Source organism: Enterobacter sp. GER_MD16_1505_Eko_090, from assembly GCF_003331015.1.
Taxonomy (GTDB): Bacteria; Pseudomonadota; Gammaproteobacteria; order Enterobacterales; family Enterobacteriaceae; genus Enterobacter; species Enterobacter roggenkampii.
This window is the reverse complement of the sequence record NZ_PUQF01000014.1, coordinates 1-57,157: the sequence shown is the minus strand read 5'-3', so window position 1 is coordinate 57,157 and position 57,157 is coordinate 1. Positions and strand designations below refer to the sequence as shown.

The following is a 57,157-nucleotide window of genomic DNA, read 5'->3' as shown; positions in this document are numbered from 1 at the left end:
TCAAATTTTATTGGAACTCCTGGCGCAAACAGGGTTTATCACCGTCGAGAAAGTGATCGAACGTTTAGGGATTTCCCCTGCCACCGCGCGGCGAGACATTAACAAGCTGGATGAAAGCGGCAAGCTGAAAAAAGTTCGCAACGGTGCGGAAGCCATTAGCCAGCAGCGCCCCCGCTGGACGCCGATGAACATTCATCAGGCGCAGAATCACGATGAAAAAGTACGGATCGCCAGAGCCGCGTCGCAGCTGGTGAATCCCGGTGAGAGTGTCGTTATCAACTGCGGCTCTACGGCGTTTTTGCTGGGCCGCGAGATGTGCGGCAAGCCGGTGCAAATCATCACGAACTACTTACCGCTCGCCAACTATCTCATCGATCAGGAGCATGAGAGCGTGGTGATCATGGGTGGTCAGTACAATAAAAGTCAGTCGATTACGCTTAGCCCACAGGACAGCGAAAACAGTCTCTACGCCGGACACTGGATGTTTACCAGCGGCAAAGGCCTGACCGCTGAAGGTTTGTATAAAACCGATATGCTGACCGCGATGGCGGAACAAAACATGCTCAACGTGGTAGGCAAACTCGTGGTGCTGGTCGACAGCAGTAAAGTCGGTGAACGCGCAGGCATGCTGTTCAGTCGCGCAGAACAGATCGACCTGGTGATCACCGGCAAAGGGGCTAACCCCGAGATCCTCCAGAAGCTGGAAGATCAGGGAGTAAAAGTGCTGCGCGTTTAAAGGTGCTGGCGGAAAAACGCTACCGTGGCGTCGAGCGCCGCTGGCGTAATGCGGTGGCGAACGCCTGATTCCCACAAACAGGTCAGATTACCGTCCAGCCCTTCCTTCTTTAACGCCTGCTGCAGGCGGAAGGTACCGTCAGGTGGCACCACATCATCCGCGTCACCGTGCCACAGCAAAAGCGGGCGATCTGCGAGGCGCGGCAATGCCCGGGTTACTTCCCACTCTTCCAGCCTCGCGGTGATTTCCGCTAAATCCTGAGGGGGAAAAAGGGTCTTCGCCAGCGAGGTAAAATAACCCGAGCCCATCAGACAGGCGACCGACTTCACTTCTGGATGGTGCGTCATGATCCCCAGGGCTGTCATACCGCCCATCGACGCCCCGGCCACGGCCAGACGATGCTCGGCCACCAGCCCTGCCTCATAAAGCGCATCGCGCAATCCGGCAAACTCGGTCAGACTCCCGTGCAGTATGTGCCAGAACTGCCCAAGGCGCGCCTGCTCATTACCCATAAATCGTGCGCCGTGGTCAGGCGCATCCGGCATCACCACGCGAAAACCCGCCTGCGCCAGCGCGACCGCAAAGTAACTGTAAACCAGCTTCGATGAGGTAAATCCATGATAAAAAACCACTACAGGCAGCGGTTTATCACGTTTACCCGCTGGCATAGCGTGTAAAATTTCATGGTCGCCGAGATGGCGTATTTCAATTTCAATCATTGTCGACCCTGCACGAATGGATGATTCATAATGTTGAGAACTGGATTACGGTTTCAGGCTATTTTCATTCGAAAATTACGTCCCAGCTAACACTTCGGGAACATTCCCCCAAAACTAAATTCACAGACAACTACACTATGGCTATCAGGAAACGAGATATGGTTATGCACAGGTTTGCTGCTTTATTGCTGGTGTTTCTGCTCAGCGGCTGTAGCGCACTGCAGGGAACACCGCAACCCGCTCCCCCGGTTGCCGATCATCCGCAGGAGATTCGTCGTAATCAGACGGAAGGATTACAACGAATGGGCACCGTCTCCGCGCTGGTTCGCGGTTCGCCGGATGACGCAGAAGAGGCAATAAAGGCACAAGCCGTCGCCGCCAAAGCAGATTATTACGTCATTATTATGATCGACGAAACCATCATAACGGGACAGTGGTATTCACAGGCCATTTTGTACCGAAAATAATGGTTTACCTTTGAACGACATTTACACTGCTTTGCGTCCATAGACATTTTCCTGTCCACAATAAACTCCATGCCAGCGACAAGGAATGGGGGTTTATTCGCGAAGGATTGCCCGGCGGATACCGGAAATATGTGAAATGGAGCTGACGATGAAACGAACTCTTGCTTTGACCTCTCTGTTGCTCTCCGCAGGCCTGGTGAGCACCACCGCGCAGTCAGCAGAATTCGCCAGTGCTGACTGTGTAACTGGCCTGAATGAAATTGGCCAGATCTCCGTGAATAATATCTCGGGGAGCCCGCAAGACGTTGAACGCGTCGTGGCATTAAAGGCCGATGAGCAGGGTGCTTCCTGGTATCGCATCATCCAGATGCAGGAAGATAACCATATCGACCACTGGCGGGTACAGGCCATTCTCTACGTGTAAACTCCCTCCTGATAAAAGCCACTTATTTTTAGTGGCTTTTCGCTTTTGCAAATTTTTTATCTTATGAAAAAACAATCAATAACAACAAAATAACATTTTGTTACATTAATTCAGTAAACGTAATCTCCGCTCTGCCGTTGAAGAACCACACCTATTCAATGATGAGCAATTTATGATCAACGTTTTTCGCCGTGCAGGCCTGGGGGCGAAGCTGTCGCTGCTTACGGGCGTCAGTGTCGCCACGCTGTTTCTGCTTTTCACTTTTCTGCTCAGTCAAAAAGCCAGCCAGCAGCTTGAAGCCCTTGCGGTAGAAGACCTGCACAATCAGTCCACCGGCATGGTCGACATGGTGCAGATGTTTAACACCAGCCTGAGTGAAGAGGTTGAGAGTTATACCCGGCTGTTTACCACCTTTTTACCGCAGCCACTGAATATTGATACTTCCCAGGCTCAGACGATTAACGGACTCAGCGTCCCGCTTCTGAAAGGCGGTGACACCGGACTGCATCAAAACAACACCCTGTCTGACGAGTTCCTGAACCGTACGGGAGCCATTTCGACGCTGTTTGTACGCAGCGGTAACGACTTTGTTCGCGTAGCCACCTCCCTGCGCAAAGAGAATGGCGAGCGGGCGATGGGCACCGTGCTGGATACCGCCAGCCCGGCCTTTGCCGCCGTCAACAGAGGGGAAGTCTACCGCGGACTGGCGCTGCTGTTTGGCAAACGCTATATCACCCAGTATCAGCCGGTTAAAAACGCCGAAGGACAGGTCATTGCGATCGTCTTTGTTGGCGTGGACATTACGCACTCCTGGAACGTCATGCGCGAGAAAATCCTCACCCGCCGCCTGGGCGAGAGCGGTCACTTCTTCGTGCTGGATCGCAGCAACGGCAAAACGCGCGGGCAATACCTGTTCCATGCCGGTGAAGAGGGGCAGTTGCCGAAGTGGGACGACGCGACGCAGCAGCAGCTTCTGGGTGACAAGCCCGGCACCCTGGAACGCGTAAGCGACGACGGCCGCACGCTTAAAATGGCCTATACCCCGCTGCCAGGCTGGAACTGGACTATCGTGGGCGAAGTGGATAAATCGGTGCTGCTCTCAAGCGTTAACGCCATGCGCGATCGCTTCCTGCTGGCCGGCGTGGTCTTATCTATCCTGTTTGCTGGTCTGTTCGTGGTCCTTATTCGCCGTGTGCTGACCCGGCCGCTGAGCAATGTGATCCATCTTGCCCGGCAATATGCTGCAGGGGATCTCCGTTCCAGCCTGCCCGTGACGCGTCAGGACGAGGTCGGCCAGCTGATCGACGCCATTAACGGCATCGGCGGCGGCCTGCAAAAAATTGTTCTGCAGGTTCGCGAGGCCGCAGGCGAGATCCATTTGGGCACTAACGCGCTGGCGTCCGATACCGGCGAGATTTCTGAGCAGATCAACAAGCAGGCCAGCAGCGTGGAAGAGACCTCCGCCAGCATGGAGCAGCTGGCCGCCACCGTACAGCAAAATGCCGCCAACATGGAGCAAACGCAGCAGCTGGTGGGTGAAACCTCCCTCGCGGTCCATCAGGGCGGTGAGACGGTCACCCACGCCGTGTCGACCATGGACGACATTCGCGAGGCGTCAAAACGCATCGAAGACATCACGCGTGTGATTGAGTCCATCGCTTTCCAGACCAATATCCTGGCGCTGAATGCGGCAGTGGAAGCGGCCCGCGCGGGCGAGCATGGGAAAGGGTTTGCGGTGGTTGCGCAGGAAGTTCGCGCCCTGGCCGGACGCAGCGCCAACGCGGTGAAGGAGATTGAACAGCTGATTGCCGATACGCTCAGGAAAGTGAGCGAAGGCCATGCGCTGTCTGAACAGACGCGCCTGGCGATGGATGACATCATCATTCATATCGATAACATCAGCCAGCTGGTCACCGAGATTAACCATGCCTCACGCGAGCAGTCCGCAGGGATTGGCCAGGTGAATCTCGCCATGACCCACATTGGCGAAGCGTCGCATATTAATGCGGATCGTATCTCACGCAGCGAACAAACCGCTCAAACGCTGCGCGAGAAGGGGTCACATCTGGCTCAACTGGTGAGTCTGTTCCAGCTAAAAGACTAACCGACTCTGCCCGTCGCACGTAGCAGCAGGTCATTTTGCACCTGCTCGCTCATCAGCGTACCGCCACGGGTATCCAGCATCATGCGGCACCACGCCTGCGCCACCGGGGGCGATGCGTGCCGCAGCATCTGGCTTCCGGCACCCAGCAGGAAAAGCTGCTGCGCGATCTCCCGCCCCTGCGCTTCCTGAGGCTTACGCAGTTTTTGCTGAAGCTGTCGCCAGCTGCGGTCGAAGTGTCTGTCCTGCCCTTTCACCTGCGCAAACTCGTCGGCAAGCAGGTCGTGAATACCCGGCTGCTTCGCCAGCACGCGCAGCACGTCCAGGCACATAATATTTCCTGACCCTTCCCAGATGCTGTTCACCGGCATTTCGCGGTACAGGCGGGGAAGTTCGCTCTCTTCGCAATATCCGATCCCACCCAGCACCTCCATCGCTTCAGCCACAAACGGGATGCCCGCTTTACAGACGCTAAATTTCGCGGCCGGAGTAAAAAGCCGTGCCCATGCCGCCTCCTGCGGATCCGCGCGTTTATCCCACGCCCGGGCCAGGCGGAACAGCAGCGCAGTTTGCCCCTCCAGAACCAGCGCCATCCGGCTTAGCACTTCGCGCATTAACGGCTGATCGATGAGATTTTTGCCGAAGGTCTGACGCTGATGGGCATGGTACAGCGCCACCGAGAGCGCCCGACGCATCAGTCCGTGGCTACCCAGCGCGCAGTCAAAGCGCGTCAGACCGCCCATTTTGAGGATCTGCCGTACCCCTTCGCCCTCTTCCCCCAGCAGCCAGCCGGAGGCATCAAGAAACTCCACCTCGGTGCTGGCGTTGGAGCGGTTCCCGAGCTTGTCCTTAAGGCGCTCCAGCCGGACGGCGTTGCGCTGTCCGTCAGGTAAAAAGCGCGGCACAAAAAAGCAGGACAACCCGCCCTTCGCCTGTGCCAGCACCAGATGCGCATCGCTTTGCGGGACGGAGAAAAACCATTTATGGCCCACCAGCCGGTAGCTGCCGTCGCTGCATTTTTCCGCTTTGGTGGTGTTGCTCAGCACGTCCGAGCCGCCCTGTTTTTCCGTCATCCCCATACCGATCAGCAGGCCGCGTTTTTGCGCGCCAGGCGCCAGATGAGGATCGTAGCGATCGCTGAGCAGCGGCGTCAGCCAGTCGTGAAATAGTTTAGGGAGCGCCTGCTGCAGGAGCGGTGTCGCGGCAAACGTCATGGTGACGGGACAAAGCGTGCCTGCCTCAACCTGAGCATGAAGCACAAAGCGTGCGGCCCGGGCGACAAACGCCCCCTTACGCGCCTCCTCTTCCCATGCCAGGTTATGTACCCGATTGGCACACAGCCCCTGCATCAGCAGGTGCCATGCCGGGTGAAAGCGAACGTCATCCAGGCGCTCTCCGGTGGCGTCATAGCGAAGCAACTCCGGCGGATTCACGTTCGCCAGCCTGCCCAGCTCCAGCGACTCTGCGGTACCTAACTGCTGCCCGATGCTGGCGAGCAGTTCGATATCCCACTCGGCACCCTCACGCGAGACTGCGTCACGCAGCGCGCAGTCCGAGAGAAAAAGGTTGCTGTTAGAGAGTGGTGCGGGTTGATTGAAAACGGTATGAGTCTGCCAGTGCATACTGTCTCCCTCCTTCAGTGGCAATGTCGATAAGTATGGACAGACCGCGCACACGCTGCATGGGAGGGGAGTCACACGTTCACGATCCCGCTGATATCATTCGTGAAATAGCTCACAGAACATAAGAATAAACTATTTCATGACTTCGCTTTTGTTGAATAATTTATTCTCTCCCCCTTTCAGTGAGGAAAGTTATGCAACCGGATGCGCACAAGCGAGCATTAATTGCCGGCTCCATTGGTAACTTTATCGAGTGGTATGAGTTTGCGGTCTACGGTTTTCTGGCGACCGTCATTGCGAAGAACTTCTTTCAGCTTGAAGGGGAAGCGGGGCTTACCAGCCTGATCCTCACCTACGCCTCATTTGCCATCGCCTTCTTCTTCCGTCCGCTGGGTGCGGTGGTGTTTGGACGCATCGGCGACCGAATTGGCCGTAAGCCGACGCTCATTATTGTGCTGGTGCTCATGACGCTCGCTACCGCCGCCATCGGCATTGTGCCAGTCTACGCCAGCATCGGGATTGCCGCACCGCTGATCGTTACGCTGCTGCGCATCCTGCAGGGGCTGTTCGCGGGCGGCGAATACGGCGGTGCGGTCTCGCTGATGACGGAGTTCGCCCCGCGCGGCAAGCGTGGGCTCTATGGCGCCTGGCAGTCCTTTACCGTGGCGCTGGGGCTGTTAGCGGGTGCAGGCATCGTGGCGCTGCTCTCCGCCCTCCTCACGCCTGAGGCATTGCACGACTGGGGCTGGCGCATTCCTTTCTTCCTGGCGCTGCCCATGGGCGCTGTTGCGCTGTGGCTTCGCGTCAGCATGGAGGAGACACCCAGCTTTGTGCAGCAGCAGGACAAACCGACCGTCGCTCAGGCGGACATTGCCGCCACGCTCCGGGCCATCGTGATGGGGATTGGCCGCGTCATGGTCTGGTCAGCGGCGGGGTACACCTACCTGGTCATTATGCCGACCTATCTACAGTCGGCGCTGCACACCGGGTTTAACCAGGCGCTGTTGATCGCGGTAATTTCGAACGTTGGGTTTGCGCTGACCATCATTCCATCGGGGATCCTCAGCGATCGGATCGGGCGTCGCACGGTGATGATTATCGCCACCGCGCTGCTGCTGATCCTCGCCCTGCCGCTGCTGAAACTTCTGCAGGCGGAATCCAGCACGCTGGCGGTGAAAGCGATAGTGGTACTGATTGCGGGCGGTCTGGTGGGGATGTTGGCGGGGCCGGGCCCGGCGATGCTCTCTGAGATGTTCCCGACGCGCGTGCGCTATACGGGCCTGGGGCTGGCCTACTCATTGTCGAACGCGATTTTCTCGGGCTGTGCGGGGCTGATCATTACAGGCTTAATTAAAGAGACGGGTAACCTGGATATTCCGGCGTACTACGTGATGGCGACGGCGGTAGTGAGTATTTTCGCGCTGATGACGCTGAGGAAGGATGACCATCTGCGGTCACTGGAGGAATGAGGTTAATGCCCGGTGGCGCTACGCTTACCGGGCCTACGGTACCGTGCCTTTGTAGGCCGGGTAAGGCGAAGCCGCCACCCGGCATAACAGGCTACCCGCGCTGACGCACCGCTTCAAACAGGCAGATGCCCGTCGCAACAGACACGTTCAGGGAGGACACGCTGCCCGCCATCGGGATGCTGATCAGCTCGTCGCAGTGCTCGCGCGTCAGGCGACGCATGCCTTCACCTTCCGCCCCCATCACCAGCGCCAGACGGCCGGTCATTTTGCTCTGATATAGGGTATGATCCGCTTCACCGGCAGTACCGACGATCCAGATGTTCTCTTCCTGCAGCATACGCATGGTGCGCGCCAGGTTGGTCACGCGGATCAGCGGAACGTTTTCCGCCGCGCCGCAGGCCACTTTCTTCGCCGTCGCGTTCAGCTGCGCGGAGCGATCTTTCGGCACGATCACCGCATGCACGCCCGCCGCATCCGCACTACGCAGACACGCGCCGAGGTTGTGCGGATCGGTAACGCCATCGAGGATCAGGAAGAACGGATTCTCGAGCTCAGCGATCAGATCCGGCAGATCGTTTTCCTGATACTGACGGCCCGGCTTCACGCGGGCAATGATCCCCTGGTGAACCGCGCCTTCACTTTTCTCATCCAGGAACTGGCGGTTAGCCAGCTGGATCACCACGCCCTGCGCTTCCAGGGCGTGGATCAGCGGCATCAGACGTTTGTCTTCACGCCCTTTCAGAATAAACACTTCCTGAAAACGCTCCGGTGCGCGCTCGAGAAGGGCCTGCACCGCGTGGATGCCGTAAATCATTTCACTCATTGATGGTTCTCGTAATAAGTATTTCCCCTCTCCCGGTTGGGGAGAGGGTCAGGGTGAGGGGAGAATTTACTCCGCCTGCTTTTTCTTAGCCGCGCGCTTCGCTTTGGTGGCGGCCGCTATTTTCTGTGTCTTCGCGGAAGGTTTCTTCGCGGCACGGGCTTCTTTCTTCGCCGCCTTCGGCTTCTGCTTCTTCTCGCCGCGGAACGCACTGTCCGGCTCGAAGTTCACCTTCTTACCGGCCTGACGGCGCTTGCCGCTCGTTTTGCCGTTTCCGCCTTTTTTCGCTCTTTCGCGATCGGTTTTACCGACGTTACGCGGTGCGCGCTCGCTGGAGATCAGGCTGAAGTCGATTTTACGGTCGTCCATATTCACGGCCTCAACCTTCACTTCCACACGGTCGCCCAGACGATAGGTCTGGCCGCCAGATTCGCCGATCAGACGCTGACCGACCTGGTCGAAGCGGTAGTAGTCGTTATCCAGGCTGGAGACGTGCACCAGACCGTCGATAAACAGCTCGTCCAGACGAACGAAGAAGCCAAAGCCGGTCACGCTGGCAATCACGCCTTTGAAGACGTTACCGACCTGGTCCAGCATAAAGTCACACTTCAGCCAGTCCGCCACGTCGCGGGTAGCTTCATCGGCACGGCGTTCGGTCATGGAGCAGTGCTGACCCAGCTGCAGCATCTCTTCCATCGAATAGTGGTAGCCACCGGTTTCGGTGGTGTTCCCTTTATGGCCCTGCTCCTGCGCCAGCAGATACTTGATCGCACGGTGCAGCGAAAGGTCAGGGTAACGACGGATCGGCGACGTAAAGTGGGCGTAAGACTGCAGCGCCAGGCCGAAGTGACCGCGGTTTTCCGGATCGTAAATCGCCTGCTTCATCGAGCGCAGCAGCATTGTCTGTAGCATTTCTGCATCAGGACGATCGCTAATGGATTCCAGCAGCTCGGCGTAATCGCGCGGCTCTGGCTTATTGCCGCCCGGCAGCTCCAGGCCCAGTTCAGCCAGCACGGAGCGGAACGCGGTGATGGCTTCCGTCGACGGTTTATCGTGAATACGGAACAGCGCAGGCTCTTTGGCTTTCTCAACGAAGCGTGCCGCCGAGATGTTCGCCAGGATCATACACTCTTCAATCAGCTTGTGCGCATCATTACGCTGGGTCTGCTCGATGCGCTCAATGCGGCGCTCGGCGTTGAAGATAAATTTCGCCTCTTCGCTCTCAAAGGAGATCCCACCGCGCTCTTCGCGCGCCTGATCCAGCGTTTTGTAGAGGTTATGCAGCTCTTCGATGTGTTTGACCAGCGGCGCGTACTGTTCGCGAAGATCCTGGTCGCCCTGCAGCATATGCCAGACCTTGGTGTAGGTCAGACGCGCGTGCGAGCTCATCACCGCTTCGTAGAATTTATAGCCAGTTAAGCGCCCTTTGTTGGAGATGGTCATCTCGCAAACCATACAGAGGCGGTCAACCTGCGGGTTCAGGGAACACAGGCCGTTAGACAGCACTTCCGGCAGCATCGGTACAACCTGCGACGGGAAGTAGACCGAAGTACCGCGGCTGCGCGCTTCGTTATCCAGCGGAGTATGCGGACGAACGTAGTAGCTTACGTCTGCAATCGCTACCCACAGACGCCAGCCGCCACCGCGTTTTTTCTCGCAGTAGACGGCGTCATCGAAGTCACGGGCGTCTTCACCGTCGATCGTAACCAGCGGCAGGGAGCGGAGATCCACGCGGCCCACTTTGGATTCTTCCGGCACTTCTTCACGCAGGCTTTCGATCTGCTCTTCAACCGCTTTCGGCCAGATGTATGGAATTTCGTGGGTGCGCAGCGCCATATCAACGGCCATGCCGGTGCCCATATTATCGCCCAGCACTTCGACGATTTTACCTACCGCTTTGGTGCGACGAGTTGGGCGCTGGGTGAGTTCCACCACCACCACAAAGCCCATGCGGGCGCCCATCACCTCTTCAGGTGGGATCAGAATGTCGAAGCTCAGACGGCTGTCGTCCGGCACCACGAAGCCCACGCCCGCGTCGGTAAAGTAGCGGCCAACAATCTGGCTGGTTTTTGGCACCAGGACGCGCACGACGCGCGCTTCTCGGCGACCTTTACGGTCAGCGCCCAGCGGCTGCGCCAGAATTTGGTCACCGTGGATGCACATTTTCATCTGTTCAGATGAGAGATACAGATCGTCTTTACGGCCTTCCACGCGCAGGAAGCCGAAGCCATCGCGGTGACCAATGACGGTCCCTTTCAGCAGGTCGAGGCGTTCTGGCAGCGCGTAGCACTGGCGGCGGGTAAAGACCAGTTGCCCGTCACGCTCCATCGCGCGCAGGCGGCGGCGAAGGGCTTCAATTTGCTCTTCACCTTCAATGTTTAATTCAACAGCAAGTTCTTCACGATTGGCGGGTTTTTCGCGTTTTGTTAAGTGTTCAATGATGAACTCGCGGCTGGGGATAGGATTCGCGTATTTTTCGGCTTCGCGTTCCTGGAAAGGATCGTGTGACATGTCGGTTCCTCCGTTGTCAGCTCCGGTGGAAATTTTCTTCATTCCACCAGCAATAATTTATAAAGCGGTTGATTCTCTTCAACCAAATCGGCCAGCGTGTAGTTATCCAGCTCCTTGAGAAAACTTTGCACGGCCTTAGAAAGCGCCTTTTTCAGGCGGCAAGCGGGCGTGATGTGGCAGAACTCGCTGCTGCAGTTCACCAGAGACAGCGGCTCCAGTTCACGTACCACATCGCCAACACGAATACTCTGTGCCGGTTTACCGAGACGGATCCCACCATTCTTCCCGCGGACGGCAGCAACGTATCCGGCACGACTAAGTTGATTGATTATTTTGACCATATGATTACGGGATACGCCGTAGACCTCTGTGACTTCAGAGATACTGGTCATTTTCCCATCGGGTAACGACGCCATGTAGATCAGCGCGCGTAAGCCGTAATCGGTGAAACTTGTTAACTGCACATCAACCTCAGGAAAAAGGGAAATCGCGGACAAACCGCAGAGATATTCATTAATGATGATAAACCAGCCAGATAGTTAGCGGCTAATTTATTTGACAGACGGGGCGAAAAAGCGGAGATCCAGGAGCGGTCGCCGGATGGCGCTACGCTTATCCGGCCTACGGGTCTCCCCGCAGGCCAGCAGTCACGAAGATTATGCGTCGAACGGGTCGCGCAGGATCATCGTTTCAGTACGATCCGGGCCGGTAGAAATAATATCGATCGGCACTTCGGTCAGTTCTTCAATACGCTTGATATAATCCAGCGCCGCCTGCGGCAGGCCGCTACGCTCTTTCACACCGAAAGTGGTCTCAGACCAGCCCGGCATGGTTTCGTAGATTGGCTCAATGCCTTCCCAGTCGTCAGCAGCCAGCGGCGTGGTGGTCACTTCGCGGCCATCAGGCATACGGTAGCCTACGCAGATTTTCACTTCTTTCAGGCCGTCCAGTACGTCCAGCTTGGTCAGGCAGAAGCCAGACAGGGAGTTGATCTGCACTGCACGACGCACGGCAACCGCATCCAGCCAGCCAGTACGACGACGACGACCGGTGGTCGCGCCAAACTCGTTACCCTGCTTGCACAGGAACTCGCCGGTTTCATCAAACAGTTCGGTCGGGAATGGACCTGCACCCACGCGAGTGGAGTACGCTTTGATGATGCCCAGAACGTAATCCACATAACGTGGACCCAGGCCAGAGCCGGTCGCCACGCCACCCGCGGTGGTGTTGGAAGAGGTTACGTACGGATAGGTACCGTGGTCGATGTCCAGCAGCGTACCCTGCGCACCTTCGAACATGACGAAATCGCCACGCTTGCGCGCCTGGTCCAGCAGATCGGACACATCAACAACCATACCGGTCAGAATGTCTGCAATCGCCATGACGTCATCCAGCACTTTCTGGTAGTCAACAGCGTCAGCTTTGTAGAAGTTCACCAGCTGGAAGTTGTGATATTCCATCACTTCTTTCAGTTTTTCAGCGAAGGTTGCTTTGTCGAAGAGGTCACCCACGCGCAGACCGCGACGAGCTACTTTATCCTCGTAAGCCGGGCCGATACCACGACCGGTGGTGCCGATCGCTTTCGCGCCGCGGGCTTTTTCACGCGCAACGTCCAGCGCCACGTGATAGTCCAGGATCAGCGGGCAGGCTTCGGAGAGCAGCAGACGCTCGCGAACCGGGATACCACGGTCTTCCAGACCTTTCATCTCTTTCATCAGCGCCGCTGGAGACAGCACAACGCCGTTACCGATGATGCTGGTGACGTTTTCGCGAAGAATGCCTGATGGAATAAGATGGAGGACGGTTTTTTCACCGTTGATTACGAGAGTATGGCCTGCGTTGTGACCGCCCTGGTAGCGCACAACATATTTAGCCCGTTCAGTCAGAAGATCAACAATCTTCCCTTTACCTTCGTCACCCCATTGGGTGCCCAGTACGACGACGTTGTTACCCATTTTTTTCAAAATCACCGTTTGCTTAAAAATGGATTCTACCATCGCTTTTTCAGATATACAGCACTTTTTGACCTCAGAATATCCCAAATCCGACCATTTTTTGATCAGCCAATCGTTTTCCTCAACATGTAGTAGATCACGATGCCCGCAACCACAAGACCGCCGCCAAAACGACGTAAAATATTATCCGGCAGTTGGCTCATGGTGGCGATCATTCGACGCCAGGTGCGTGGATAGAGCATCGGTCCCAGACCTTCCAGCACCAGGACCAGGGCCAGCGCGAGCCAGATCGTTGAATTCATTTTTGTTCCTTATAAAAGAAAACCACCGCTCCGTGGGGAGCGGTGGTTTGAATACTCAAACGAGCCTGAGTTTATCGCGTTGCGTTAGTCGGCGTCTTCATATAACGGAAGAAATCGCTGTCCGGGCTGAGCACCATCACATCCTGGTTGCTCTGGAAGCTATTCTCGTAAGCACGCAGGCTACGGATAAAGGCATAGAAGTCAGGATCCTGACTGAAGGCATCGGCAAACAGCTTCGCCGCCTCGGCATCACCTTCACCGCGCAGGATACGACCCTGACGCTCAGATTCCGCCAGCGTTTTGGCCACTTCGTAGTCCGCAGCAGCGCGCAGCTTCTCCGCCTCTTCCTGGCCCTGTGAACGGTGACGACGGGCGACCGCTTCACGCTCAGCGCGCATACGGTTGTAAATCGCCTCGGACACTTCCACCGGCAGGTTGATCTGCTTGATACGCACGTCTACCACTTCAATACCCAGCGCAGCCATACTGTTCGGGTTGATCACCGGCACTTTACCGTTGGTTTCAGCCTGAACGCGCTCAGCCGCTTTGGCAATCGCATCATCTGCTGCCGGCGTTGAAACTTCATCTTCAGTGCCCGCTGTGCCGGAGTTCAGCGCATCGCGAACTTCCAGGGTCAGACGGCCACGGGAATCGGTCACGATGTCTTTCACATCCAGACGACCAATCTCAGAACGCAGACGGTCAGAGAACTTACGTTTCAGCAGCACTTCTGCCTGAGAAACGTCACCGCCGCCCGTTGCCAGGAAGTAACGGCTGAAATCGCTGATGCGCCATTTGATATAGGAATCAACGATCAGGTCTTTCTTCTCTTTGGTCACGAAACGGTCGGCCTGGTTATCCATGGTCTGGATACGCGCATCAAGCGTTTTCACTGACTGAATGAACGGCACCTTGAAGTGCAGACCCGGCTCGTAGATCACCGGGCGTTTGTCGCCATCACGCACGACGCTGCTGAACTGGAACTTGATCCCACGCTCGCCCTCTTTCACCACAAAGATCGAGGTATAAAGCACGACCAGTACGATGACGATGATCGCAATAACTGACTTACGCATCCTTATTCCCCCTGACGCTGGTAGTCGTTACGCTGCGCGTTAGCACGGCGTTGGTCCATAATGTCACCATCGCTCGAAGAAGACGTGGTTGTTGCGCTTGTGCTACCGGATGACGCAGGTGGCAGACGCAGCAGGTTGTTCGCACCGCTGTTGTCTTTTGCTGCCGATGCAGAACTGCCTTTCAGCATCTGATCCAGCGGCAGCACCATCAGGTTTCCGCCTTTACTGTCATTAACCAACACTTTGCGGGTGTGGCTCAGCACTTTTTCCATGGTCTCGATATAGAGACGCTCACGGGTAATTTCCGGCGCCGCTTTATACTCAGGCAGGATCTTCGCAAAGCGAGCCACTTCACCCTGTGCTTCCAGGATGGTCTGGGTCTTATACGCACGCGCTTCTTCCAGAATACGCTGCGCCTGACCGTTAGCACGTGGCTGAACTTCGTTGGTGTAGGCTTCTGCTTCACGGATGTACTGCTGTTCGTTTTCACGTGCAGCAATCGCATCGTCAAAGGCCGCTTTCACCTCTTCCGGCGGACGAGCGGCCTGGAAGTTGACGTCCAGCAGGGTAATCCCCATGTTGTATGGACGAATGGTCTCTTCCAGCTCACGCTGGGTATCGCTACGGATAACGGTACGACCTTCGGTCAGGATACGGTCCATGGTGTATTTACCGATCACCCCGCGCAGGGCGCTGTCGGTCGCCTGACGCAGGCTGTCATCGGCGCTGGTCACGCTAAACAGATAACGCTCAGGATCGGTCACGCGGTACTGCACGTTCATCTCAACGCGCACCACGTTTTCATCAGACGTCAGCATCACACCAGACGCCGCCAGTTCACGAACCGATTCCACGTTGACCGCGGTCACGTCGTCAATGAAGGTCGGTTTCCAGTTCAGGCCCGGCTCAACCAGATGGCTGAACTTGCCAAAACGCGTAACGACACCGCGTTCCGCTTCTTTAATGGTGTAGAACCCGGTAGCAGCCCAGATGATTACCACTGCAGCGGCAACAATACCGACTACGCGGCCACCCATTTGCGGGCGCGGCCCCTGGGTGGAATTTCCACCTGAGCCAGAACCTTTACCTCCGCCAAGACCACCAAGCTTCTTGCTCAGCTTGCGGAATATATCATCCAGATCCGGCGGCCCCTGCTCGCGACCACCTTTGTTGCCATTTCCCCCAGAGTTGCCGCCTTGATTATTGCTGCTTCCCCACGGGTCGCGGTCCTGTCCGTTATTACCGGGCTGATTCCACGCCATGTATATGCTCCATATTTGTTATGCAAGGGCGAATTATTCAGGCATCCCCTTTCTGATCAGACGATATAGTCGACCAGCGCAGGTTCTTGTTTACAGAGGCGACGCCAGTCAACGATCGGCATACGCACCTGCATCCCCACGCTGCCGTCATCCTCCATCCACTCTTTTTCTATCGCCTGAAGCTGATAAAACCGGCTGCGCAGCCTGCCTTCCTGTGGCGGCAGTCGCAGCGTGTGCTGAGCTACCTCACCGGAAAGACGTTCTGTCAAAGCCTGGAAAAGCAGTGGCACACCAAGACCGGTCTGGGCAGAAAGCCAGACCCGAATCGGTTTGTTCTCTTCATCTCTGTCGATACGCGGTTCGAAATCGTCCAGCATATCGATCTTGTTCATCACCAACAGCGTTGGGATTTCGTGGGCGTCGATCTCTTCGAGCACCACGTTCACCGCGTCGATGTTCTCCTGCACGCGCACGTCTGCCGCATCAATCACGTGCAGCAGCAGGGTCGCCTGTCGCGTCTCCTGCAAGGTGGCCTTGAACGCCGCCACCAGGTCATGCGGCAGGTGACGGATAAACCCTACGGTATCCGCCAGCACCGTTTCACCGACGTCTGCAACGTCAATACGGCGCAGCGTCGGGTCCAGGGTCGCAAACAGCTGGTCTGCGGCATAAACCTGGGCCTCGGTTATCTGGTTAAACAGGGTGGATTTACCGGCGTTGGTATACCCCACCAGCGACACCGTCGGGATGTCGGCTTTGGTGCGTGCCCGACGCCCCTGCTCACGCTGTTTCTCGACCCTTTCCAGACGTGAGAGGATCTGGGTAATTCGGCCACGCAGCAAACGACGGTCGGTTTCGAGCTGGGTTTCACCCGGGCCGCGCAAACCAATCCCGCCTTTTTGTCTTTCAAGGTGGGTCCAGCCACGCACCAGACGCGTTGCCAGATGACGCAGCTGCGCCAGCTCAACCTGCAGTTTCCCTTCGTGGGTACGTGCACGCTGAGCAAAAATGTCTAAAATCAATCCCGTGCGATCGATAACACGGCATTCGCAGAGAGCTTCCAGGTTGCGCTCCTGGGCTGGAGACAGCGCATGATCAAACAACACGACTGACGCGCCGGTTGCTTTTACGGCATCCGCAATTTCGACTGCTTTACCTTCACCAACAAAATACTTTGGGTGCGGCGCTTTACGGCTACCGGTAATCACCTGCATTGCTTCGACACCGGCGGAAGAGACCAGAGATTCAAACTCCTGGAGGTCTTCCATATCTTTGTCTTGCGAAAAATAGATGTGTACCAGCACCGCCTGCTCACCGGCATCATAACGGTCAAACAAGCGTAAACCTCTCTAAAAAGATCAGCGGGGAACGCAGGATCCCTGGCTCCCCGTGTGGATAACAGTGCGAAACCTTATTCGGTCTCGTCGCTGTCCTGCGCTGGCGTTGAAGAACCCTGCGCGTTGCTGCCATGATGGTAGTTACTACCTGTGCCGCCGCCAGCGTTATTGCTGTGATGAGATACCGGACGGGACGGAACAACAGTAGAAATAGCGTGCTTATAGACCATCTGACTGACCGTGTTTTTCAACAGAATCACGAACTGATCGAAAGACTCAATCTGACCTTGCAGCTTAATACCATTCACCAAATAAATAGAAACTGGAACACGTTCCCGACGCAATGCGTTCAGGAACGGATCTTGTAAAGATTGCCCCTTAGCCATTCTATCTTTTCCTTATATGCTTGTTTTGTACTTAGAACCTTGCGATTCTGAAAAATTGCGCACGATACGCCTCAATTGTACACATTCAGTGAGCGATATCACCAACAACCTCAATCACGTCGCTTAACGCCTGTTGTGGTTTTTCACTGTCTAACCAGTGAACCCCTTCCCAACCGCGCAGCCAGGTGATCTGGCGCTTCGCTAACTGTCTCGTGGCGCAAACACCTCGATAAACCATTTCATCGTATGAAATCTCACCTTCAAGGTACGACCACATCTGGCGGTATCCCACACAACGAATGGAAGGCATGTCCGTATGCAAATCTCCACGGGCAAATAGCGCCCGCACTTCTGCTTCAAAATCTGAAGCTAACATCTGATGAAAACGCTGCTCAATTCGCTGATGGAGCAGTTCACGGCTCGCCGGGGCGATGGCGAACTGATGCACCTGATACGGCAGAGCGTCTCCTGACGTTTGCGTCAGTTCCGTTAAAGTTTTACCCGAAATGAAAAAAACTTCCAGTGCCCGGGAAAGCCTTTGCGGATCATTTGGATGGATCCGCGCTGCGGCAACCGGGTCAATCTCCGCCAGTTGCTGATGCAAAACGTCCCACCCCTGCTCTGCCGCCTGCTGCTCAATTTTCGCTCTTACTTCCGGGTCCGCGGATGGCAGAGGTGATAGCCCCTCCAGCAGCGCCTTGAAGTAGAGCATGGTTCCGCCAACCAACAGCGGTATACGCCCCGCCGCCGTTATCTCGGCCATCTCGGCTAAGGCATCCCGGCGAAAATCCGCTGCGGAGTAAGCCTGAGCCGGATCGAGGATATCCAGCAAACGGTGCGGTGCCGCGCGCAGTTCTTCTGCGTCAGGCTTCGCCGTGCCGATGTCCATCCCTCGGTAGATGAGGGCGGAGTCGACGCTAATCAACTCTACCGGCAAAACTTTACGCAACTCAATGGCGAGCGCCGTTTTGCCGGAGGCCGTTGGGCCCATTAAAAAAATTGCCTTAGGCAGGCTCGCCTTACTTACATCAATCATGTTTCAGGGCGTTCATCGCCGTTTTTAAATCAACAGGTTGTAATAACCCACCCGGCGGCGCTTTCACCAGATGCGGACAGAGGCGTTCAACCTCCGCCAGCACGCTGATGGCCTGTGCCATGCTCCACGGCGAGTGTTCGCTGGCCAGATGGCGGGCGATCCACTGCGCGGTGTTAGCGGCATCAAACGATGTTTGCTGCGCCAGGTAGCCTATCAGTTCAGGAATCAAGTTTTGTAAATTTTGTTGGCGTAAGGGTAAAGGCACTGCACGAATTGTCACATGTTGTGGTTCGAGCACAATTTCAATACCCATTTGCGCCAGCTGTGCTTCGGCACGCTGCAATATCCTTGTTTCATCTGGGGATATTTTCAGGCGAACCGGAATTAACAGCGGCTGCGCACAGGCGGCATTTTCGCCCGGCGTGAGCTGCACCTGTTTAAGCCAGCGTTCGGCAACCGGCAGTGCCAGAAGCATCAATTTGCCGTCACGTTCCAGCAGTGCCATATCCGGCGCGATAATCGTCAGCACCCGGCCAAAACTCTGGCTATGGCCGTCCAGAGAAGGCTGAGGTGCCGGAATAGGTTCTTTACGCTCTACGACTGGCGTCTCCAGCAGTTTGCGGTACAACGCGCCCTGCTGCTTTTGATAGCCAGGCTGGGCATTCGGGTAGTTGGCACCCGTTGGACGCGGTGCGGCCCCTGCGGAGGAAAAGCGCGGCGCTTCCGGTTCACGCGCAACGGCGGGCTCCGCAAAATGGTTGCGGCCTGCAGCGACACGGTTTTCAGGAATTGGGCGTGGCGCAGGTTCTGCGTGTTCCAGCGGCAACGGCGTTTCACCCTGCTGCTGCAGCACGCTCAACACGCCCTGATAGATAAAATCATGCACCAGTCGCGACTGGTGGAACCGCACTTCATGCTTGGCAGGATGGACGTTCACATCCACCTGATGCGGGTCGATTTCCAGATAAAGCACGAAAGCAGGCTGCTGATCGGCCCCGAGCTTGTCTTCGCAGGCCTGGCGAATGGCGTGATTGATGAGACGGTCGCGCATCATGCGGCCGTTGACGTAGCAATACTGGATCTCCGCAAACGCAGCGCTGCTCGCGTTCGGATCGGCTACCCAGCCGCGCAGCGCCAGATCGCCGTGCTGCCACTCAATGGCCAGCGCCTGTTCCAGAAACGGGGTCCCGCAAATGGCGCCCAGCCGACGCTCTTTCTGTCCACCTTCTGCCACCGCGCGATACTGACGCATCACCTTGCCGTTGTGGCTGAGGTTGATGGTGACATCGAAACGCGCCAGCGCGATGCGGCGGATGATCTCGTCGATGTGTCCGAATTCGGTCTTCTCGGTACGCATGAACTTGCGTCGGGCGGGAGTGTTGTAGAAGAGATCTAATACTTCAAGCGTCGTGCCGACAGGGTGCGCCGCGGGTTTGACCGTCACATCCATATCGCGCCCTTCGGCGTAAGCCTGCCAGGCTTCCTGCTGTTCGGCGGTACGGGAGGTCAGCGTTAAGCGCGAAACCGAGCTGATGCTCGCCAGCGCCTCACCACGAAAGCCAAGGCTAATAATCGCTTCCAGGTCATCCAGAGAAGCTATTTTACTGGTGGCGTGACGCGCCAGCGCCAGCGCCAGCTCCTCTTTTTTTATGCCGCAGCCGTTGTCGCGAATGCGGATAAGCTTCGCGCCACCGCGCTCGATATCAATATCGATGCGGGTCGCGCCCGCATCGAGGCTGTTTTCCACCAGCTCCTTCACGACCGACGCAGGGCGTTCCACCACCTCACCGGCGGCGATTTGGTTCGCAAGCTGCGGCGGCAGAACCTGAATCGGCATGAATTCTCCTTAGTTGGTCGCGGTCATCTCACCCGGTAGCGCTGCGCTGGCCGTCTGGGCAGCGCCGCTCTGTGGCGCAGACTGCAGCGGATGGGCATCAAAGTATTTACGCAGACCGTTATAAATCGCTTCAGCAATTTGCTGCTGATAGCTGTCGCTTCCCAGCAGACGCTCTTCACCGTTGTTACTGATAAAGCCCGTCTCTACAAGGATGGACGGGATATCCGGCGAGCGCAGAACGCCGAGGCTGGCATGTTCAGGACGACGCTTATGCAGCACACCAATGCTTTGCAGCTGGTTCAATACGTTAGTGGCCACATCATACCCGACGCGCTGAGAATGACCGAATTGTAAATCCAGCACCGCCTGGCTCAGGTACGGGTCTGACTGGCTGTTTGCCAGCACATCGCCCGCGCCGCCTAGCAGTTCAGACTGCTTCTCATGCTCTTCCAGCCAGTTGGCCATTTCGCTGTTGGCGCGACGGTTCGAGAGTACCCATACCGAGGCACCGGTCGCGTTACGGTTAGGCGCAGCATCTGCGTGGATGGAAACCAGGAAATTCGCATTCTGCTTGCGCGCGACGTCCGAACGCCCCATTACCGAAATGAAGTAATCCCCGTCGCGGGTCAACACGCCTTTGAACGTAGGGTCGTCGTTGAGCAGTGCACGCAGCTTACGGGCAATGGCGATGGTGACATTTTTCTCTTGCGTCCCACCCGGGCCAATCGCACCCGGGTCCTGTCCACCGTGACCTGCATCAATGGCGATAATCACTTTGTCACCGCTGGTCGCAGCACGGCGCGTACTCACCGCCGGACGGGTCACCGTATTGCTGCTGGTTGCCGCAGTGATGCGATCGTTCTGCGATTTAAACGGATTACGCGCGGGTTCAGCAGGACGCGGCGTATACACCGGTTCTTCCACGCGTTTGGCAACGACAGGCGGCGGTGGAGGCGGTGGCGGGACATCGGCATTGATGGTAAAGACCACCGTATAGTTCGCCCCGTTTTGCTGCTTCACCGCCTTCGTTTTGCCCTTTTCGGTCAGATCGACCACCAGGCGTAACGACTGGCTATCCTGCGGCGTACCCGAACGGATACTTTTCACCAGATTGTTGCCGCTGAACTGCAGCGGGAGTCCCTGGATCACGCCTGTCTGTTTGATATCCAGCGCCACGCTGTGGCTGTCTGGCTGTGAAAACGCATACTCAGGATCGCCCATAAAGCTGAACGTGATCCGGGCCTGGCTTTCGCCGTTCGATACCTGAATATCAGAGAGGTTTGCCGCCCCGGCCTGCGCGCACAGCAGCACGGTGGCAGCCAACAACCAACCTTTAACGCGATTTATCATCCCGTCATCCCTACGCTTAACCGGCCAGTCGCGCCAGTAAGGAACTGCCTGATGAGGAAACAGCACTGATGCGTGCCTCACGCCCTTGAGCCTGGTAATCTAAGTGAATTTCGACATCCGGGTCAGGCAGCACACCCGCACCTTGTTGCGGCCACTCCACCAGGCAAATGGCGTCGTTGGCAAAATAATCACGGATCCCCATAAATTCCAGCTCCTCAGGATCCGCAAGGCGGTATAAATCGAAGTGGTACACCATGAGATTTTCAAGGGTGTACGGTTCTACCAGCGTGTAGGTTGGGCTTTTCACATTCCCGTTATGCCCTAACGCCTGCAAAAAACCCCGGCTGAAGGTGGTTTTACCCGCCCCTAAATCACCATACAGATAAATGACGGTTGCCCCCTGACAGGCCTGCGCCACGCGCTTGCCGAGATCTAAAGTGGCTTGTTCATCAGGTAAAGGAATCGCTCGATTAGTCATTTTCTACGTCAATCACATCCGGGTTAACTACACGCCGCAGCGTGCAAAAGAGATCGGTGGCCAGCATACCGCGCGTACCGTAACGCGCAGCCAGTTTATCTGCCGCAACGCCGTGGGCCACGCAGCCCGCACAGGCTGCATCATAAAGGGGAAGTTTCTGTCCAAGCAATGCGCCAATAATACCGGAAAGCACATCGCCCATGCCGCCGCTCGCCATGCCCGCATTTCCGGCATCAATAATGCCCTGCGTCTCGTCACTGGCAACAACGGTTCCTGCCCCTTTTAAAACGGCAACACCTCCGTAACGTTTTACCAGACGCTGAGCAGAAAGTAAGCGATCGCTTTCAATTTCTGCCACGCTGCAGTTAAGCAGCCGCGCGGCTTCGCCGGGGTGTGGCGTCAGAATGCGATTGTGACGCTTATCCGGGTTTATTGCCAGAAGGTTAAGCGCGTCGGCATCCCACAGCATCGGTTTGCGAAAATTCTCGACCTTTTGCAGGGCCTGTTTACCCCACGCCTGCTGCCCAAGCCCGGGACCGATCACCACCACATCCGCCCATTCGAGGCTTTCCTCCAGCGTCTGGAGCGTAAGCTCATGGACCATCAGCTCCGGTCGGGCCGTGACGATCGGCGCAATATTCTCAATGCGAGTGAGCACTCGCACTAATCCGGCGCCGCTGCGCAGAGCCGCTTCACCGGTCATGCGAATCGCACCCGCCGTACCGTGGTCACCGCCCACAATCACCAGCCTGCCGTGATCGCCCTTATGTGACGTTGGTCGTCGCGGCGGGAGCCACGCTGCAAGCTGCGACGCATCATAACGCATGAGGTGCGTTTCCTGCCCGGCCAGCCAGCTCTCCAGCCCCAGCGCACTGTGGTGCAACACGCCAACGACATCCCGCGCTTTGCCGGTCAGTAACCCTGGCTTCAGGGCGATAAAGGTTACCGTATGTGCCGCCTGAATCACCGCCCCCGGCGTCGCACCCGTTTGTGCAATCAGGCCAGAGGGAATATCCAGGGCGACTACCGGCGCGGAATGTCTGTTAGCGTGTTCAATGAGTGCGGCAACGTTTTCGCGCGGCGCGCTGCGCAGCCCGGTGCCCAGCAGCCCGTCAACAATCAGATCAACATCCTCTGGCCAGACGATATCAGGCGCATGAATCACACCGCCGGCGTTCAGCCATGCCTCCCGCGCCGCGCTGGCCTCTTCCGGCAGCGGTTTATCACTTTCGAGAGCCAGCAAGGTCACGCGGATACCCGCAGCCACCGCGAGACGGGCGACGACGTAGCCGTCACCGCCGTTGTTGCCGTGCCCGCACAGAATCAGCCAGTGGGCGGCCTGCGGCCAGGCGCTACGGGCAACGTCAAACGCTGCCTCACCCGCGCGGAGCATCAGTTCATACAGGGTAATCCCGAGGCTGTCTGCAGCCTCTTTTTCGGCGCGCCGGAGGTCATCCGCATGCCAGATGGAATGTGGTATACTTGCGGGGTTTTTCTTCACCGTATGGTCCGTCATGTCACAGCCCCTCGATCTCAATGAATTAGCGCAAAAAATCAAACAGTGGGGTGCTGAGCTTGGCTTCCAGAAGGTAGGCATTACCGATACCGACCTCTCCGCCAGCGAGCCCAAACTGCAGGCCTGGCTGGACAAACAATACCACGGCGAAATGGAGTGGATGGCACGTCATGGCATGATGCGCGCCCGTCCACACGAGCTTTTGCCGGGCACATTACGCGTCATCAGCGTGCGCATGAACTACCTGCCCGCCAACGCGGCCTTTGCTCGCACGCTCAAAGACCCCTCGCTGGGTTACGTTAGCCGGTACGCCCTCGGTCGTGATTACCATAAGCTTCTGCGTAACCGTTTAAAAAAACTCGGGGAAACTATTCAACAGCACTGTGTTTCGCTGAATTTTAGACCCTTTGTCGATTCCGCGCCTATTCTTGAGCGTCCGATCGCCGAAAAAGCCGGGCTTGGCTGGACAGGTAAGCACTCACTTATTCTTAGCCGCGACGCCGGATCGTTCTTCTTCCTCGGTGAACTGCTGATTGATTTACCGCTGCCGGTAGACGGCCCGGTAGAGGAAGGCTGTGGCCGCTGCGTGGCCTGTATGACCATCTGCCCCACCGGCGCCATCGTTGAGCCTTACACCGTTGATGCGCGCCGCTGTATCTCCTACCTCACGATCGAACTGGAAGGCGCCATTCCAGAGGAGTTCCGACCGCTTATCGGCAACCGCATCTACGGCTGCGACGATTGCCAGCTCATCTGCCCGTGGAACCGCTATTCACAGCTCACCGACGAAGAGGATTTCAGCCCGCGCAAGGCGCTCCATGCCCCGCCGCTCGCTGAACTGTTCGCCTGGACCGAAGCCTGGTTCCTGAAAGTGACGGAGGGTTCGGCCATCCGCCGTATCGGCCATCTGCGCTGGCTGCGAAATGTGGCCGTCGCGCTGGGGAATGCCCCGTGGGATGAAGCGAATATTCGGGCGCTTGAAAGCCGTAGAGGTGAGCACCCACTTCTTGATGAACACATAGAATGGGCGATTGCGCAGCAAGTTGAGAAACGTAATGCCTGTGTGGTCGAGGTGCAGCTACCGAAGAAACAGCGTCTGGTGAGGGTGATTGAAAAAGGGCTTCCGCGGGATGCCTGAACTATTCACAGCCTGTGAATAAAATTACAAACTCAAGCGCCATCAGGGCTGGAGAAGAGTTCAAGTGATCTCAATAACATTTTGAAATCAAATTTTATTAAGTAAATACAGTATCTTATGAAGATATTATTCACCCTGCTAAGTTTTAACCCTGTTTCGGTTAAGCGCAGTTTCTGTGGATAACTCTGTTCACAAGAGTATTTCAGAGAAAACAGAAAACGTCCCCAGCGATTCTTTTCGCTGTGGATATTTTAGAGATGAAGAAGAATTTGGAGCGGGAAACGAGACTCGAACTCGCGACCCCGACCTTGGCAAGGTCGTGCTCTACCAACTGAGCTATTCCCGCTTGGGTGGTCCGTGCTGTGGAAGCACTTTCAAATTTTGGAGCGGGAAACGAGACTCGAACTCGCGACCCCGACCTTGGCAAGGTCGTGCTCTACCAACTGAGCTATTCCCGCTTGGGCAGTCTGTGCTGTGAAAGCACTTTCAAATTTTGGAGCGGGAAACGAGACTCGAACTCGCGACCCCGACCTTGGCAAGGTCGTGCTCTACCAACTGAGCTATTCCCGCAAATCTGCACTGCTTTTGTTGCTGTCGTAACGTGTAATTCTCTGTCGTTACGGGAGGCGCATTATACGAGAAATCCTTTTAGCTGCAACCCCCCTTAAAGCGATTTTTTCGAAATTCAGTTCAAATGCTTATTTAATCGGCAAGCTGCACAATTTAACGACAAAAACCCGGCCACGCAAGGCGCCGGATCTCAAAATCACAGCTTAATAAAGTTTTCGCGGTAGTAAGAAAGCTCCGCCACGGACTCTCGGATATCGTCCATCGCCTGATGCGTCCCCTGCTTTTTAAAGCCGTCGAGAATTTCAGGCTTCCAGCGACGCGCCAGCTCTTTCAGCGTGCTGACATCCAGATAGCGGTAGTGGAAGTAAGACTCCAGCTCCGGCATGTACTTAAACAGGAAACGACGATCCTGGCCGATGCTATTCCCACAAATAGGTGATTTGCCCGCCGGAACCCACTGTTTCAGGAACTCAAGCGTCGCCAGCTCCGCCTCACGGTCACCCATGGTGCTCGCCTTCACGCGCTCCACCAGGCCACTGCCGGTGTGGGTACGCACGTTCCACTCGTCCATCAACGCCAGCTGGTCATCAGACTGATGCACCGCAATCGTAGGCCCTTCCGCCAGGATATTCAGGTTGGCGTCCGTCACCAGGGTCGCAATTTCAATAATGCGATCGCGCTCGGGATCCAGCCCGGTCATTTCGAGATCGATCCAAATCAGGTTGTTTTCATCCGCGCTCATGTTATTTTCCACCCTTCTCGCATAACCGGCAGTAGCAGGTTAACTAGTATTAATTAGAGTGTATCATAGAGGTTTTGCCCCCTACGGGCGACCAGGAGCCAGTGCGATTGAGTAAAAATAAACTCTCCAAAGGGCAGCAGCGCCGCGTGAATGCCAATCACCAGCGCCGTCTTAAAACCACTGCGGAGAAGGTCGATTACGACGACAACCTGTTTGGCGACCCAACGGAAGGCGTAGTCATCAGCCGTTTCGGTATGCACGCTGACGTGGAATCCGCCGATGGTGCGATTCACCGCTGCAACATCCGCCGGACCATTCGTTCTCTGGTGACCGGCGACCGCGTCGTCTGGCGACCGGGTAAAGAGGCGGCGGAAGGCGTAACGGTAAAAGGTATTGTTGAAGCGGTCCATGAGCGTACGTCCGTGTTAACCCGTCCCGATTTCTACGACGGGGTCAAACCGATTGCCGCCAACATTAACCAGATTGTTATCGTATCGGCGATTTTGCCCGAACTTTCGCTCAATATTATCGACCGTTACCTCGTCGCCTGCGAAACGCTGCAGGTTGAACCGATCATCGTGCTGAACAAAATCGATCTGCTGGACGACGACGGAATGGCCTTCGTCAATGAGCAGATGGATATCTATCGCAAAATTGGCTACCGCGTCCTGATGGTCTCCAGCTACACCAAAGATGGCCTGAAACCGCTTGAAGAGGCGCTTACCGACCGCATCAGCATCTTTGCGGGCCAGTCCGGCGTGGGTAAATCGAGCCTGCTGAACAACCTGCTTGGCCTTCAGCAAGAGATCCTCACCAACGATGTGTCTGACGTCTCGGGCCTCGGCCAGCACACCACCACCGCGTCACGCCTGTATCACTTCCCACATGGCGGCGGCGTGATCGACTCCCCGGGCGTGCGAGAGTTCGGTTTATGGCACCTTGAGCCGGAACAAATCTTTAACGGATTTGTCGAATTCCATGATTATTTAGGCGCTTGCAAGTACCGCGACTGTAAACACGATAACGATCCAGGCTGCGCTATCCGTGAAGCGGTTGAGAAAGGCGAAATCGCGGAGACCCGCTTCGAGAATTATCACCGCATTCTTGAGAGCATGGATCAGGTAAAAACGCGTAAAAACTTTTCTGATTCTGATAACTGACAACTAAGCTAAGCATCGCTAAAATCGTCCCCTTTTTTCAGGTTCCGGTGGCTTACCGCCGGATCAGGAACGACAAAACAATGGCCTGGAGGCTACCTTGTTAAACGCATTTAAACTTTCGCTTCAATACATTCTGCCAAAACTGTGGCTCACTCGCCTGGCGGGCTGGGGCGCGAGCAAACGCGCAGGCTGGCTGACCAAACTGGTCATCGACCTTTTCGTAAAATATTACAAGGTCGACATGAAAGAGGCGCAGAAGCCGGATACCGCCAGCTACCGCACCTTCAACGAATTCTTCGTGCGCCCGCTGCGTGACGACGTGCGCCCGGTGAACACCGACCCTAACGTCCTGGTGATGCCGGCAGACGGCGTGATCAGCCAGTTGGGTAACATCGAAGACGACAAAATTCTGCAGGCGAAGGGCCATAACTACAGCCTGGAAGCGCTGCTGGCGGGTAACTACCTGATGGCGGATCTGTTCCGCAACGGTACCTTTGCCACCACCTATCTGTCACCGCGCGACTACCACCGCGTGCACATGCCGTGTAACGGCATCCTGCGTGAAATGATTTACGTCCCGGGCGATCTGTTCTCCGTGAACCACCTGACCGCGCAGAACGTGCCAAACCTGTTTGCCCGTAACGAGCGCGTCATCTGCCTGTTCGATACTGAATTTGGCCCTATGGCACAGATTCTGGTCGGTGCGACCATCGTTGGCAGCATCGAAACCGTCTGGGCAGGCACCATCACCCCGCCGCGCGAAGGCGTGATCAAACGCTGGACCTGGCCTGCCGGTGAAGCGGAAGGTTCCGTGGCCCTGCTCAAAGGTCAAGAGATGGGCCGCTTTAAGCTGGGCTCCACCGTGATCAACCTGTTTGCGCCGGGCAAAGTGAAGCTGGCTGAACAGCTTGAAAGCCTGTCGGTGACAAAGCTGGGCCAGCCGCTGGCGGTCTCTACCGAAACCTTCGTGACGCCGGATGCAGAGCCTGCTCCGCTGTCACAGGAAGAGATTCACGCCGAGCACGACGCCAGCCCGCTGGTTGACGACAAAAAAGACGAAGGCTAACAACAGAAGGATCGCTGACGTGCGCCCGATTATCGTTCTACTGATGGCCTGGTGCCTCAGCATGGGGGCGTACGCAGCGACAGCCCCCGACGCCAAACAGATAACCCAGGAACTGGAGCAGGCAAAAGCGGCCAAACCCGCTCAGCCAGAGACCGTCGAGTCGCTCCAGTCCGCACTGAACGCGCTTGAGGAGCGGAAAGGCTCGCTTGAGCGCGCTCAGCAGTATCAGCAGGTTATCGACAACTTCCCCAAACTCTCGCAGACGCTGCGCGCGCAGCTCAATAACTTGCGCGACGAACCGCGCGATGTGCCGGCAGGGATGACCTCCGACGCGTTGAACCAGGAGATCCTGCAGGTCAGCAGCCAGCTTCTGGAAAAGAGCCGCCTTGCTCAGCAGGAGCAGGAGCGAGCGCGCGAAATTGCCGACTCCCTCAGCCAGCTTCCGCAGCAGCAAACCGACGCCCGCCGCCAGCTTAATGAAGTTGAGCGCCGCGTGGGGACACAAAACGGCAACACGCCACAGGCGCAGGCCCAAAATCTGGGCCTGCAGGCAGAATCGGCTCGCCTGAAGGCCCTTGTCGATGAGCTCGAGCTGGCGCAGCTTTCCGCCAATAACCGCCAGGAGCTGTCGCGGATGCGCTCAGAACTCGCTCAGAAGCAGAGCGAGCAGCTGGACGCCTATCTTCAGGCCTTGCGCAACCAGCTCAATAGCCAGCGCCAGCGTGAAGCGGAGCGCGCGCTGGAAAGTACCGAGCTGCTGGCAGAAAATAGCGATAACCTGCCTGCCGGCATCGTCGAGCAGTTTAAGGTCAACCGTGAGCTTTCGGCCGCGCTGAATCAACAGGCGCAGCGTATGGATCTGGTGGCCTCGCAGCAGCGTCAGGCCACTAATCAAACCCTTCAGGTTCGCCAGGCGCTCAACACCCTGCGCGAACAGTCCCAGTGGCTCGGATCGTCAAACCTGCTGGGCGAAGCGCTACGCGCCCAGGTCGCGCGCCTGCCGGAGATGCCGAAGCCGCAGCAGCTGGATACCGAAATGGCCCAGCTACGTGTTCAGCGACTGCATTTTGAAGATCTTCTCAATAAGCAGCCGCAAATCCGCCAGATCCGTCAGGCTGACGGACAGCCTCTGACCGGCGAGCAAAGCCGCATTCTGGAAGCCCAGCTGCGTACCCAGCGTGAACTGCTGAACTCTCTGCTCCAGGGCGGGGATACGCTGATTCTTGAGCTGACCAAGCTAAAAGTGTCCAACAGCCAGCTGGAAGATGCCCTGAAAGAGGTGAACGAGGCGACGCACCGTTACCTCTTCTGGACGTCCGACGTGCGTCCGATGACCTTCTCGTGGCCAATTGAGATTGTCCAGGATCTGCGCCGTCTGATTTCGCTGGATACCTTCAGCCAGCTGGGACAGGCCAGCGTGATGATGCTCACCAGCAAAGAGACCATTTTCCCGCTGCTGGGGGCGTTAATTCTGGTGGGCTTCAGCATTTACTCGCGCAGACATTTCACCCGCTTCCTCGAGCGTTCCAGTTCCCGGGTGGGGAAGGTTACCCAGGATCACTTCTGGCTGACGTTGCGCACCGTATTCTGGTCGATTCTCGTCGCCTCCCCGCTGCCGGTGCTGTGGATGACGCTGGGCTATGGCCTGCGGGAAGCCTGGCCCTATCCGCTCGCGGTAGCAATTGGCGATGGCGTCACCGCCACGGTGCCGCTGCTGTGGGTGGTGATGATTTGCGCCACCTTTGCGCGACCCAATGGCCTGTTCATCGCCCACTTTGGCTGGCCGCGTAATCGCGTGGCGCGCGCCATGCGTTACTATCTGATGAGCATCGGGCTGATTGTGCCGCTGATTATGGCGCTGATCATGTTCGATAATCTCAACGACCGGGAGTTTTCAGGCTCGTTGGGCCGCCTCTGCTTTATGCTGATATGCGGAGCGCTGGCTATCGTCACGCTCAGCCTGAAACGCGCGGGTATTCCGCTCTATCTGGATAAAACCGGCAGCGGCGACAATATGTTCAACCGGCTGCTCTGGAACCTGCTGCTCAGCGCACCGTTGATTGCGATGCTGGCAGCCGCGGTGGGTTACCTGGCGACGTCGCAGGCGCTGTTGGCACGTCTCGAAACCTCGGTGGCCATCTGGTTCCTGCTGCTGGTGGTGTATCACGTGATCCGCCGCTGGATGCTGATCCAGCGCCGCCGTCTGGCGTTTGACCGTGCCAAGCATCGCCGGGCGGAGATCCTCGCCCAGCGCGCGCGGGGTGAGGAAGAGCCAAACCACGTTAACAGTACGGAAGGTACGACGGAGGCGGATGAGGTCGAACTGGATCTGGATGCCATCAGTACCCAGTCCCTGCGTCTGGTTCGCTCCATCCTGATGCTGATTGCCCTCCTGTCGGTCATCTTCCTGTGGTCGGAGATCCACTCGGCATTTGGCTTCCTGGAGAACATCTCGCTGTGGGACGTGACCTCTACGGTGCAGGGCGTTGAAAGCCTGGAGCCGATCACCTTAGGGGCGGTGCTGATTGCCATTCTGGTGCTGATTATCACCACCCAACTGGTGCGCAACTTCCCGGCACTGCTGGAGCTGGCGCTGCTGCAGCATCTGGATTTAACGCCGGGTACGGGCTATGCGATCACGACCATTACCAAGTATCTGATCATGCTGTTTGGCGGTCTGGTTGGCTTCTCGATGATCGGCATTGAGTGGTCGAAGCTCCAGTGGCTCGTCGCAGCGCTCGGCGTTGGATTAGGTTTTGGTTTACAGGAGATCTTCGCCAACTTCATCTCGGGCCTGATCATTCTGTTCGAGAAACCGATCCGTATTGGCGATACCGTCACGATCCGCGATCTGACCGGCAGCATCACGAAGATCAACACCCGAGCGACGACGATCAGCGACTGGGATCGGAAAGAGATCATCGTGCCAAACAAGGCGTTTATTACCGAGCAGTTCATCAACTGGTCGCTCTCAGACTCCGTTACCCGTGTGGTGCTGACGGTACCGGCACCGTCGGACGCGAACAGCGAAGAGGTCACCCAGATCCTCTACACTGCCGCGGAGCGCTGCTCGCTGGTCATCGACAACCCGGCGCCGGAAGTCTTCCTTGTGGATTTACAGCAGGGGATTCAGATTTTCGAGCTGCGTATCTACGCCGCCGAAATGGGCCACCGTATGCCGCTGCGCCATGAGATCCACCAGCTGATTCTGGCGGGCTTCCGCGAGCACGGTATTGATATGCCGTTCCCACCGTTCCAGATGCGTCTGGAAAGCCTGGACGGGCGTAAAACGGGAAGAACGCTGACGTCAGCGGCGCGTACGCGCCCGGCGGGCAGCTTATAACGCGTCTCCCCTCCCTTTCGGGAGGGGAATATTCCCGCTACGCCACTTCTGCGATGTACGCCGTCGCGCGTCGACGGTAATTCTCATAAATTCCCATCGCTAACAGCGAGAAGAAGATTGGGCCGCCCACCATCCACAGCGCGCTGCTCCAGTCGTTCGCCTCAATCACCGGCTGAATGATGGTGAAAATATTGGCAAACGCCACCACCAGCAGCACCACCGTGGTGGCCAACAGCGTTGCCGCGCGGGTTTTGAAGATCACAAACGGACGCTCAAGATCCTGCTTTGCCTTAAAGAACGGGAACGCCAGGGTCAGGAACAGGTACGGCAGGGTCATCGACACGTTCGCCATCAGGGTCAGCTTGTTATAGAACGCCGATGCGGTATCACCGCCAAATGAGACCAGCAGAATAAACACGCACACCAGCAGACACTGCATCCACATGGCGTTGGCAGGCATGCCTGCGGTATTGAGCTGGGTCATGCGTCCCGGCCACAGCGCTTTTGGCGTACCCTGGATGATCGCTTTCAGCGGCGAGTAGATCAGCGTGAAGAATGCGCCGGTATAGGCAAGAAACATCGACAGGCCGGTAATGCGCGCAAACCAGATCCCCATGGTGGCCGATGCTTCCGGCGTCAGGTGCATGGCGTTACCCAGCGTCATCCCCAGGCTTTTCATAAGCACGTAGGTAATGTTCCCGAGGTTGGTGGTGTTGTTACTCAATACCTGCTGCCAGTTGGTGCTGACGCCCCAGAGGAAAATCGCCATTGAATAGCCGATGGAAATCACGATAGCGGCAAAAATAATCCCTTTGGCAAAGTTCTTTTCCGGGTTCTCGGTCTTGTCGACCAGCCCGCCCACCGCTTCAATACCGCCGTAGGCGAAGATGGCAAACACCACGAAGGAGAGCATGGCCAGCCCGGACTGGTAACCTGGATTAGGCGAGGAAACGAAGTTCACCTCCTGCGCAAAATGACCACCGTTCAGGCACAGAATGGCAATACTCACCAACAGCAGCACCAGGTTCAGGCACATCACGGAAATACCGCCAACGGCAGTGATACGGGCAATTTTGTTGATGCCTTTTGACGCCACCAGCGTGACCACCACCATCCAGCATACCGCCAGGATACCGACGACCTGCGTGGAGCTCAGCCCCGCCAGAGACCAGACCTGCGTTTTATCGGCACCGAAAAGAAACGTGGAGAATGGCACCCAGACTTTGGCCGCCGTGCTGACCATCCAGACGACATAAGAGGAGAACCACATAAACGTGCCGATAAAGGCATAACGCGGGCCGACGCTGTTGTTCATCCAGGAGTAGATCCCGCCCTCTTCTTTCCGGTAAGCCGAGCCCATCTCCGCCATCATCAGCGCAAACGGGATAAAGAAGAACAGAGCCGAAACGATATAAAACGGCGTCGCGCTGTAACCCATCAGATAGAACGCTGATGGGCTGTTGGCAAAGCCAAAGACTGAGGTAAATATCATCAGGATGAGCCCGGTGAGGGTCATCTTTTTGAGTGACTGGGACATAGAACCATCCGAAAAGGAATTAAACTGCGCGGATGGTAGCAGATGACCAGACTAATATTGTGGCTATAAGGGGCAAATTAAGAAAAAGACCCGCATATTAATAATATGGCAGTTTTTAATGTGGCAGGGCCAAATGACCGAGTAGGCCGGGTAAGCGACAGCGCCACCCGGCAATTCTTTAAGCGCGATCGACCGTAAAGGCAATCACATCGCCAAGCTGCTCTGCGCCCAGGGCCAGCATGACCAGACGGTCTACGCCCAGCGCCACGCCGGAGCAATCCGGCAGACCTGCTTTTAATGCTTCAAGCAGATTAACATCAATAGGCTGCTGCGGCAGGCCGCGCGCGGCGCGCTTGCGGTTATCCTGCTCGAAACGCTGCGCCTGCTCGCGGGCGTCCGTCAGTTCGTGGAAGCCGTTCGCCAGCTCAATGCCTTTGTAATAGACCTCAAAACGCTCTGCCACACGGTGGTCTTCGGTACTGATCTGCGCCAGTGACGCCTGGCTTGCCGGGAAGTGATAGACAAACGTCGGACGGTCTTTGCCAATCTGCGGTTCCACGCCGAAGGTGAACAGCAGCTGCAGCAGCGTGTCGCGGTCCTCTTCGGCATCTGCCACGTTGCTCAGATCCAGTTTTGCCGCCACTTCGCGCAGCAGGGTTTTGTCCGCCGACAGCGGATCGATTTCCAGATGGCGCTGGAAGGCCTGCTGATAAGAGAGCGTTTCCGCTTCTGAGCAATCCAGAACCTGCTGAAGCAGATCGTCCACCTCATTCATCAGGCGGTACATATCATAATGCGGGCGGTACCACTCCAGCATGGTGAATTCCGGGTTGTGGTGACGACCCATCTCTTCGTTGCGGAAGCTACGGCACAGCTGATAGACCGGACCACATCCCGCCGCCAGCAGGCGTTTCATGTGATATTCCGGGCTGGTCATCAGATACAAATTCATGCCCTGAGAGTGGCCGGGGCCAACAAAACGGGTTTCAAACGGGACCAGATGAATATCCGTTACCGTTGCCTGACTCATGCACGGGGTTTCCACCTCCAGGACGCCGCGGTCGGCAAAGAAACGGCGAATCTCCGTCATAATTGCAGCGCGTTTTAACAGATTAGGGATGGATGCGCTCGGCTCCCAGGTGGCCGTTTCGCTCATGAGTTGTTCTCCGATTTCAGACAAGGGCACGAAGTCTACTCGTTAGCAGGGACAGAGACAAATTTTGCGCAGTAAAAAAGCGCATTTCATTTAGGTGAACAATTGCGTGATGCAATTCATCAATCTCAATGATAAATCGCCGGACAGAACAGCAAAAAAATCGAACACGTCAAATTTCCCTGACATCTACACGGTTATACTGTTTTACCCATAAAGGAGCAGTGGAAACGCTTTCGCAATCGTCCTTTTGGACGGGTGAACTACCTTTAGTTTGTCGCGTTGCGAAATAACAAAAATCTGGAGGAATGTCGTGCAAACTTTTCAGGCCGATCTTGCCGTAATAGGCGCTGGCGGGGCTGGATTACGTGCTGCGATTGCTGCAGCGCAAGCTAATCCCAACGCTAAAATCGCATTGATTTCAAAAGTCTATCCAATGCGCAGCCACACGGTGGCCGCAGAAGGAGGATCCGCCGCCGTTGCGCAGGATCATGACAGCTTTGAATACCATTTCCACGACACGGTTGCAGGGGGCGACTGGCTTTGCGAACAGGATGTCGTTGACTACTTTGTGCACCATTGTCCAACGGAGATGACCCAGCTTGAACAGTGGGGATGTCCGTGGAGTCGTCGCCCGGACGGCAGCGTCAACGTTCGTCGCTTCGGCGGCATGAAGATCGAACGTACCTGGTTCGCCGCCGATAAGACCGGCTTCCACATGCTGCACACCCTGTTCCAGACCTCCCTTCAGTTCCCACAAATCCAGCGCTTTGATGAGCATTTCGTCCTCGACATTCTGGTGGATGATGGACACGCGCGCGGCCTGGTGGCGATGAACATGATGGAAGGCACGCTCGTCCAGATCCGCGCCAATGCGGTGGTGATGGCGACGGGCGGTGCAGGCCGCGTTTATCGTTATAACACCAACGGCGGCATCGTTACCGGCGACGGTATGGGTATGGCGCTCAGCCACGGCGTGCCGCTGCGCGATATGGAGTTCGTGCAGTATCACCCAACTGGTCTGCCGGGCTCCGGCATTCTGATGACGGAAGGCTGCCGCGGTGAAGGCGGTATTCTGGTCAACAAAAACGGCTACCGCTACCTGCAGGATTACGGCATGGGCCCGGAAACCCCGCTCGGCGAGCCGAAGAACAAGTACATGGAACTCGGCCCGCGCGACAAAGTCTCTCAGGCCTTCTGGCACGAGTGGCGCAAAGGCAACACCATCTCCACACCGCGTGGCGACGTGGTTCACCTCGACCTGCGTCACCTGGGCGAGAAAAAGCTGCTGGAACGTCTGCCGTTCATCTGCGAGCTGGCGAAAGCCTACGTCGGCGTCGATCCGGTGAAAGAGCCAATTCCGGTACGCCCAACGGCGCACTACACCATGGGCGGGATCGAAACCGACCAGCAGTGCGAAACCCGTATTAAGGGTCTGTTCGCCGTCGGTGAATGTTCCTCCGTGGGCCTGCACGGTGCTAACCGCCTCGGCTCAAACTCGCTGGCCGAGCTGGTGGTCTTTGGCCGCATGGCGGGCGAGCGCGCGATGGAACGCGCGGCAACCGCAGGCGAAGCTAACGGTGCCGCGCTGGATGCGCAGGTCGCAGACGTTGAAAAACGCCTGAAAGATCTGGTGAACCAGGAAGGTAACGAGAACTGGTCTAAGATCCGCGACGAGATGGGCCTGTCGATGGAAGAAGGTTGCGGTATCTACCGTACCCCTGAGCTGATGCAAAAAACCGTCGATAAGCTGGCGGAACTGCAGGAGCGCTTCAAGCGCGTGCGCATCACCGACACCTCCAGCGTCTTCAACACCGACCTGCTCTATACCATCGAGCTGGGCCACGGCCTGAACGTGGCGGAATGTATGGCGCACTCTGCGCTGGCGCGTAAAGAGTCGCGTGGGGCGCATCAGCGTCTTGATGAAGGCTGTACCGAACGTGACGACGTCAACTTCCTGAAACACACTCTCGCCTGGCGCGATGCGGATGGCACCACACGTCTGGACTACAGCGACGTGAAAATCACCACGCTGCCGCCGGCTAAACGCGTGTACGGTGCAGAAGCAGAAGCCGCCGAGAAGAAGGAGAAGGCGAATGGCTGAGATGCAAAAACTGAAAGTTGAAGTGGTGCGCTACAACCCGGAAGTGGATGCCGCACCGCACAGCGCTTTCTATGAAGTTCCTTACGACGAGCAAACCTCCCTGCTGGACGCGCTCGGGTATATCAAAGACAACCTGGCGCCAGACCTGAGCTACCGCTGGTCCTGCCGCATGGCGATCTGCGGCTCCTGTGGCATGATGGTCAACAAGGTGCCGAAGCTGGCCTGTAAGACCTTCCTGCGTGACTACACCAAAGGCATCAAGGTCGAAGCCCTGGGCAACTTCCCTATCGAGCGCGATCTGGTGGTCGATATGACCCACTTTATCGAAAGCCTGGAAGCCATTAAGCCTTACATTATTGGCAACCCGCGCACGCCGGATCAGGGGCCAAACAACCAGACTCCAGCTCAGATGGCGAAATACCATCAGTTCTCCGGCTGCATCAACTGCGGTCTTTGCTACGCCGCCTGTCCGCAGTTTGGCCTGAACCCCGAGTTCATCGGCCCGGCCGCCATTACGCTGGCGCACCGCTATAACGAAGACAGCCGCGACCACGGTAAAAAAGAACGTATGGCGCAGCTTAACAGCCAGAACGGCGTCTGGACCTGTACCTTTGTGGGTTATTGCTCCGAAGTCTGTCCGAAGCACGTCGACCCGGCCGCCGCCATTCAGCAGGGTAAAGTGGAAAGCTCGAAAGACTTTCTTATCGCTACCCTGAAACCACGCTAAGGAGTGCATGATGACGACTAAACGCAAAGCCTATGTGCGGCCTGTGCCGTCCACCTGGTGGAAAAACCTGCCGTTTTATCGCTTCTACATGCTGCGTGAAGGCACAGCGGTACCGGCGGTCTGGTTCAGCCTTGAGCTGATGTACGGCGTTTTTGCCCTCAAGCATGGCCCGGAAACCTGGGCCAGCTTTGTCGGTTTCCTGCAAAACCCGATCATTGTCATTCTGAACCTGATCGTGCTTGCGGCCGCGCTGCTGCATACCAAAACCTGGTTTGAACTGGCACCAAAAGCGGCGAACATCATCGTAAAAGGCGAGAAAATGGGGCCAGAACCGGTGATTAAGGGGCTCTGGGCGGTGACGATTCTGGTCACTGTGGTCATTCTGTTTGTCGCACTGTTCTGGTAAGGAGACTACTGTGATCAATCCAAATCCAAAACGTTCTGACGAGCCGGTCTTCTGGGGCCTCTTTGGCGCAGGCGGCATGTGGAGTGCCATCATTGCCCCCGTCATCATTCTGCTGGTGGGCATTATGCTGCCGCTGGGGCTGTTCCCGGGCGATGCGCTGAGCTACGAACGCGTACTGGCATTCGCGAGCAGCTTTATTGGTCGCGTGTTCATCTTCCTGATGATCGTCCTGCCGCTGTGGTGTGGCCTGCACCGTATTCACCATGCGATGCATGACCTGAAAATCCATGTACCGAGCGGGAAATGGGTATTCTACGGTCTGGCGACCATCCTGACCGTGGTCACGCTGATTGCCGTGATCACTATCTGACGCCTCTGGCCCGCCATCCGGCGGGCCTTTTATTTCTGCATCTTCCCCACCAGCCACTGTGCAAACTCGCGCATTGCGGGCGTTTCTGCGCGTGACTGCAGCCTCGTGAGCCAGTAGCTACCAAGGTCAATCTGCGTCGCAAAGGGTTGCACAATGCGCTCACTGTTCAGCAGATGGGTGAACATATCGACAGGGGCAATCGCTATGCCCGTACCTGCCTGCGCGGCTTCCAGCATGGTCACGGACGAATCAAATACCATTACCCGGTGCGTCGGTGAAGGCGGGTTTTCTCCCGCGGCCTGCATCCAGGCGGTCCACTCGTCGCGCCGGTAAGAACGCAGCAGGGTAAACTTCAGGATATCGGCAGGGGTGTGCAACGCGGCAGCAATGTCAGGCGTGCAAAGCGGCGCAAGCGGTGCAGGGCAAAGAAACGTCGCTTCCGTGCCGTGCCACGCCCCGCCGCCATAGCGAATGGCGTAATCAAGCCCCTCGGCTGCCGGATCGACGCGATTGTTGTGCGTCGACAGCTGAAGATCGATATGCGGATAGCAGCGACGAAAGTCAGCGAGCTGCGAGAATAACACCCCGGTAGCAAAAGTCCCCACCACGCCAATTTTCAGCTTCTCCTGGGCGCGCTGGCTGGCAAAGCGATCCAGCATTCCGGCAATTCGGTCGAACGAGTCATTCAGCACCGGCAGCAAATTCTCGCCTTCCGTGGTCAACATCAGCCCACGGGAAACGCGGACGAACAGCTGGCAATTGAGGTGCTGCTCAAGCGCCTTTACGTGCTGGCTAATCGCGGAATGGGTGACATTCAGCTCGATAGCGGCATGCGTAAAACTGAGGTGCCTTGCGGCCGCTTCGAAGGCGCGAAGCGAATTAAGCGGAAGATAGCTGCGGGTCATGGTCCCATCCGTTAGAAAAATTAACAGCTAATGCTAAATTTAACCGTTTGTCAGCCACAGTCAAATCCAACAGACTACAGCGGTCTGACGGGCCCGGACACTCCCTTGAACTGCTATTACGGAAGATAACCGATGATGACAAAATCCCTAAGCTGTGCCCTGCTGCTCAGCGTCACCAGCGCTGCATTCGCCGCACCGATGTCCGAAACACAGCTGGCTGAGGTGGTGGAACGTACCGTTACGCCGCTGATGAACGCGCAGGCCATTCCGGGTATGGCGGTGGCGGTAATTTATCAGGGTCAGCCACACTACTTTACCTTCGGTAAAGCCGATGTTGCGGCGAACAAACCCGTCACCCCGCAAACCCTGTTTGAGCTGGGCTCTATAAGTAAAACCTTCACCGGCGTACTGGGCGGCGATGCCATTGCCCGGGGTGAAATAGCGCTGGGCGATCCGGTAGCAAAATACTGGCCTGAGCTCACGGGCAAGCAGTGGCAGGGCATTCGCATGCTGGATCTGGCAACCTATACCGCAGGCGGTCTGCCGTTACAGGTGCCGGATGAGGTCACGGATACCGCCTCTCTGCTGCGCTTTTATCAAAACTGGCAGCCGCAGTGGAAGCCGGGCACCACGCGTCTTTACGCTAACGCCAGCATCGGTCTTTTTGGTGCGCTGGCGGTTAAACCTTCCGGCATGAGCTATGAGCAGGCCATGACGACGCGGGTCTTTAAACCCCTCAAGCTGGACCATACCTGGATTAACGTCCCGAAAGCGGAAGAGGCGCATTACGCCTGGGGATACCGTGAGGGTAAAGCGGTCCACGTTTCGCCAGGGATGCTGGACGCGGAAGCCTATGGCGTAAAAACTAACGTGAAGGATATGGCGAGCTGGCTGATAGCCAACATGAAGCCGGATTCTCTTCAGGCTCCCTCACTCAAGCAAGGCATTGCTCTGGCGCAGTCTCGCTACTGGCGCGTGGGGGCCATGTATCAGGGGTTGGGCTGGGAGATGCTCAACTGGCCGGTCGATGCCAAAACCGTCGTCGGAGGCAGTGATAACAAGGTGGCGCTGGCACCATTGCCCGTGGCAGAAGTGAATCCACCCGCGCCGCCGGTCAAAGCCTCCTGGGTCCATAAAACAGGCTCGACGGGCGGGTTTGGCAGCTACGTGGCATTTATTCCTGAAAAGCAGCTCGGCATTGTGATGCTGGCGAATAAAAGCTATCCGAACCCGGCACGCGTTGAGGCGGCATACCGTATCCTCGACGCGCTGCAGTAAAACATTGCCGGGTGGCGGCTTCGCCTTACCCGGCCTTCAAAACCACGGTGTGCGGCGAAATTCGCCGCACAATCTTCCGCATTTTTCCTGCTGTCATCTACACTTAACAAAAAACAGTAAGGAAACTCCTATGCGCATTCTGCCTGTTATCGCCGCGGTGACAGCCGCGTTTTTAGTGGTTGCCTGCAGTTCCCCTACCCCGCCTCCTGGCGTCACCGTCGTCACGCCTTTTGATGCACAACGCTTCCTTGGAACATGGTATGAAATCGCGCGCCTCGACCATCGGTTTGAGCAGGGTTTAGAGAAGGTCACGGCGAATTACAGTCCGATGGATGATGGCGGTATTCAGGTGATCAACCGGGGCTATAATCCCGATCGGGAGATGTGGCAGCAGTCGGTGGGAAAAGCGTACTTCACTGGCGACCCGCGACGGGCCGCGCTTAAGGTCTCTTTCTTTGGTCCGTTTTATGGCGGTTATAACGTGATAGCGCTCGACAAAGCGTATCGCCATGCGCTGGTCTGTGGGCCGGATCGCGACTACCTGTGGATACTCTCCCGCACGCCAACTATTTCACCCGAAATGAAGCAGCAGATGCTGGACGTCGCGACCCGGCAAGGGTTTGATGTATCAAAACTTATCTGGGTAAAACAGCCCCATTAGTGGGTGCTGAGCTTAAGCCCAACGATCCCGGCCACAATCAGAGCGAGGCTGGCGATACGCGCCAGACTCGCTGACTCGCCGAGTAGCAAAATGCCGGTGATGGCGGCCCCCACTGCGCCAATACCCGTCCAGACGGCATAAGCCGTTCCCACAGGCAAAGAGCGCATCGCCCAGGATAGCAGAACAATACTGACTATCATGGCGGTAACGGTAATGACGCTGGGCGTCAGGCGGGTAAATCCGTGGGTGTACTTGAGACCAATCGCCCATACCACTTCGAGCAGGCCAGCAATAAAAAGAATGATCCAGGACATGTCAGGCTCCTTAACTTAATGCAAGTTGGGGCCGTCCCCGGTGAAAGAAACGCTTACGGGTCGTCCCGTAAGGCAGAGATTACGCCACCTATTGTGGTTAGCGTGCTATTTTTTTTCAATCCTTTTTTGCTGAACACGTTAAGGCAAGAAATAGCCGCAGTATGGCGCGGAGTTCCGGCTTTTAGCACTCATCCGACTTCTCTATGATGATGTGCTTTCTGATGGCAGGAAGCCAAACCACTAGCCGACTGCGAATAAAATATGTTCAAAATTCTTTTGATTGACCGTTGTCACTTCACCCGCGCGGGGTTTGAAGCATGGCTCAATCATTCCGGTTTGTTCCCGGGACACTACGTAGTGACCGGGCTGAATAATCTGTTTCTTGCCAGAGAACACATTCTGCAATGGAAACCAACGCTGGTTATCGCTGACCTGTACGGCTTCAGGCAGGATATTCACCATTTTCAGCAGCTTTCTTCCCTGCTTAACGCAAGTGAACGATTACCGTTTATTTTGCTGCAGTCGGGAGAGGATAGCGGCATGACCGACTGGCTTGGGAAGTTTCCGGTCTGGTCGTCGCTGTTGAAAAACGCCAGTCTCGAAGAGGTGGCAACGGTTATCAACGACGCGTTAATTTCGCGCGCCAGCGCTGACAGGCCAACGGCGGCAGCCCCTTTGCTGACCCGACAGGAAGAGAAGGTGCTGACGTTATGGATGGACGGCGCGAGCAATCAAAAAATTGCCGCTCACCTGAGCATCAACGGAAAAACGGTTTATACCTATAAACGCAATATCCGCATGAAATTACATATGGATACGCGTTTTTCTCCGTTCTTATCCCTGCAGGAATCAGAAAGCTGACGGTACGAAACCCGGCTGGTCCCGTACCGTTTATTCATTACTGCTGAGCTTTTGTTGCCGCACCAGAGATTGCGCTACCACCTTCAGAAATATCCTGACCGACGCCACGCGTGGTATTACAGGCCGTTAACACTGAAGAAAGTACCAGGACTGAAAAGATCGCTGCAATTGTCTTCTTAACCATAATATCTTCCTTTTATAGCCAAAGTTGTTTTGTGTATAGCAACTTAAGAATAGACAAAATCCCGCCGGTTGACGGAAGAGGAAGCATTTTTAGGAAAATTAGACGAACTTAGCTGGCGGCGTGAGAAATGATATGACCCAGATCCTGGATATCTTGTCCCATTCCACGCGTGGTGTTACAGCCAGAAAGCAATGCACTGGAGAGCGCTAACAGAAGCAGAATTTTAACGGTACGTTTCATCATCCCTGCCTGCAAAAAATCGGGCGCAGCGGGCGCTGCGCCTTCAATCATACGTAAATTACTTCACGCGGGATACGTATTCGCCGGAGCGGGTATCCACTTTGATCACTTCGCCAGTCTGTACGAACAGTGGCACTTTCACCACTGCGCCGGTAGACAGTTTGGCTGGCTTACCGCCGGTACCTGCGGTATCACCCTTCAGACCTGGATCGGTTTCAACGATTTCCAGTTCTACGAAGTTTGGTGGGGTCACTGCGATAGGCTGGCCGTTCCACAGGGTCACGATGCACTCAGCCTGATCCAGCAGCCATTTAGCGCTGTCACCTACCGCTTTCTCATCAGCAGACAGCTGTTCGAAAGTGGAGTTGTTCATGAAATGCCAGAACTCGCCATCGTTGTACAGATAGGTCAGGTTCATATCAACAACATCAGCGCCTTCTGCAGAGTCAGTAGACTTGAAGGTTTTCTCAACACGGGTACCGGTCAGCAGACGGCGCAGCTTAACGCGTGCGAATGCCTGGCCTTTACCTGGTTTAACGAATTCGCTGGCTTCAACCGCGTACGGTTCGCCGTCCATCATGATTTTAAGACCAGCACGAAAATCGTTGCTATAGTACGTTGCCATAAGGCCCTCTAAATTTGTTAACTGGTAGCTAAGCCACAAAATGGCGCATATTGTAACCCTAAACACCCCGTCCAGAGAAGATTGGTTATCGCAACTTGCCGATGTAATCACCAGTCCTGATGAATTGCTGCGTCTTTTAGACCTCGATCAGCACCCAGAGTTGCTTGCAGGCCGCGAGGCAAAGCGCCTTTTCGCCCTGCGCGTTCCCCGTGCGTTTGTGGCCCGGATGGAGAAAGGCAACCCCGACGATCCGCTATTAAAACAAACGCTTACTTCGCAGGATGAATTCATTACTGCGCCGGGATACAGCACCGATCCGCTGGAAGAGCAGAACAGCGTGGTGCCGGGTTTACTGCACAAATATCTCAACCGCGCCCTGCTGCTGGTAAAAGGCGGGTGTGCGGTAAATTGTCGTTATTGCTTCCGTCGGCACTTCCCCTATGCCGAAAACCAGGGCAATAAACGCAACTGGCAGGTCGCGCTGGACTATATAGCCGCCCATCCGGAGCTGGATGAGATTATTTTTTCCGGCGGTGACCCGTTGATGGCGAAAGATCATGAGCTGGACTGGCTACTGACTCAGCTTGAAGCCATCCCGCACATTAAGCGCCTGCGCATTCATAGCCGCTTACCGATTGTTATTCCGGCACGTATCACCGACGGCCTTGTGGCACGCCTGGAGCAATCCCGCCTGCAGGTGCTGCTGGTGAATCATATTAACCATGCGAACGAAATTGACGATGCGTTTCGCGCGGCGATGGCGCGACTGCGTAAAGCGGGCGTGACGCTGCTGAACCAGAGCGTGCTGCTGCGCGGCGTGAATGATAGCGCCCGCGTGCTGGCCGATCTGAGCAATGCTCTGTTTGATGCGGGCGTGATGCCGTATTACCTGCACGTGCTGGATCGCGTTCAGGGCGCGGCGCATTTCATGGTGACGGATGAAGAAGCCCGGCAGATTATGCGCGAACTGTTAACGCTGGTTTCAGGCTATATGGTGCCGAAGCTGGCACGCGAGATTGGCGGAGAGCCGAGCAAGACGCCGCTCGATTTGCAGCTGCGGCAGCACTAAAAAGGCAGGTGGCGCTACGCTTACCCGCCCTACAGGGCCGGGCGCAGCGCCATTAGCACATTACATCAGTTCGGGCACTTATAGACCTGGCCCGTCATCTGGCTGGCGGTCGGCACGAAGCTGGACAGCATACTCTGCGTTGGGCTACTTACGCCGTAAATCACGTTGCCGCCCATTGCCGCAGCCTGATTACGCAGGGCATTCGCCGCTCCGCGCATAGAACCGCCTTCCTCACCGTGCTGACCCGACATCCAGTTACTTTGTTCACCGGTTGCCGTGCCTAACAGCTGGCATTCACTGCCAGGCTTATCTTCCACAAAGCGAACGCCCTGGCCCGCTGCCGACAGCTCATTGCTGGAGCTACAACCCGCCAGCAGCAGTGCTGCCCCTACAATCCCTGCACAGACTTTTACGCGCATGTTATTCCTCGTTTTCAATAAGCTGGACAGTAATTGTCCGTGTGTAAATCTTATACCTAAAAGATGACTAAAAGAAAAACCCCCGCGCATTTCTGCGAGCCAGATTCCGCGAGGCACTCCTCCGACATCTTAAATGAATTCTGATAATAACCTTTGGGATATCGTGTTTTAGCCCCCGATCGTTTTTAGTGATGCAACGTACAACTTTTGTACGCGACTAAAAAAGGAGGTTTTATGAGTGCATCATCCTCAGGAGAGGAAAAAGTGACATGGGTGGGTTATGTGGCGTTTGTACTTACCATCGTTTTTTTCTCGGGCTTTTTCGCCAAAAGCACCGAATGGTGGCGCGTGCTGGATTTTACCGTCTTAAACGGCAGCTTTGGCCCGGTCAACGGCGCTCTGACGTTTCGCGGAACGGGCGGAACGGGGGCGAAAGACGGTTTCCTCTTTGCCCTTGAGCTGGCTCCCTCGGTCATTTTATCGCTTGGTATCATCGCCGTCACCGAAGGTCTGGGCGGGCTGCGTGCCGCACAGCAGCTTATGACTCCCATTTTACGTCCGCTGCTGGGTGTGCCGGGCGTTTGCTCCCTGGCGCTGATAGCCAACCTGCAAAACACCGATGCGGCGGCAGGGATGACCAAAGAGTTAACCGATGAAGGCGCGATTACGGACCAGGAGCGCGCTATTTTCGCCACCTTTCAGACCAGCGGTAGCGCCATCATTACCAACTATTTTTCTTCCGGTGCCGCGCTCTTCACCGTTATCACCATCCCGGTGATTACGCCGCTGGCCGTTATTCTGGTGTTTAAATTCGTTGGCGCGAACGTCCTGCGCCTGTGGATCGCCCACATGGAAAATCGTCTTCAGGAGGAAGAACATGATCGCCCAGCCGCGTAAAAATATCATGGATATGTTTATTGATGGCGCCCGCCGCGGCTTTACCATCGCCACCACCAGCCTGTTGCCGAACGTCGTTATGGCGTTTGTCATCATTCAGGCGCTCAAGGTCACCGGCCTGCTGGATATTGTCGGCAAGATATGCGAGCCAATTATGGCGCTGTGGGGCCTTCCGGGTGCGGCGGCAACGGTTCTTTTGGCCTCGGTGATGAGTATGGGCGGCGGCGTGGGCGTCTGCGCCAGCCTGGTCGCCGCCGGCACGCTCAACGGCCACGATGCCACCATCCTGCTGCCCGCCATCTATCTGATGGGCAATCCGGTGCAAAACACCGGCCGCTGCCTGGGTACCGCCGGCGTAAACCCGAAATATTATCCGCATATTATTACTCTTTGTGTCATTAATGCCCTGCTCTCAATGTGGGTGATGCAGCTACTCTTCTGAGGAGATAAAAATGGATTTTTCAGTGCTGAACCCTCACCTTTTCCGCAACGCACATCTCTACGCCCCGGAGGATAAGGGACATTGCGATCTGCTGATCGCTGCGGGAAAAATCGTGGCGATCGAAAAAGCGAACCACGGAACAACGAGGCCAGACTGCCCGGAAAGCGATCTGGCTGGGGCGGTGGTTTGCCCGGGGTTTATCGACCAGCATGTGCATTTGATCGGTGGCGGCGGCGAGGCGGGCCCTCACACCCGCACGCCAGAGGTTCGCCTGTCTGCACTCGTTGCCGCAGGCATCACCTCGGTTGTTGGCCTGCTGGGCACCGACGGCGTGACCCGGCATCCTGAATCGCTGCTGGCAAAAACGCGGGCGCTTGAGCATGAAGGGATCAGCGCATGGATGCTGACGGGGGCGTACGGGCTGCCTTCGCCGACCATCACCGGCAGTGTCGAAAAAGACGTGGCGCTGATTGATAAAATCATTGGCGTGAAATGCGCGATCTCTGACCATCGTTCTTCCGCGCCAGCCGAGGACCAGCTCGCCAGTATGGCTGCCCAGTCACGCGTAGGCGGGCTGTTGGGTGCCAAAGCGGGTATTTCCGTGTTTCACCTCGGCAACAGCCCAAAGCTGCTGGAGCCGCTATTTAGCATCCTGAATAACGCCGACGTTCCCCGCGTAAAACTGCTGCCAACCCACGTTAACCGCGCCCGGGCGCTGTTCCTTGCCGCGCTGAGCTATGCCCGCGAAGGCGGCTTTATCGACATCACGACCAGCATCAGTGAACCGATTGACGCCGCCAGCGCCATCGTGATGGCCCGCGAGGCGCAGGTGCCGTTTAACCGGCTTACGCTCAGTTCGGACGGCAACGGCAGCCAGCCGAAATTTGATGAGAGCGGCAATCTGGTGGGTATGGGCGTGGCGGGGTTCGAATCCCTGCTCGAAACGCTGCAGCAGCTGGTCAGCCGGCATCAGCTGCCGCTGGAAGAGGCGCTTCTTCCCTTTACGCGAAACGTGGCGGCGTTTCTCGGGCTGGAGCATAAGGGACGGCTCGCGCCCGGATGCGATGCGGATTTCCTGGTACTGACGGACGATCTGAAGATTCGCGAGGTCTGGGCCAAAGGCCGCCAGATGGTGCGTGAAGGTGCCGTGTGCGTCAAAGGCACTTTCGAATAGCACCCAATAAAAAACCCCGGGCATTTCTGCCCGGGGTTCGTTCTGAGAGGTTCAGAACAACATGATTACATCATGCCGCCCATTCCACCCATGCCGCCCATGCCAGCAGAACCTAAGTCAGGCGCATCGCCTTTAGGCAGGTCGGTCACCATGCACTCGGTGGTGATCATCAGACCAGCAACAGAGGCCGCGTACTGCAGAGCAGAACGGGTCACTTTAGTTGGGTCCAGGATACCGAAGTCGATCATGTTGCCGTATTCTTCAGTTGCCGCGTTGTAACCGTAGTTACCTTCGCCCGCTTTCACCTTGTTCGCCACCACAGATGGCTCTTCACCGGCGTTAGACACGATCTGACGCAGAGGCGCTTCCATTGCGCGCAGCGCAACTTTGATACCCACGTTCTGGTCTTCGTTCTGAGCGGTCAGGCCAGCCAGTTTAGCGGCAACGCGCACCAGCGCAACGCCACCACCCGCAACCACGCCTTCTTCTACCGCAGCACGGGTCGCGTGCAGGGCATCGTCAACGCGCGCTTTTTTCTCTTTCATTTCAACTTCGGTCGCAGCACCGACTTTGATTACCGCAACGCCGCCTGCCAGTTTCGCTACGCGCTCCTGCAGTTTTTCACGGTCGTAATCGGAAGTCGCTTCTTCGATCTGCTTACGGATCTGACCAACGCGGCCCTGAATAGCGGCTTCTTCACCCACGCCATCGATGATGGTGGTGGTGTCTTTGTTGATCACAACGCGTTTTGCCTGGCCCAGGTCTTCCAGGGTCGCTTTTTCCAGCTCCATACCGATCTCTTCGGAGATGACGGTACCGCCGGTCAGGGTAGCGATATCCTGCAGCATCGCTTTACGACGATCGCCGAAGCCAGGTGCTTTAACCGCAGCCACTTTCACGATGCCGCGCATGGTGTTAACCACCAGGGTCGCCAGCGCTTCGCCTTCAACATCTTCAGCGATGATAACCAGCGGTTTGCCTGCTTTCGCAACGGCTTCCAGCACTGGCAGCATTTCGCGGATGTTGGAGATTTTTTTGTCAGCCAGCAGGATGAACGGGCTTTCCAGCTCAACAGCGCCAGTCTCTGGCTTGTTGATGAAGTATGGGGACAGGTAACCGCGGTCGAACTGCATACCTTCAACCACGTCCAGTTCGTCTTCCAGACCGGTACCGTCTTCAACGGTGATTACGCCTTCTTTACCGACTTTGTCCATCGCTTCCGCGATCAGTTTACCTACGGTTTCGTCGGAGTTAGCGGAGATGGTACCAACCTGAGCAATCGCTTTAGAGTCAGAGCACGGTACGGACAGCGCTTTCAGTTCTTCCACTGCGGAGGCGACAGCTTTGTCGATACCACGTTTCAGATCCATTGGGTTCATGCCCGCCGCAACGGCTTTCAGACCTTCGGTGATGATGGCCTGCGCCAGAACGGTCGCGGTGGTGGTACCGTCGCCTGCAGCGTCGTTCGCTTTAGAGGCCACTTCTTTCACCATCTGCGCACCCATGTTTTCGAACTTGTCTTCCAGCTCGATTTCACGTGCTACGGAAACACCGTCTTTGGTGATGGTTGGCGCGCCGAAGGATTTATCCAGCACTACGTTACGGCCTTTCGGGCCCAGGGTCACTTTAACTGCATCTGCCAGTACGTTTACGCCGCGGAGCATTTTTACACGAGCGTCGTTACCGAATTTTACGTCTTTAGCTGCCATGTTCTTATTTCCTCAAATTCTCGTGCGTAAATTACGCTTCAACAATTGCCAGAATGTCGCTCTCGGACATGATCAACACTTCTTCATTGTCGATCTTCTCGGATTTCACGCCGTAGCCATCGTTGAAAATTACGATGTCACCAACTTTAACGTCCAGTGGCTGCACAGTTCCGTTTTCCAGGATGCGGCCCTTACCGACAGCGATGATTTCGCCACGCGTTGATTTGGCTGCTGCAGAACCGGTCAGAACGATGCCGCCAGCAGACTTGGTTTCAACTTCTTTACGTTTGACGATCACACGATCATGTAACGGACGAATACTCATTGATAGCTCTCCTTTGAGAAAGTCATTATCAGTTATGGATGACGCCGGCCCGCATGCGGTTTTCCGACTAGTGCCCTGAGAGATGGGGATAGCTTTTTACCCCTTCAAGGGGGAGCTGAAAAAAAATTTTGCGAAAGTGTTACCATCGCCTCTCTTTTGGAATTGGCAGGACGATGTCAATGAGTGGACTCAAGCAGGAGTTGGGGCTGGCGCAGGGCGTCGGCCTGCTCTCAACCTCCTTGTTAGGAACGGGCGTGTTCGCCGTACCTGCACTGGCGGCACTGGTAGCCGGAAATAACAGTCTGTGGGCGTGGCCCGTTCTGATTGTATTGGTTTTCCCGATTGCCATTGTGTTTGCCATCCTGGGGCGGCATTTCCCCAGCGCGGGCGGCGTGGCGCATTTTGTCGGGCTGGCATTTGGCCCGCGACTGGAGCGTGTGACCGGTTGGCTGTTTCTCTCCGTTATTCCGGTTGGGCTTCCTGCGGCGCTGCACATTGCAACCGGCTTTGGCCAGGCGCTGTTTGGCTGGCATGACGAGCAGTTGCTGTTGGCCGAACTGGGTACGCTGGCTATCGTCTGGTGGGTGGGTTCACGCGGAGCCCGCTCCAGCGCCAACCTGCAGACACTGGTTGCGGTGCTGATTGTCGCGCTCGTTGCCGCTATCTGGTGGGCGGGCGATATCACCGTAAAAGAGATTCCCTTCCCGGCCGTGACAGACGTCAACCACTCACAGCTTTTTGCCGCGCTCTCCGTCATGTTCTGGTGTTTTGTCGGTCTGGAAGCCTTTGCCCATCTGGCGTCGGAATTTAAGCAGCCTGAACGTGATTTCCCCCGCGCACTGATGATCGGCCTGCTGCTGGCAGGCACGGTGTACTGGGCGTGTACCGTGCTGGTGTTGCACTTCAAGGCTTTCGGAGCCGATCTCGCCGCCGCGGCATCGCTGCCGGGTATCGTGGTTGAACTGTTTGGTGTGAAAGCGCTGTGGATCGCCTGCGTTATCGGCTATCTGGCCTGTTTTGCCAGCCTTAACATTTATATCCAGAGCTTTGCCCGTCTGGTGTGGTCTCAGGCGCTTTACAGACCTGATAACCGCCTCGCACGGCTGTCTAAACGCCAGCTGCCGCTGAATGCCCTGAATGCCGTACTGGGCTGCTGCGTGGTGAGTACGCTGTGCATTTACGCCCTGAAGGTCAATCTGGATACGCTGCTCGTCTACGCCAACGGCATTTTCATCATGATCTACCTGCTGTGCATGCTGGCGGGATGCCGTTTGCTGAAAGGCCGTTATAAAGCACTGGCGCTTGTCGGGGGGCTACTGTGCCTGCTGCTGCTGGCGATGGTGGGATGGAAGAGCGTGTATGCCATCGTCATGCTGGCGGTGTTGTGGCTGGCGCTTTAGTAGGCCCGGTAAGCGAAGCGCCACCGGGCAACAAAATCACCGATCGTCTTTGTGATCCAGACGGTCGTGCTGTTCATCCTTACGCTGATATTCCCCTTCAAACGTGTCGCCTGGCCCGGTGCTGAACCCACCGCCCGGCATACGGCTAAAGCGCAGATGCGGCAGCAGCTTCATGGTCAGGTGCTTTTGCACCGGCGGCAGAAGCAGCAGAAGGCCGAGGAAGTCGGTAAAGAACCCGGGCAGAATCAGCAGCAGCCCCGCAATAATCAACGACACGCTTTTGATCATCTCTTCCGCCGGGCTTTCGCCTGCGGCCATCTTTTGCTGCATTATCAGGAAATTTTTGAAACCCTGATTACGCACCAGCGACATGCCGATGACGGAGGTGAAAATCACCAGAATCAGCGTCAGCAGGACGCCCAGCACATGGGCAACCTGGATGAAAATGGAAATCTCAATGTAAACATAGAGAAAGAAAGCAATAAACGGTATCCAGCGCACTGGCATCTCCTGTGTGGCAGAGGCCATCGGGCCCCTGTCTGAATGTGTTCGCGACGCGCGTTTGTATGAGATGGTGACGGTTAGCGAAAATTCAATCAGTTTGCACGGATATTTTTTTTGGAAATATTAAAGCGGTGACCCATTTCACAGATTAATAATTATCATGGAATCGGCTCGATAATAAGTGATCCAGCTTACGGCAATTCGCTATCATCAGCATATGATCTCGAGCATCTGGCTGATTGAGGGAATAATCGTCGGTCAGAAAATATTCAAAACCACATAAATACTGTGTGTTTAGTACAATCCATCGGCAGCTTGAAAAGAAGGTTCACATGTTAAACAACATTCGTATCGAAGAAGACTTGTTGGGTACCAGGGAAGTTCCAGCGGATGCCTACTACGGTGTCCACACTCTGAGAGCGATTGAAAACTTCTACATCAGCAACAGCAAAATCAGCGACATCCCTGAGTTTGTTCGTGGCATGGTGATGGTGAAGAAAGCCGCAGCCCTGGCCAACAAAGAGCTGCAAACCATTCCTAAAAGCGCGGCAAATGCGATTATCGCAGCCTGCGATGAAGTGCTGAACAACGGCAAATGCATGGATCAGTTCCCGGTTGACGTCTATCAGGGCGGCGCGGGCACCTCCGTCAACATGAATACCAACGAAGTACTGGCAAACATTGGCCTGGAGCTGATGGGTCACCAGAAAGGTGAATACCAGTACCTGAACCCGAACGACCACGTCAACAAATGCCAGTCCACCAACGACGCCTACCCTACCGGCTTCCGTATCGCGGTGTATGCCTCCGTGGTGAAACTGGTGGATGCGATCAACCAGCTGGGTGATGGCTTCCAGCGTAAAGCGGTTGAGTTCCAGGACATTCTGAAAATGGGTCGTACCCAGCTGCAGGATGCGGTGCCGATGACCCTCGGCCAGGAATTCCACGCGTTTAACGTCCTGCTGAACGAAGAGACTAAAAATCTGCTGCGCACCTCCGAGCTGCTGCTGGAAGTGAACCTGGGCGCTACCGCCATCGGTACGCGTCTGAACACCCCGGATGGCTATCAGCAGCTGGCGGTACAGAAGCTGGCTGAAGTGTCCAACCTGCCGGTTGTGCCTGCAGAAGACCTGATTGAAGCGACCTCCGACTGCGGCGCCTACGTCATGGTACACAGCGCGCTGAAACGTCTGGCGGTGAAGCTGTCCAAAATTTGTAACGACCTGCGCCTGCTCTCTTCCGGCCCGCGCGCTGGCCTGAACGAAATCAACCTGCCAGAACTGCAGGCAGGTTCGTCCATCATGCCAGCCAAGGTGAACCCGGTCGTGCCAGAAGTAGTGAATCAGGTTTGCTTCAAAGTCATCGGTAACGATACGACCGTGACCATGGCCTCTGAAGCGGGTCAGCTGCAGCTGAACGTGATGGAGCCAGTCATTGGCCAGGCGATGTTTGAATCTATCCACATTCTGACCAACGCCTGCTACAACCTGCTGGAAAAATGCATCAACGGCATCACGGCGAATAAAGAAGTCTGCGAGGGTTATGTCTATAACTCCATCGGGATCGTCACCTACCTCAACCCGTTCATCGGGCACCATAACGGCGACATCGTCGGTAAGATTTGCGCCGAAACCGGTAAGAGCGTGCGTGAAGTGGTGCTGGAGCGCGGGCTGTTGACCGAAGCCGAGCTGGACGATATTTTCTCAGCCCAGAACCTGATGCACCCGGCCTATAAAGCGAAACGATATACCGATGAAAGCGAACAGTAACCGTTCAGGCTAGGCTTCTTAAGGCACGTCACTTGTGACGTGCCTTTTTTCTTTTTAGGCGTTACCAAAATACAACAATTCAATATCAACTTGTTAATAAGCAAGGCAGGTCCTTATGTTTGGAGCAGAACTCGTCATCGTCTTGTTGGCGATTTATTTGGGAGCACGACTCGGGGGTATCGGCATCGGTTTTGCCGGCGGTCTTGGAGTGCTCGTTCTTACCCTTATCTTTCAGATTAAACCCGGCGCAATCCCGTTCGACGTTATCGAAATCATCATGGCAGTCATTGCCGCTATTGCCGCCATGCAGGTGGCAGGCGGTATGGACTACCTGGTAAGCCTGGCGGAGCGCATGCTACGCCGCCACCCGAAATACATTACCTTCCTTGCTCCGCTGGTGACCTGGTTTATGACCATTCTCGCCGGTACTGGCCACACCGCTTTCTCCACGTTACCGGTGATTACCGAAGTGGCGAAAGAACAGGGTATCCGTCCGTCGCGTCCGCTCTCTATTGCGGTCGTCGCATCCCAGATCGCCATTACCGCCTCGCCGATTTCCGCGGCGGTGGTCTTCTTCGCCGGTATCCTGGAGCCGATGGGCGTGAGCTACCTGACGCTGCTGGCGATCTGCATTCCGGTGACGCTGATTGCGGTGATGATTACCGCCGTGCTGTGTAACTTCCTCGGTGCTGAACTGAAAGACGATCCGGTTTATCAGGAGCGTCTGGCAAAAGGTGAAGTGAGCCTGCGCGGCAGCCAGGTCTTCGAACTGAAGCCACATGCGAAACGCTCCGTGCTGCTGTTCCTGATTGGTATTGTTGCCGTCATGTTCTATGCGACCGCCATCAGCGATACCGTGGGGCTGATCCAGAACCCGGTCCTGCCGCGTAACGAAGCGATTGTGGTGTTCATGCTGACCATCGCGACGCTGATTAGCATCACCTGTAAAATTGATACCAGCGAAGTGCTGAACGCCAGCACCTTCAAATCCGGTATGAGCGCCTGCGTGTGCGTACTGGGTGTGGCGTGGCTTGGTGATACCTTCGTGAAAGCGCACATCAGTGATATCCAGACCGTCGCTGGTGACCTGCTGCACAACTACCCGTGGCTGCTGGCTGTCGTGCTGTTCTTCGCGGCGACCCTGCTTTACTCCCAGGCGGCGACCACCAAAGCGCTGATGCCTGCGGCGCTGATGCTGGGTGTGACGCCGCTGACGGCAATTGCCTCTTTTGCGGCGGTTTCTGCCCTGTTCGTATTGCCAACCTACCCAACCCTGCTGGCGGCGGTGGAGATGGACGACACCGGCTCAACCCGTATCGGTAAGTACGTGTTTAACCACGCGTTCCTCATCCCGGGCGTGGTGGCGATTACGCTTTGCGTGGTCCTCGGCTTTATCATCGGCGGCATTGTGCTGTAAACGGTTAGCCGTTGTAAAAATAGTTAAAATCGGGCCGCTCAGCGGCCCGTTTCATTAATGACCAATCGTCTTGCGTGATATAGTGAAGACTTTCGTGATGAGGAGGTCGACTTGTGAACACGCCTGATGCCGTTGTCGTACTGTGCACCGCCCCTGATGAAGCCTCTGCCCAGGATCTCGCCGCCAAAGTGCTGGCCGAAAAACGGGCAGCCTGCGTCACGCTCCTCCCCGGCGCTACCTCTCTTTACTATTGGGAAGGTAAGCTGGAGCAAGAGTACGAAGTCCAGATGTTGCTTAAAACCAATCTGGCGAATCAGCAGGCACTCCTGGACTGCCTCAAATCTCATCATCCTTACCAAACCCCGGAACTGCTGGTCTTGCCAGTGGTTCATGGCGATAACGACTATCTCTCATGGCTCAACGCTTCCTTACGCTGATCCTGCTGCTTTGCAGCACATCAGTTTTTGCCGGGCTGTTTGACGCGCCCGGCCGTTCGAACTTCATTCCTGCCGATCGGGCGTTTGTTTTCGATTTCCAGCAACACCAGCAAGACCTTACGCTCAACTGGCAGGTGAAAGAGGGCTATTACCTCTATCGCAAGCAGGTGAGCATTACGCCTGCTCAGGCCAGCGTGGGCGCATTACAGATGCCCGCTGGCGAGTGGCATGAAGATGAGTTTTACGGCAAAAGCGAAATCTATCGCCAGCGCCTGAGCGTGCCCGTTACGGTGAACCAGGCGGATAAAGGCGCGACCCTGACGGTGACCTATCAGGGGTGCGCGGATGCCGGATTCTGCTATCCGCCGGAAACAAAGGTGGTTCCGCTTAGTGAGGTGAAAGCGTCGCCCACGATTTCACCTCTTCCTTCAGGCGAGAAGCATGAGGATACCGCTGACCTTCCGTTCTCCGCGCTGTGGGCCTTACTGATTGGCATTGGCATTGCCTTTACCCCCTGCGTGCTGCCGATGTATCCGCTCATCTCTGGCATCGTGCTGGGCGGCAAACAGCGCCTTTCCACCGCACGCGCGCTGCTGCTGGCCTTTATTTATGTGCAGGGTATGGCGCTGACCTACACGGCGCTCGGCCTTGTGGTCGCCGCTGCCGGGTTGCAGTTCCAGGCCGCACTTCAGCACCCGTACGTGCTGATTGGCCTGTCGGCGATATTTATCCTGCTGGCACTGTCGATGTTTGGCCTGTTCACGCTGCAGTTACCGTCAGCTCTGCAAACCCGCTTAACGCTGATGAGCAATCGTCAGCAGGGTGGTTCGGCAGGCGGCGTGTTTATGATGGGGGCCATCGCCGGACTGATTTGCTCCCCTTGCACCACTGCCCCGCTGAGCGCCATCCTGCTCTATATTGCCCAGAGCGGCAATCTGTGGCTCGGCAGCGGTACGCTGTACCTTTATGCGCTGGGCATGGGCCTGCCGCTCATTCTGGTCACGGTTTTTGGCAACCGCCTGCTGCCGAAGAGCGGCCCGTGGATGGAGACGGTGAAAACCGCATTTGGTTTTGTGATTCTGGCGCTGCCGGTGTTTCTGCTGGAACGCATTACGGGTGACGTATGGGGCACTCGCCTGTGGGCGATGCTCGGCGTAGCGTTCTTCTCCTGGGCATTTATCGTCAGTCTGGGGGCCAAAAAAGCGTGGATGCGCCTGGTGCAAATTCTCCTGCTCGCCGCCGCGCTGGTGAGCGTGCGTCCTCTGCAGGATTGGGCGTTCGGCTCGCCGGTCGGCCAGACGCAGGCGCATTTGAACTTTATGCAGATTAAGAACGTCGATGAGCTCAACAGCGCGCTTGCGCAGGCGAAGGGCAAACCGGTGATGCTCGATCTCTATGCCGACTGGTGCGTCGCCTGTAAAGAGTTTGAAAAATACACCTTTAGCGATCCACAGGTGCAAAACGCCCTGAAAGAGACGGTTCTGCTCCAGGCGAACGTGACAGCCAATAATGCGCAGGATAAGGCTCTGCTGAAGCAGCTTAACGTGCTCGGGCTGCCAACCATTCTGTTCTTCAATCAACAGGGTCAGGAGCAGCCAGAACAGCGTGTAACCGGGTTTATGGATGCAGCGGCATTTAGCGCGCATTTGCGCAATCGCCAACCGTAAACAACACTTTAAACGGAACATACCGTTGGGAATAGCGGAGGAGATAACCGTGCAACGTGAAGACGTACTGGGACAAGCCCTGCAATTACTTGAGATTTATGGGATCGCCAGCACCACGCTTGAGATGGTAGCCGACCGTATCGATTACCCCCTGGATGATCTTAAGCGCTTCTGGCCGGATAAAGAGGCGCTCGTTTATGATGCTCTGCGCTATCTCAGCCAGCAGGTTGATATCTGGCGCAGGCAGCTGATGCTGAATGAAGAACTGACTGCGGAACAAAAGCTTCTGGCGCGCTATACCGCCCTGACGGAATGTGTCAGCAACAACCGCTATCCGGGCTGCCTGTTTATTGCGGCCTGTACGTTCTATCCCGATCCCGACCATCCTGTCCATCAGTTGGCGGATCAGCAAAAACGGGCTGCGCATGACTTCACTCACGAGCTGCTGACCCGTCTTGAAGTGGATGACCCGGCAATGGTGGCGAAACAGATGGAGCTGGTGCTGGAGGGCTGCCTGAGCCGCATGCTGGTGAACCGTAGCCAGGCCGATGTGGATACGGCGCACCGGCTGGCAGAAGATATTCTGCGCTTTGCTCAGTGCCGTATGGGCGGGGCGTTGACGTAAGCGAGCCTGTTAAATTTGCCCTATTCGACGCGTAAACCATCAGATTGCCGCAAAGTTAAGCAATTGAACAGCTTTTCCCGAAATAATGTTGACGATAAGGCGCGATTGCGGTTTAATGCGCTCCGTTGCCCGGATAGCTCAGTCGGTAGAGCAGGGGATTGAAAATCCCCGTGTCCTTGGTTCGATTCCGAGTCCGGGCACCACTATTTAAAGAACCCAGCCTATGGCTGGGTTTTTGCTTTTCTGCGTTTATAAATCCCTTCTTTAGTATTCTTGCTTCTTTTTACCGTGGGATCGTGCGGTCTGCCATGCCCGGTGGCGCTGCGCTTACCGGGCCTACAGGTTTTGTAGGCCGGATAAGGCGAAGCCGCCATCCGGCATGATTCCTGACGCACAAAGCAAAAAACCCCGCACCTTCCGGTACGGGGTTTTTCTTATTTGATGCCTGGCAGTTCCCTACTCTCACATGGGGAGACCCCACACTACCATCGGCGCTACGGCGTTTCACTTCTGAG

54 protein-coding genes and 4 tRNA genes (1 of these 58 cut by a window edge) are annotated in these 57,157 nt (G+C 56.3%); 27 read left to right on the top strand and 31 right to left on the bottom strand.

Annotated features, from left to right (window positions below):
• On the top strand, positions 1-736 hold the 3' portion of the coding sequence (ulaR, locus tag C6A40_RS16515) for an HTH-type transcriptional regulator UlaR (protein WP_008502904.1). 20 nt of this gene lie to the left of the window's left edge; the window shows 736 of its 756 coding nt (coding positions 21-756); its start codon lies beyond the left edge, outside the window; it ends in the stop codon at positions 734-736.
• Here ulaR and yjfP read toward each other — a convergent pair.
• On the bottom strand, positions 733-1,455 hold the full coding sequence (yjfP, locus tag C6A40_RS16510; RefSeq protein WP_023293446.1) for an esterase: 723 nt from the start codon (positions 1,453-1,455) through the stop codon (positions 733-735). The genes ulaR and yjfP overlap by 4 nt on opposite strands.
• Before the next feature lie 137 nt (positions 1,456-1,592).
• Here yjfP and bsmA point away from each other — a divergent pair, with 137 nt between their 5' ends.
• From bsmA to C6A40_RS16495, 3 genes are all read left to right on the top strand, one after another.
• Positions 1,593-1,922: a biofilm peroxide resistance protein BsmA gene (gene bsmA / locus C6A40_RS16505; RefSeq protein WP_023616161.1), complete on the top strand. Its 330-nt coding sequence runs from the start codon at positions 1,593-1,595 to the stop codon at positions 1,920-1,922.
• A gap of 136 nt (positions 1,923-2,058) precedes the next feature.
• Positions 2,059-2,346: a DUF1471 family protease activator YjfN gene (yjfN, locus tag C6A40_RS16500; protein WP_021240708.1), complete on the top strand. Its 288-nt coding sequence runs from the start codon at positions 2,059-2,061 to the stop codon at positions 2,344-2,346.
• A 172-nt stretch (positions 2,347-2,518) separates the two neighbouring features.
• Positions 2,519-4,450, top strand: a complete 1,932-nt coding sequence (locus tag C6A40_RS16495) for a methyl-accepting chemotaxis protein (protein ID WP_045335502.1) — start codon at positions 2,519-2,521, stop codon at positions 4,448-4,450.
• Here the strand turns inward: C6A40_RS16495 and C6A40_RS16490 are convergent.
• Complete coding sequence (locus tag C6A40_RS16490) at positions 4,447-6,069, bottom strand: isovaleryl-CoA dehydrogenase (protein ID WP_045335501.1); 1,623 nt, start codon at positions 6,067-6,069, stop codon at positions 4,447-4,449. The genes C6A40_RS16495 and C6A40_RS16490 overlap by 4 nt on opposite strands.
• Before the next feature lie 194 nt (positions 6,070-6,263).
• On the opposite strand from C6A40_RS16490, the gene C6A40_RS16485 reads away from it, so the two are divergent.
• Positions 6,264-7,538, top strand: a complete 1,275-nt coding sequence (locus tag C6A40_RS16485) for an MFS transporter (RefSeq protein ID WP_045335500.1) — start codon at positions 6,264-6,266, stop codon at positions 7,536-7,538.
• A 91-nt stretch (positions 7,539-7,629) separates the two neighbouring features.
• On the opposite strand, the gene rlmB is transcribed toward C6A40_RS16485, so the two are convergent.
• From rlmB to nnr, 14 genes are all read right to left on the bottom strand, one after another.
• Entirely contained in the window at positions 7,630-8,361 is a 732-nt protein-coding gene (gene rlmB / locus C6A40_RS16480; protein ID WP_008502911.1) for a 23S rRNA (guanosine(2251)-2'-O)-methyltransferase RlmB, read from the bottom strand.
• 66 nt (positions 8,362-8,427) lie between these two features.
• Positions 8,428-10,869, bottom strand: a complete 2,442-nt coding sequence (gene rnr, locus C6A40_RS16475) for a ribonuclease R (protein ID WP_045335499.1) — start codon at positions 10,867-10,869, stop codon at positions 8,428-8,430.
• Between the two features lie 38 nt (positions 10,870-10,907).
• Positions 10,908-11,333: a nitric oxide-sensing transcriptional repressor NsrR gene (gene nsrR / locus C6A40_RS16470; protein WP_023293453.1), complete on the bottom strand. Its 426-nt coding sequence runs from the start codon at positions 11,331-11,333 to the stop codon at positions 10,908-10,910.
• 192 nt (positions 11,334-11,525) lie between these two features.
• Entirely contained in the window at positions 11,526-12,824 is a 1,299-nt protein-coding gene (locus C6A40_RS16465; RefSeq protein WP_006178975.1) for an adenylosuccinate synthase, read from the bottom strand.
• 104 nt (positions 12,825-12,928) lie between these two features.
• Positions 12,929-13,126, bottom strand: a complete 198-nt coding sequence (locus C6A40_RS16460; RefSeq protein WP_045335498.1) for a DUF2065 domain-containing protein — start codon at positions 13,124-13,126, stop codon at positions 12,929-12,931.
• Positions 13,127-13,197: 71 nt separating this feature from the next.
• The gene (gene hflC, locus C6A40_RS16455) at positions 13,198-14,202 is read right to left on the bottom strand and encodes a protease modulator HflC (protein WP_008502916.1); all 1,005 of its coding nucleotides are present in this window, start codon (positions 14,200-14,202) and stop codon (positions 13,198-13,200) included.
• Positions 14,203-14,204: 2 nt separating this feature from the next.
• A complete protein-coding gene (gene hflK, locus C6A40_RS16450) occupies positions 14,205-15,464 on the bottom strand; it encodes an FtsH protease activity modulator HflK (RefSeq protein WP_032675814.1) in 1,260 nt (419 codons plus the stop codon).
• Between the two features lie 56 nt (positions 15,465-15,520).
• Complete coding sequence (hflX, locus tag C6A40_RS16445; protein ID WP_008502918.1) at positions 15,521-16,801, bottom strand: ribosome rescue GTPase HflX; 1,281 nt, start codon at positions 16,799-16,801, stop codon at positions 15,521-15,523.
• A gap of 74 nt (positions 16,802-16,875) precedes the next feature.
• On the bottom strand, positions 16,876-17,187 hold the full coding sequence (hfq, locus tag C6A40_RS16440) for an RNA chaperone Hfq (protein ID WP_008502919.1): 312 nt from the start codon (positions 17,185-17,187) through the stop codon (positions 16,876-16,878).
• 85 nt (positions 17,188-17,272) lie between these two features.
• On the bottom strand, positions 17,273-18,223 hold the full coding sequence (miaA, locus tag C6A40_RS16435; protein WP_008502920.1) for a tRNA (adenosine(37)-N6)-dimethylallyltransferase MiaA: 951 nt from the start codon (positions 18,221-18,223) through the stop codon (positions 17,273-17,275).
• A complete protein-coding gene (gene mutL, locus C6A40_RS16430; RefSeq protein ID WP_045335497.1) occupies positions 18,216-20,060 on the bottom strand; it encodes a DNA mismatch repair endonuclease MutL in 1,845 nt (614 codons plus the stop codon). Before mutL ends, miaA begins: the two co-directional genes overlap by 8 nt.
• 9 nt (positions 20,061-20,069) lie before the next feature.
• Positions 20,070-21,410 (bottom strand): N-acetylmuramoyl-L-alanine amidase AmiB, encoded by a 1,341-nt coding sequence (gene amiB / locus C6A40_RS16425; RefSeq protein ID WP_021240715.1) that lies wholly within the window; start codon positions 21,408-21,410, stop codon positions 20,070-20,072.
• A 16-nt stretch (positions 21,411-21,426) separates the two neighbouring features.
• Positions 21,427-21,888, bottom strand: a complete 462-nt coding sequence (gene tsaE, locus C6A40_RS16420; protein ID WP_008502923.1) for a tRNA (adenosine(37)-N6)-threonylcarbamoyltransferase complex ATPase subunit type 1 TsaE — start codon at positions 21,886-21,888, stop codon at positions 21,427-21,429.
• Complete coding sequence (gene nnr, locus C6A40_RS16415; protein WP_045335496.1) at positions 21,881-23,404, bottom strand: bifunctional ADP-dependent NAD(P)H-hydrate dehydratase/NAD(P)H-hydrate epimerase; 1,524 nt, start codon at positions 23,402-23,404, stop codon at positions 21,881-21,883. Before nnr ends, tsaE begins: the two co-directional genes overlap by 8 nt.
• On the opposite strand from nnr, the gene queG reads away from it, so the two are divergent.
• Positions 23,403-24,542, top strand: a complete 1,140-nt coding sequence (gene queG, locus C6A40_RS16410; RefSeq protein ID WP_023345299.1) for a tRNA epoxyqueuosine(34) reductase QueG — start codon at positions 23,403-23,405, stop codon at positions 24,540-24,542. The two genes, nnr and queG, sit on opposite strands and share 2 nt — an antisense overlap.
• 270 nt (positions 24,543-24,812) lie before the next feature.
• On the opposite strand, the gene C6A40_RS16405 is transcribed toward queG, so the two are convergent.
• From C6A40_RS16405 to orn, 4 genes are all read right to left on the bottom strand, one after another.
• Positions 24,813-24,888, bottom strand: a tRNA-Gly gene (locus C6A40_RS16405).
• A gap of 36 nt (positions 24,889-24,924) precedes the next feature.
• Positions 24,925-25,000: transfer RNA gene (locus tag C6A40_RS16400), tRNA-Gly, on the bottom strand.
• 36 nt (positions 25,001-25,036) lie between these two features.
• A tRNA-Gly gene (locus C6A40_RS16395) sits at positions 25,037-25,112 on the bottom strand.
• 196 nt (positions 25,113-25,308) lie between these two features.
• A complete protein-coding gene (orn, locus tag C6A40_RS16390; RefSeq protein WP_008502926.1) occupies positions 25,309-25,854 on the bottom strand; it encodes an oligoribonuclease in 546 nt (181 codons plus the stop codon).
• Between the two features lie 107 nt (positions 25,855-25,961).
• Here orn and rsgA point away from each other — a divergent pair, with 107 nt between their 5' ends.
• The 3 genes from rsgA to mscM all read left to right on the top strand — a co-directional run bounded on the left by rsgA (position 25,962) and on the right by mscM (position 31,423).
• Positions 25,962-27,014, top strand: a complete 1,053-nt coding sequence (rsgA, locus tag C6A40_RS16385) for a small ribosomal subunit biogenesis GTPase RsgA (protein WP_045337294.1) — start codon at positions 25,962-25,964, stop codon at positions 27,012-27,014.
• Between the two features lie 97 nt (positions 27,015-27,111).
• Positions 27,112-28,080 carry an archaetidylserine decarboxylase gene (gene asd, locus C6A40_RS16380; protein ID WP_025911888.1) on the top strand — a complete coding sequence of 323 codons (969 nt, stop codon included), beginning with the start codon at positions 27,112-27,114 and terminating at the stop codon, positions 28,078-28,080.
• Positions 28,081-28,099: 19 nt separating this feature from the next.
• Complete coding sequence (gene mscM / locus C6A40_RS16375) at positions 28,100-31,423, top strand: miniconductance mechanosensitive channel MscM (RefSeq protein WP_021240719.1); 3,324 nt, start codon at positions 28,100-28,102, stop codon at positions 31,421-31,423.
• Between the two features lie 37 nt (positions 31,424-31,460).
• On the opposite strand, the gene yjeM is transcribed toward mscM, so the two are convergent.
• The gene (gene yjeM / locus C6A40_RS16370) at positions 31,461-32,960 is read right to left on the bottom strand and encodes a glutamate/gamma-aminobutyrate family transporter YjeM (RefSeq protein ID WP_058657717.1); all 1,500 of its coding nucleotides are present in this window, start codon (positions 32,958-32,960) and stop codon (positions 31,461-31,463) included.
• A gap of 178 nt (positions 32,961-33,138) precedes the next feature.
• Positions 33,139-34,116 (bottom strand): elongation factor P--(R)-beta-lysine ligase, encoded by a 978-nt coding sequence (gene epmA, locus C6A40_RS16365; protein WP_045337298.1) that lies wholly within the window; start codon positions 34,114-34,116, stop codon positions 33,139-33,141.
• A 310-nt stretch (positions 34,117-34,426) separates the two neighbouring features.
• Here epmA and frdA point away from each other — a divergent pair, with 310 nt between their 5' ends.
• From frdA to frdD, 4 genes are read left to right on the top strand one after another with little or no spacing between them, the layout of a single operon-like run.
• Positions 34,427-36,217, top strand: a complete 1,791-nt coding sequence (gene frdA / locus C6A40_RS16360; RefSeq protein WP_008502932.1) for a fumarate reductase (quinol) flavoprotein subunit — start codon at positions 34,427-34,429, stop codon at positions 36,215-36,217.
• Complete coding sequence (locus tag C6A40_RS16355) at positions 36,210-36,944, top strand: succinate dehydrogenase/fumarate reductase iron-sulfur subunit (RefSeq protein ID WP_021240721.1); 735 nt, start codon at positions 36,210-36,212, stop codon at positions 36,942-36,944. The genes frdA and C6A40_RS16355 overlap by 8 nt, the downstream gene beginning before the upstream one ends.
• Before the next feature lie 10 nt (positions 36,945-36,954).
• The gene (gene frdC / locus C6A40_RS16350; RefSeq protein ID WP_008502933.1) at positions 36,955-37,350 is read left to right on the top strand and encodes a fumarate reductase subunit FrdC; all 396 of its coding nucleotides are present in this window, start codon (positions 36,955-36,957) and stop codon (positions 37,348-37,350) included.
• Between the two features lie 10 nt (positions 37,351-37,360).
• Entirely contained in the window at positions 37,361-37,720 is a 360-nt protein-coding gene (gene frdD / locus C6A40_RS16345; RefSeq protein WP_008502934.1) for a fumarate reductase subunit FrdD, read from the top strand.
• Between the two features lie 29 nt (positions 37,721-37,749).
• On the opposite strand, the gene ampR is transcribed toward frdD, so the two are convergent.
• Complete coding sequence (ampR, locus tag C6A40_RS16340) at positions 37,750-38,625, bottom strand: LysR family transcriptional regulator AmpR (RefSeq protein ID WP_023293463.1); 876 nt, start codon at positions 38,623-38,625, stop codon at positions 37,750-37,752.
• A gap of 132 nt (positions 38,626-38,757) precedes the next feature.
• Here ampR and C6A40_RS16335 point away from each other — a divergent pair, with 132 nt between their 5' ends.
• Entirely contained in the window at positions 38,758-39,903 is a 1,146-nt protein-coding gene (locus C6A40_RS16335) for a cephalosporin-hydrolyzing class C beta-lactamase MIR-20 (RefSeq protein ID WP_044597278.1), read from the top strand.
• A gap of 130 nt (positions 39,904-40,033) precedes the next feature.
• Positions 40,034-40,564, top strand: coding sequence for a lipocalin family protein (locus C6A40_RS16330; protein ID WP_021240724.1), 531 nt, complete (start codon positions 40,034-40,036; stop codon positions 40,562-40,564).
• Here the strand turns inward: C6A40_RS16330 and sugE are convergent.
• Positions 40,561-40,878 carry a quaternary ammonium compound efflux SMR transporter SugE gene (gene sugE / locus C6A40_RS16325; protein ID WP_008502938.1) on the bottom strand — a complete coding sequence of 106 codons (318 nt, stop codon included), beginning with the start codon at positions 40,876-40,878 and terminating at the stop codon, positions 40,561-40,563. The genes C6A40_RS16330 and sugE overlap by 4 nt on opposite strands.
• Before the next feature lie 261 nt (positions 40,879-41,139).
• Between sugE and C6A40_RS16320 the strand changes: the two genes are divergently transcribed.
• On the top strand, positions 41,140-41,739 hold the full coding sequence (locus C6A40_RS16320) for a helix-turn-helix transcriptional regulator (RefSeq protein WP_021240725.1): 600 nt from the start codon (positions 41,140-41,142) through the stop codon (positions 41,737-41,739).
• A gap of 37 nt (positions 41,740-41,776) precedes the next feature.
• On the opposite strand, the gene ecnB is transcribed toward C6A40_RS16320, so the two are convergent.
• From ecnB to efp, 3 genes are all read right to left on the bottom strand, one after another.
• The gene (gene ecnB, locus C6A40_RS16315; protein WP_003025482.1) at positions 41,777-41,923 is read right to left on the bottom strand and encodes a lipoprotein toxin entericidin B; all 147 of its coding nucleotides are present in this window, start codon (positions 41,921-41,923) and stop codon (positions 41,777-41,779) included.
• A gap of 108 nt (positions 41,924-42,031) precedes the next feature.
• Positions 42,032-42,163, bottom strand: coding sequence for an entericidin A/B family lipoprotein (locus C6A40_RS16310; protein WP_024907352.1), 132 nt, complete (start codon positions 42,161-42,163; stop codon positions 42,032-42,034).
• A gap of 58 nt (positions 42,164-42,221) precedes the next feature.
• Positions 42,222-42,788, bottom strand: coding sequence for an elongation factor P (efp, locus tag C6A40_RS16305; protein ID WP_008502940.1), 567 nt, complete (start codon positions 42,786-42,788; stop codon positions 42,222-42,224).
• A gap of 40 nt (positions 42,789-42,828) precedes the next feature.
• Here efp and epmB point away from each other — a divergent pair, with 40 nt between their 5' ends.
• On the top strand, positions 42,829-43,857 hold the full coding sequence (gene epmB / locus C6A40_RS16300; protein WP_008502941.1) for an EF-P beta-lysylation protein EpmB: 1,029 nt from the start codon (positions 42,829-42,831) through the stop codon (positions 43,855-43,857).
• A 65-nt stretch (positions 43,858-43,922) separates the two neighbouring features.
• Here the strand turns inward: epmB and C6A40_RS16295 are convergent, their stop codons facing one another.
• Entirely contained in the window at positions 43,923-44,276 is a 354-nt protein-coding gene (locus tag C6A40_RS16295) for a DUF4156 domain-containing protein (protein WP_008502942.1), read from the bottom strand.
• Positions 44,277-44,510: 234 nt separating this feature from the next.
• Here C6A40_RS16295 and C6A40_RS16290 point away from each other — a divergent pair, with 234 nt between their 5' ends.
• Genes C6A40_RS16290 through iadA form a run of 3 tightly spaced genes read left to right on the top strand, consistent with a single transcriptional unit; the run spans position 44,511 to position 46,789 of the window.
• Complete coding sequence (locus C6A40_RS16290; RefSeq protein ID WP_023326538.1) at positions 44,511-45,173, top strand: nucleoside recognition domain-containing protein; 663 nt, start codon at positions 44,511-44,513, stop codon at positions 45,171-45,173.
• Positions 45,154-45,615, top strand: coding sequence for a YjiG family protein (locus C6A40_RS16285; RefSeq protein WP_023293466.1), 462 nt, complete (start codon positions 45,154-45,156; stop codon positions 45,613-45,615). Before C6A40_RS16290 ends, C6A40_RS16285 begins: the two co-directional genes overlap by 20 nt.
• A gap of 10 nt (positions 45,616-45,625) precedes the next feature.
• Entirely contained in the window at positions 45,626-46,789 is a 1,164-nt protein-coding gene (iadA, locus tag C6A40_RS16280) for a beta-aspartyl-peptidase (RefSeq protein ID WP_045337304.1), read from the top strand.
• Positions 46,790-46,854: 65 nt separating this feature from the next.
• On the opposite strand, the gene groL is transcribed toward iadA, so the two are convergent.
• Both groL and C6A40_RS16270 read right to left on the bottom strand, forming a co-directional pair.
• Positions 46,855-48,498 carry a chaperonin GroEL gene (groL, locus tag C6A40_RS16275; RefSeq protein WP_045337306.1) on the bottom strand — a complete coding sequence of 548 codons (1,644 nt, stop codon included), beginning with the start codon at positions 48,496-48,498 and terminating at the stop codon, positions 46,855-46,857.
• A gap of 31 nt (positions 48,499-48,529) precedes the next feature.
• The gene (locus tag C6A40_RS16270) at positions 48,530-48,823 is read right to left on the bottom strand and encodes a co-chaperone GroES (RefSeq protein WP_003855929.1); all 294 of its coding nucleotides are present in this window, start codon (positions 48,821-48,823) and stop codon (positions 48,530-48,532) included.
• A gap of 179 nt (positions 48,824-49,002) precedes the next feature.
• Here C6A40_RS16270 and yjeH point away from each other — a divergent pair, with 179 nt between their 5' ends.
• Positions 49,003-50,223: an L-methionine/branched-chain amino acid transporter gene (gene yjeH / locus C6A40_RS16265; RefSeq protein WP_045337308.1), complete on the top strand. Its 1,221-nt coding sequence runs from the start codon at positions 49,003-49,005 to the stop codon at positions 50,221-50,223.
• A gap of 36 nt (positions 50,224-50,259) precedes the next feature.
• Here the strand turns inward: yjeH and C6A40_RS16260 are convergent, their stop codons facing one another.
• Positions 50,260-50,724 (bottom strand): FxsA family protein, encoded by a 465-nt coding sequence (locus C6A40_RS16260; protein ID WP_023616652.1) that lies wholly within the window; start codon positions 50,722-50,724, stop codon positions 50,260-50,262.
• A gap of 335 nt (positions 50,725-51,059) precedes the next feature.
• Between C6A40_RS16260 and aspA the strand changes: the two genes are divergently transcribed.
• The 6 genes from aspA to C6A40_RS16230 all read left to right on the top strand — a co-directional run bounded on the left by aspA (position 51,060) and on the right by C6A40_RS16230 (position 56,845).
• Positions 51,060-52,496: an aspartate ammonia-lyase gene (aspA, locus tag C6A40_RS16255; RefSeq protein WP_003855923.1), complete on the top strand. Its 1,437-nt coding sequence runs from the start codon at positions 51,060-51,062 to the stop codon at positions 52,494-52,496.
• Positions 52,497-52,611: 115 nt separating this feature from the next.
• Positions 52,612-53,913, top strand: coding sequence for an anaerobic C4-dicarboxylate transporter (locus C6A40_RS16250; RefSeq protein WP_008502949.1), 1,302 nt, complete (start codon positions 52,612-52,614; stop codon positions 53,911-53,913).
• Between the two features lie 113 nt (positions 53,914-54,026).
• Complete coding sequence (gene cutA / locus C6A40_RS16245) at positions 54,027-54,350, top strand: divalent cation tolerance protein CutA (RefSeq protein WP_008502950.1); 324 nt, start codon at positions 54,027-54,029, stop codon at positions 54,348-54,350.
• A complete protein-coding gene (locus C6A40_RS16240) occupies positions 54,326-56,017 on the top strand; it encodes a protein-disulfide reductase DsbD (RefSeq protein WP_045337310.1) in 1,692 nt (563 codons plus the stop codon). The genes cutA and C6A40_RS16240 overlap by 25 nt, the downstream gene beginning before the upstream one ends.
• Before the next feature lie 49 nt (positions 56,018-56,066).
• Complete coding sequence (locus C6A40_RS16235; RefSeq protein ID WP_021240733.1) at positions 56,067-56,642, top strand: transcriptional regulator; 576 nt, start codon at positions 56,067-56,069, stop codon at positions 56,640-56,642.
• A gap of 127 nt (positions 56,643-56,769) precedes the next feature.
• A tRNA-Phe gene (locus tag C6A40_RS16230) sits at positions 56,770-56,845 on the top strand.
• The last annotated feature ends 312 nt before the right edge of the window (positions 56,846-57,157 follow it).

Excerpts from the sequence above, each read along its gene's own strand:
- hflC (WP_008502916.1), bottom strand. The coding sequence starts at position 14,202 with ATGCGTAAGTCAGTTATTGCGATCATCGTCATCGTACTGGTCGTGCTT.
- hfq (WP_008502919.1), bottom strand. The coding sequence starts at position 17,187 with ATGGCTAAGGGGCAATCTTTACAAGATCCGTTCCTGAACGCATTGCGT.
- C6A40_RS16460 (WP_045335498.1), bottom strand. The coding sequence starts at position 13,126 with ATGAATTCAACGATCTGGCTCGCGCTGGCCCTGGTCCTGGTGCTGGAA.
- sugE (WP_008502938.1), bottom strand. The coding sequence starts at position 40,878 with ATGTCCTGGATCATTCTTTTTATTGCTGGCCTGCTCGAAGTGGTATGG.
- aspA (WP_003855923.1), top strand. The coding sequence starts at position 51,060 with ATGTTAAACAACATTCGTATCGAAGAAGACTTGTTGGGTACCAGGGAA.
- nnr (WP_045335496.1), bottom strand. The coding sequence starts at position 23,404 with ATGACGGACCATACGGTGAAGAAAAACCCCGCAAGTATACCACATTCC.
- C6A40_RS16320 (WP_021240725.1), top strand. The coding sequence starts at position 41,140 with ATGTTCAAAATTCTTTTGATTGACCGTTGTCACTTCACCCGCGCGGGG.
- C6A40_RS16495 (WP_045335502.1), top strand. The coding sequence starts at position 2,519 with ATGATCAACGTTTTTCGCCGTGCAGGCCTGGGGGCGAAGCTGTCGCTG.
- C6A40_RS16490 (WP_045335501.1), bottom strand. The coding sequence starts at position 6,069 with ATGCACTGGCAGACTCATACCGTTTTCAATCAACCCGCACCACTCTCT.
- epmB (WP_008502941.1), top strand. The coding sequence starts at position 42,829 with ATGGCGCATATTGTAACCCTAAACACCCCGTCCAGAGAAGATTGGTTA.
- C6A40_RS16310 (WP_024907352.1), bottom strand. The coding sequence starts at position 42,163 with ATGAAACGTACCGTTAAAATTCTGCTTCTGTTAGCGCTCTCCAGTGCA.
- C6A40_RS16465 (WP_006178975.1), bottom strand. The coding sequence starts at position 12,824 with ATGGGTAACAACGTCGTCGTACTGGGCACCCAATGGGGTGACGAAGGT.
- rnr (WP_045335499.1), bottom strand. The coding sequence starts at position 10,869 with ATGTCACACGATCCTTTCCAGGAACGCGAAGCCGAAAAATACGCGAAT.
- yjfN (WP_021240708.1), top strand. The coding sequence starts at position 2,059 with ATGGAGCTGACGATGAAACGAACTCTTGCTTTGACCTCTCTGTTGCTC.
- iadA (WP_045337304.1), top strand. The coding sequence starts at position 45,626 with ATGGATTTTTCAGTGCTGAACCCTCACCTTTTCCGCAACGCACATCTC.
- C6A40_RS16295 (WP_008502942.1), bottom strand. The coding sequence starts at position 44,276 with ATGCGCGTAAAAGTCTGTGCAGGGATTGTAGGGGCAGCACTGCTGCTG.
- yjfP (WP_023293446.1), bottom strand. The coding sequence starts at position 1,455 with ATGATTGAAATTGAAATACGCCATCTCGGCGACCATGAAATTTTACAC.
- efp (WP_008502940.1), bottom strand. The coding sequence starts at position 42,788 with ATGGCAACGTACTATAGCAACGATTTTCGTGCTGGTCTTAAAATCATG.
- miaA (WP_008502920.1), bottom strand. The coding sequence starts at position 18,223 with ATGATTGATGTAAGTAAGGCGAGCCTGCCTAAGGCAATTTTTTTAATG.
- yjeH (WP_045337308.1), top strand. The coding sequence starts at position 49,003 with ATGAGTGGACTCAAGCAGGAGTTGGGGCTGGCGCAGGGCGTCGGCCTG.
- ecnB (WP_003025482.1), bottom strand. The coding sequence starts at position 41,923 with ATGGTTAAGAAGACAATTGCAGCGATCTTTTCAGTCCTGGTACTTTCT.
- C6A40_RS16485 (WP_045335500.1), top strand. The coding sequence starts at position 6,264 with ATGCAACCGGATGCGCACAAGCGAGCATTAATTGCCGGCTCCATTGGT.
- queG (WP_023345299.1), top strand. The coding sequence starts at position 23,403 with ATGTCACAGCCCCTCGATCTCAATGAATTAGCGCAAAAAATCAAACAG.
- C6A40_RS16240 (WP_045337310.1), top strand. The coding sequence starts at position 54,326 with ATGGCTCAACGCTTCCTTACGCTGATCCTGCTGCTTTGCAGCACATCA.
- mutL (WP_045335497.1), bottom strand. The coding sequence starts at position 20,060 with ATGCCGATTCAGGTTCTGCCGCCGCAGCTTGCGAACCAAATCGCCGCC.
- C6A40_RS16355 (WP_021240721.1), top strand. The coding sequence starts at position 36,210 with ATGGCTGAGATGCAAAAACTGAAAGTTGAAGTGGTGCGCTACAACCCG.
- hflK (WP_032675814.1), bottom strand. The coding sequence starts at position 15,464 with ATGGCGTGGAATCAGCCCGGTAATAACGGACAGGACCGCGACCCGTGG.
- rlmB (WP_008502911.1), bottom strand. The coding sequence starts at position 8,361 with ATGAGTGAAATGATTTACGGCATCCACGCGGTGCAGGCCCTTCTCGAG.
- tsaE (WP_008502923.1), bottom strand. The coding sequence starts at position 21,888 with ATGACTAATCGAGCGATTCCTTTACCTGATGAACAAGCCACTTTAGAT.
- C6A40_RS16285 (WP_023293466.1), top strand. The coding sequence starts at position 45,154 with ATGATCGCCCAGCCGCGTAAAAATATCATGGATATGTTTATTGATGGC.
- bsmA (WP_023616161.1), top strand. The coding sequence starts at position 1,593 with ATGGCTATCAGGAAACGAGATATGGTTATGCACAGGTTTGCTGCTTTA.
- C6A40_RS16250 (WP_008502949.1), top strand. The coding sequence starts at position 52,612 with ATGTTTGGAGCAGAACTCGTCATCGTCTTGTTGGCGATTTATTTGGGA.
- yjeM (WP_058657717.1), bottom strand. The coding sequence starts at position 32,960 with ATGTCCCAGTCACTCAAAAAGATGACCCTCACCGGGCTCATCCTGATG.
- orn (WP_008502926.1), bottom strand. The coding sequence starts at position 25,854 with ATGAGCGCGGATGAAAACAACCTGATTTGGATCGATCTCGAAATGACC.
- C6A40_RS16335 (WP_044597278.1), top strand. The coding sequence starts at position 38,758 with ATGATGACAAAATCCCTAAGCTGTGCCCTGCTGCTCAGCGTCACCAGC.
- C6A40_RS16270 (WP_003855929.1), bottom strand. The coding sequence starts at position 48,823 with ATGAGTATTCGTCCGTTACATGATCGTGTGATCGTCAAACGTAAAGAA.
- C6A40_RS16290 (WP_023326538.1), top strand. The coding sequence starts at position 44,511 with ATGAGTGCATCATCCTCAGGAGAGGAAAAAGTGACATGGGTGGGTTAT.
- amiB (WP_021240715.1), bottom strand. The coding sequence starts at position 21,410 with ATGATAAATCGCGTTAAAGGTTGGTTGTTGGCTGCCACCGTGCTGCTG.
- C6A40_RS16330 (WP_021240724.1), top strand. The coding sequence starts at position 40,034 with ATGCGCATTCTGCCTGTTATCGCCGCGGTGACAGCCGCGTTTTTAGTG.
- groL (WP_045337306.1), bottom strand. The coding sequence starts at position 48,498 with ATGGCAGCTAAAGACGTAAAATTCGGTAACGACGCTCGTGTAAAAATG.
- epmA (WP_045337298.1), bottom strand. The coding sequence starts at position 34,116 with ATGAGCGAAACGGCCACCTGGGAGCCGAGCGCATCCATCCCTAATCTG.
- frdC (WP_008502933.1), top strand. The coding sequence starts at position 36,955 with ATGACGACTAAACGCAAAGCCTATGTGCGGCCTGTGCCGTCCACCTGG.
- ampR (WP_023293463.1), bottom strand. The coding sequence starts at position 38,625 with ATGACCCGCAGCTATCTTCCGCTTAATTCGCTTCGCGCCTTCGAAGCG.